Consider the following 55,324-nt stretch of genomic DNA (forward strand, 5'->3'; position numbering starts at 1 on the left):
CAGCCCCCAACAGCAACCACCGACCCCCAACAGCAACCAGCGAAGTCAGGAGCCCGGGGTGTCGCCCCGCTTGGCGGTGGCCGCGAGGTAGTCGCGGTTGAGCCGGCCGATGGTGTTCAGCGGGATGCCCTTCGGGCAGACCGCGGTGCACTCACCGGTGTTGGTGCAGCCGCCGAAGCCGGCCTCGTCGTGCGCGTCGACCATGCCGATCACCCGGGTGTACCGCTCCGGCTGGCCCTGCGGCAGCAGCGAGAGCTGGGTGATCTTGGCGGCGGTAAAGAGCATGCCGGAGCCGTTCGGGCAGGCCGCCACGCAGGCGCCGCAGCCGATGCAGGCGGCCGACTCGAAGGCGGCGTCCGCGTTGGCCTTGGCCACCGGCGTGGAGTGCGCCTCGGGGGCGCTGCCGGTCGGTGCGGTGATGTACCCGCCGGCCGCGATGATCTTGTCGAAGGCGCTCCGGTTGACCACCAGGTCCTTGATGACCGGGAAGGCGCGCGCCCGCCACGGCTCGATGTCGATCGTCTCGCCGTCGGAGAACTGCCGCATGTGCAGCTGGCACGCGGTGGTGCCGCGCTGCGGCCCGTGCGCGTCGCCGTTGATCATCAGGCCGCACATGCCGCAGATGCCCTCGCGGCAGTCGTGGTCGAAGGCCACCGGCTCCTCGCCGGCGAGGATCAGCCGCTCGTTGAGCACGTCGAGCATCTCCAGGAACGACATGTCCGGGGAGACGTCATCGACCTGGTAGGTCACCATCCGACCCTTGTCCTCAGGGCCGGACTGGCGCCAGATGCGCAGGGTCAGGTTCACTTGTAGCTCCGCTGCGTGGGGTGGACGTATTCGAACTTCAGGTCTTCCTTGTGCAGCACGGACGGCTCGCCGGTGCCGGTGTACTCCCAGGCCGCCACGTACGCGAAGTGCTCGTCGTCGCGCTGCGCCTCCCCGTCGGGGGTCTGGTGCTCGGCCCGGAAGTGGCCGCCGCAGGACTCCTCGCGGTGCAGGGCGTCGACGCACATCAGCTCGGCCAGCTCGAAGAAGTCGGCCACCCGGCCGGCCTTCTCCAGCGACTGGTTGAGCCCCTCGCCGTCGCCCGGGACGCGGACCCGCTGCCAGAACTGCTCGCGCAGCGCCCGGATCTCGTCGATCGCCTTGCGCAGGCCGGCGTCGCTGCGCTCCATGCCGCAGTGTTCCCACATGATCTGGCCCAGCTCGCGATGGAACGAGTCCACCGTCCGGTCGCCGTTGACGGCCAGCAGCCGCTGGATCCGGTCCTCGACGTCGGCGCGCGCCTCGACCACCGCCGGGTGGCTGGCCTCGACCTTGTCGAACGGGCCGGACGCCAGGTAGTTGGCGATGGTGCTGGGCAGCACGAAGTAGCCGTCGGCCAGACCCTGCATCAGCGCCGAGGCGCCGAGCCGGTTCGCGCCGTGGTCGGAGAAGTTCGCCTCGCCGATCACGAACAGGCCCGGGATGGTCGACTGGAGGTCGTAGTCGACCCAGAGGCCGCCCATCGTGTAGTGCACGGCGGGGTAGATCCGCATCGGGACCTCGTACGGGTCCTCGCCGGTGATCCGCTCGTACATCTCGAAGAGGTTGCCGTACTTGGCCTCGATGGCCTTGCGGCCGAGCCGGGAGATGGCGTCGGCGAAGTCGAGGTAGACGCCGAGCTTGGTCGGGCCGACGCCCCGGCCCTCGTCGCAGACGTTCTTCGCGGCGCGGGAGGCGATGTCCCGGGGGACCAGGTTGCCGAAGGAGGGGTAGATCCGCTCCAGGTAGTAGTCCCGCTCGTCCTCGGGGATGTCCCGCGGCGCGCGGTCGTCGCCCTTGGCCTTCGGCACCCAGACCCGGCCGTCGTTGCGCAGCGACTCGCTCATCAGGGTCAGCTTCGACTGGTGGTCGCCGGAGACCGGGATGCAGGTCGGGTGGATCTGCGTGTAGCAGGGGTTCGCGAAGTACGCGCCCTTGCGGTGCGCCCGCCAGGTGGCGGTGACGTTGCAGCCCTTGGCGTTGGTGGAGAGGTAGAAGACGTTGCCGTAGCCGCCGGAGGCGAGCACGACCGCGTCGGCCATCTCGGTGGTGATCTCGCCGGTGACGAGGTCCCGGACGACGATGCCCCGGGCCTTGCCGTCGACGATGATCAGCTCCAGCATCTCGTGCCGGGCGTTCATCTCCACGTTGCCCAGGCCGATCTGCCGCTCCAGCGCCTGGTACGCGCCGAGCAGCAGCTGCTGGCCCGTCTGGCCCCGGGCGTAGAAGGTGCGCTGCACCTGCGCCCCACCGAACGAGCGGGTGTCCAGCAGGCCGCCGTACTCGCGGGCGAACGGGACGCCTTGGGCGACGCACTGGTCGATGATGTTGACCGAGACCTCGGCCAGCCGGTGCACGTTCGACTCGCGGGAGCGGAAGTCGCCGCCCTTGACGGTGTCGTAGAAGAGCCGGTGCACCGAGTCGCCGTCATTGCGGTAGTTCTTGGCGGCGTTGATGCCGCCCTGCGCGGCGATCGAGTGGGCCCGGCGCGGGCTGTCCTGGTAGCAGTAGGACTTCACCTGGTAGCCCTGCTCGGCCAGGGTCGCCGCGGCGGAGCCGCCGGCCAGGCCGGTGCCCACCACGATCACCGTCATCTTGCGGCGGTTAGCCGGGTTGACCAGCTTCGCCTCGAAGCGGCGGCGGTCCCAGCGGGTCTCGATCGGGCCCTCGGGAGCCTTGGTGTCGGCGAGCGGGTCGCCCTCGATGAAGAGATCCATGGTCAGGACACCAATCCGGTGAGTACGGCGAACGGGACCACCAGGTAGCCGGCGCAGAGCGCGACGGCCAGGACCAGCGCGCCGGTACGGGCGCGGCGCTCGCCCTTCGGCGACTGCTGGCCGAGGCTGCGGAACGCGCTGAAGGCGCCGTGGCGCAGGTGGAAGCCCACCGTGACGACGGCGAGGGTGTAGAAGAGCGTGACGTACCAGCGCTCCGGCGCGAAGTCGGCGACCACGTTGCCATACGGGTTGCTGGCGTCGCCTTGGGGGTTCAGGTGACCGGTGGTCAGGTCCAGGATGTGGTAGATCACGAAGAGCAGGATGATCACCCCACCCCAGCGCATCGTGCGCGCCGCGTAGCTGCCCTGGACCTTCTTGCGGTGGGCGTACTTCACCGGGCGGGCGGCGCGGGCGCGCCGGGCCAGCACGGTGGCGGCGACGATGTGCGCGACCACGGCGACCGTGAGCACGGTCCGCTGGATCCACAGGTACCAGGTGTGGGGCAGCAGCGGCGCGCCGATGTCCCGCAGCCAGTGCGCGTAGTGGTCGAACGAGGTTTCCCCCGTGAAGATCTTCAGGTTCCCCAGCATGTGCACGATGAGGAAGAGCACCAGGAGGATGCCCGTCACCGCCATGACGGCCTTCAGGCCGACGTTCGAGCGAATGGGCGACCGAGTTTTCGTGATTACCACATGACCGACGCTAGGAGCAGTTTGATCAGTCGTCCAATGCATCGACCTCGCAGTCTTGATAGCCGTAGGCTATGTAGATGCAGCTCCATCAGCTCCGGTACTTCGTCGCGGTCGCAGAAGTACGACATTTCACCCAAGCTGCCGACCTGGTAGGCATAACCCAGCCCTCGTTGAGTAAGCAAATTCACGCCCTTGAGGCCGCCCTCGGGGCCCCGCTCTTCGAACGGGTAAGGGGCAACATCGCCCTCACCACGGCCGGCGAGGTGCTGCTCCCGTTGGCCAAGCGGATCCTCGCCGACGTCGACACCGCCAGCCGTGAGGTACAGGAACTGGTCGGGCTGCGCCGGGGCCGGGTCCGCCTCGGCGCCACCCCCAGCCTGGCCACCTCACTGGCTCCGCCGGTGCTGCGCCGGTTCCGCGACGCCCACCCCACCGTCGACCTCCGGGTGGAGGAGGGCGGCTCCCAGGACCTGGTCCGCGACCTGCTCCGGGGCGACCTCGACCTGGCGCTGATCATCATGCCGTCGGCGGGCGGCGACCCCGGTCTGCGCGCCGACCCGATCCTGCGGGAGAGCCTGGTGGTTGCCTCGGTGGACCCGGTGCCGGCCACCTCGGCCACCGGGGAGCTGCGCATCACCGACCTGCGCGACCAGCCCCTGGTGATGTTCCGTGAGGGCTACGACCTGCGCGACGCCACCCTGCAGGCGTGCCGGGACGCCGGCTTCGAGCCGACCCTGTCGGTGGACGGCGGCGAGATGGACGCCGTGCTCAGCTTCGTCGAGGCCGGGCTCGGCATCGCCCTGGTTCCCGGCATCGTGGTGGCCCGTCGCCCCGGCATCCGGGTCACCCGCCTCGCCCCGCCGGGCGTGCGCCGCACCATCGCGGTGGCCCGCCGCCGGGACGTGGTGCCCACCCACGCCGGCCGCGAACTGCGTCGCATCCTGTTGGACTACGTCCACTCCGCCACCGCCTCCGACGAGCTGCCGCCCGGCGTGGAGCCGCTCTCCTAGCGCCCCTCGGCGTCGTCCATCGCCCGGTAGATCCGCTGCTCCGACACCGGGTACGGGGTGCCGAGAGCCTGGGCGAAGACGTTCACCCGCAGCTCCTCGATCATCCAGCGGATCTGCCGGACCGCCGCCGACTGCCGGCGGCTGGGCGGCAGCGCGGCCAGCATGTCCTGGTACTCCTTCTGCACCACCGCGACCCGGTCCTGCTGAGACTTGTCCCGCTGCGGGTTGCCCGCCAGCCGGTCCAGCCGGCGCTCGATCGCGGTCAGATAGCGCAGCAGGTCGGGCAGGCGGGCGTAGCCGGTCTCGGTGATGAAGCCGGCGTGCACCAGCCCGGCGAGCTGCGCTCGGATGTCGGCGAGGGCGGCCACCACGGCCAGGTTCCGGGTCGCGCCGAGCCGCTGCTCCACCGCGTACGCGGCGGCGAGCACCCGGCGGACCCGATCCATCACGTCGACGACCGTGTCCACCAGGTCGGCGCGGACCTTGTCGCGCAGCGCCGCGAAGCCCTCGGCGTCCCAGGCCGGGCCGCCCGCGTCGGCGATCAGCTTGTCGATCGCCGCGCCGGCCGCGTCCTCGATGAGCTGCTGCACCCCGCCGTGCGGGTTGCGGCTCAGCGCCAACTTCGCCTCGTTGGAGAGCCGCCCCTGAAGGAACTTCGCCGGCGACGGCACGGTCAGCCGGAGCAGCCGGCGGGTCCCCGCCCAGTGGGCGGCGGCCTGCTCGGCCTCCGAGTCGAAGACCTTCACCCCGACCGTGGTGCCCTCGTCCACCAGCGCCGGGTACGCGGTCACCGCGTACCCGGCGCGGACCTGCTCGATGGTGCGCGGCAGGGTGCCGATGCTCCACTGGGTCAGTCCGGTACGGGCCACCTCCGGCGCGGCGGCGGCGACGACCTGGCGTACCTCCTGGCGGAGCTGGCGTTGCAGGGTCGGCAGGTCCTTGCCCTCGGCGACCGGCTGGTCGTCCTCGCCGAGCACCCGGAAGGTCACCCGCAGGTGCGGCGGCAGCTTCGCCACGTCCCAGGCGTCCCGGGGAACGGTGACCCCGGTCATCCGGCGCAGCTGCCGGGTGAGCGCGTCGAGCAGCGGCTCCTCGCCGGCCGGCATCGCGGCCAGCGCCGCCCGGGCGTAGTCGGGCACCGGGACGAAGTTGCGCCGGATCGCCTTCGGCAGCGACCGGATCAGCGCGACCACCAGCTCCTCGCGCAGCCCCGGCACCTGCCAGTCGAAACTCTCGGCCGGCACCTGGTTGAGCATCGGCAGGGGGATGTCGACGGTCACCCCGTCGGTGGGGGTGCCCGGCTCGAAGCGGTAGGTCAGCGGCAGCGCCACCCCGTCGGCCCGCCACTCGTCCGGGTAGTCGGCCTCGTCCACCCCGCCGCGGCCGGCGTTGACCAGCAGCTCGCGGGTGAAGGTGAGCAGGTCGGGCCGCTCCCGGCGGGTCTTCTTCCACCAGGAGTCGAAGTGCCGGCCGGAGACCACGTCGGCGGGGATCCGCTCGTCGTAGAAGCCGAAGATCGTCTCGTCGTCGACCAGGATGTCCCGCCGCCGGGCCCGGCTCTCCAGCTCCTCGATCTCGGTCAGCAGCTTCTGGTTGTCCCGCCAGAACTGGTGGTGGGTCTGCCAGTCGCCCTCCACCAGGGCGTGCCGGATGAACAGCTCCCGGGACAGCACCGGGTCGATCCGGCCGAAGTTGACCTTGCGGGAGGTGACCAGCGGGATGCCGTACAGAGTGACCTTCTCGTAGGCCATCACCGCGGCCTGCTTCTTCTCCCAGTGCGGCTCGCTGTAGCTGCGCTTCACCAGGTGCTGCGCCAGGGGCTCGACCCACTCCGGCTCCACCCGCCCGGCCACCCGGCCCCAGAGCCGGGAGGTCTCCACCAGCTCGGCGGCCATCACCCAGCGCGGCGGCTTCCGGAACAGCGCCGAGCCGGGGAAGAGCGCGAACTTCGCCCCCCGCGCGCCCAGGTACTCGTGCTTCTGGGCGTCCTTGAGCCCGACGTGGGAGAGCAGGCCGGGCAGCAGGGACTGGTGCACCTTCGGGGTGTCGATCTCCTCCGGCAGGTCCGCGGCGGGGCCGCGCCGGCCGTCGCCGTCGCGCGCCGGTCGCCCTCCTTCCGGGGTACGCAGCACCTGGCGCAACTGGCTGACGATGTCCTGCCATTCGCGGACCCGCAGGTAGTTCAGGTATTCCGCCTTGCACATCCGGCGGAACGCGCTGGACGACAGCGCCCGCTGCTGCTCGCGCAGGTACCGCCAGAGGTTGAGGAAGGCGATGAAGTCCGACTCGGAGTCGGCGAACCGGGCGTGCGCCTGGTCGGCCTGGGCCTGCTTCTCCGCCGGCCGCTCGCGCGGGTCCTGGATGGACAGCGCTGCGGCGATCACCACCACCTCGGTCGCGCAGCCGTTGCGTTCGCCCTCCAGGACCATCCGGGCCAGCCGCGGGTCGACCGGAAGCTGGGCCAACCGCCGGCCCAGCGGGGTGAGTCGCTTCGCCGGGTCCGCCTCGGTCGGGTCGAGCGCGCCCAGCTCGTGCAGCAGGTTCACGCCGTCGGCGACGTTGCGCCGGTCCGGCGGGTCGATGAACGGGAACGCCCCGATGTCGCCCAGCCCGATCGAGGTCATCTGGAGGATGACCGAGGCCAGGTTGGTCCGCAGGATCTCCGGGTCGGTGAACTCCGGCCGGGATTCGAAGTCCTGCTCGTCGTAGAGCCGGATGCAGATGCCGTCCGAGGTACGGCCACAGCGGCCCTTGCGCTGGTTGGCCGAGGCCTGCGAGACCGGCTCGATCGGCAGCCGCTGCACCTTGAGTCGGCTCGAGTAGCGGGAGATCCGCGCGGTGCCCGGGTCCACCACGTAACTGATGCCGGGGACGGTGAGCGAGGTCTCCGCCACGTTGGTGGCGAGCACCACCCGGCGCCCGGCGTGCGGGGCGAAGACCCGGTGCTGTTCGGCGGAGGAGAGGCGGGCGTACAGCGGCAGGATCTCGGTGCCCAGCAGCGACCGCTTCTTCTGCACCAGCTTGCCCAGCGCGTCGGCGGTGTCCCGGATCTCCCGTTCGCCGCTGAGGAAGACCAGGATGTCGCCGGGGCCCTCGGCGGCCAGCTCCTCGACCGCGTCGCCGATCGCCTGGATCTGGTCGCGGACGTTCTCCTCGTCGGCGTCCTCCTCCTCGGCCTCGGTCACCTCGACCAGCGGCCGGTACCGCACCTCCACCGGGTAGGTCCGCCCGGAGACCTCGACGATCGGCGCCGGCTGTCCCTCGGCGTCGGCGAAGTGCTGGGCGAAGCGGTCGGTCTCGATGGTCGCGGAGGTGATGATCACCTTGAGGTCGGGACGGCGGGGGAGGAGCTGGCGGAGGTAACCCAGGATGAAGTCGATGTTGAGGCTGCGCTCGTGCGCCTCGTCGATGATCAGCGTGTCGTACTGACGGAGCATCCGGTCGGTCTGCAGCTCGGCCAGGAGGATGCCGTCGGTCATCAGCTTGACCAGGCTGTTCTCGCCCACCTGATCGGTGAAGCGGACCTTGTAGCCCACCACGTCGCCCAGCTCGGTGCCGAGCTCCTCGGCGATCCGGTCCGCGACCGTCCGGGCGGCGAGCCGGCGGGGCTGGGTGTGCCCGATCAGCCCGCTGATCCCGCGCCCCAGCTCCAGGCAGATCTTGGGCAGCTGGGTGGTCTTGCCGGAGCCGGTCTCGCCGGCCACGATCACCACCTGGTGGTCCCGAATCGCGGCCGAGATGTCGTCCCGGCGCTCGCTGACCGGCAACTGCGCCGGGTAGGTGATCGTCGGCACGGCGGCCCGCCGGCTCGCCAGCCGCGCCTCGGCCCGCGCCACGTCCGCGACGATCTCGGCGAGCGCCGCCTCACGGCGCTGCGGGTCGCGCAGCCTGCGGATCCCGTCCAGCCGCCGCTGGAGCCGACGCTCGTCGCGGAACATCAGAGCGGGGAGGCGGCGGTGCAGCTCGCGGACGGTGTCGGGCGCGGCGGGTACGGCTGGATTCTGCATGTCGTCGCCAAGAATAGGCAGCCGCGCGCCGAACCGCCGCCGGGTTACCGCTCGCCGGCCCCGCGGGCCCGGCTCGGCGCGCGGCCCGCGGCGCCGGAGACCACGCCCGCGCGTGCCCTCCCAGGTCGGGGCCGTTCGGCGGGCTAGAGTGGCCGCCGACCGATGTGCTGGACGGGGACGGGATGATCATGCGGGACACCGACCGGGCGCTCGTGCAGGCGGCCACCGCCGTCGCCAAGCTGCGCTGCCGCAGCGAGAACCACACCGTCGCCGCCGCCGCGCGGAGCGCCGACGGGCGGGTCTTCACCGGCGTGAACGTCTACCACTTCACCGGTGGTCCGTGCGCCGAGCTGGTGGCGATCGGTGCCGCGGCCACCCAGGGGGTGACCGAGCTGGAGACCATCGTCGCGGTGGGGGACCGGGGCCGCGGCGTCATCCCGCCCTGCGGCCGCTGCCGCCAGGTGCTGCTCGACTACTTCCCGTCAATCAAGGTGATCGTCGGGCCGGCGGACGAGCTGCGCGCGGTTCCGGTGGCCGACCTGCTGCCCGAGACGTACGTCTGGGCCGACCAGCAGGTGGAGCTGGCCACGGTGCCGCGGACCGGGGTCTGGCCGATGCCCGTGGTGCCCGGCAGCCGCCCCGCCGCCGAGGACTGACCGCGTCAGTCCCCCGACGCCGCCTCCAGCATGGAGCGGGGAACCGGCACCTGCTCGAAGCGCACGTTGCCCTCCGGCACCATCCAGCTCATCACCTGCGCGACCAGCCGCCCGGCCCGGACGGCCGGGTCGTTGGCGTACAGCTCGCGGGCCATCTCCGGGTCCACCGAGAGCACGGCGAAGCCGCGCAGCCGCTCGTCCTCGCCGAGGAACGGGCCGGCGGCGAGGAGCGCGCCCTGTTCCGCGAGGCCAGCCTGGTGCGCCAGGTGGGCGTTCTGCAGGCGGTCGATCGCATCCAGCGGCAGCTCGGGCGGGTCCGTCGGGCGGACCAGGAGGACGACGGTGTGCTGGTCGAATCGCATACCGCCAGCCTAGGGGGCGAAAACGCCCGGATCGGCGGCTTGCGTCCGGTAATGGCCCCGTCCGGGGTGGATCCCGGGCCCGGGTCCCGGCCCGACCGGCCGCGACAACGCCCCATCGACGAATCCGAGTTAGGCCCGCCTAACCGCCTCGGCTAAGGTAAGGCGATCCTAAGCCGAAAGGGCGGAGAACTGCCGTGACCACCGTCGCCACCCCAGCCGAGCGGGCCGTCGTACCGGGCCGGCGGCGCGCCGGCCGCCGGACGGTGGTCACCGCGGCGGCGGCGCTGCTGCTGGTCGTGGCCCTGCTGGCCAGCCTCGCCCTGGGCAGCCGCCCGCTCGCCGTCGACCAGGTGTGGCAGGCGCTCACCGCCCCGGACGCCGGTGAGGCCACCACGATCGTCCGGGAGTTGCGGCTGCCGCGTACCGCCCTGGGGCTGGCCGTCGGGGTGGCGCTCGCCGTCGCCGGGGTGCTCTTCCAGGCCCTCACCCGCAACCCCCTCGCCGAACCGCGGATCCTCGGCATCAGCGCCGGCGCCTCGTTCGGCGTGGTCCTCGCCATCGCGGTCTTCGGCGTCGGCAGCCTCGCCGGATACGTCTGGTTCGGCATCGCCGGCGCACTCGCCGCCGGCGTGCTCGTCCTCGCCGTGGCCGGGGGGACCCGCGAGGGCGCCAGCCCGGTCACGCTCGCGCTGATCGGCGCGGCCCTCGACGCCAGCCTCGCCGCCGCGGTGTACGCCCTGCTCAGCATCGACGCGCGCACCTTCGAGGAGTACCGCTTCTGGGTGGTCGGGGGACTCACCGGCCGGGACGTCGGCGTCGCCGCGCAGGTGCTCCCGTTCGTCCTCGCCGGGCTGGCGCTGGCCGTGCTGGTCGCCCGGGGCCTGGACGCGCTCGCCCTCGGCGACGACGTCGCCCGCGGCCTCGGTCACCGGGTCGGTTTGGTCCGCCTCGGCGGCGGCGCGGCCGCCGTGCTGCTCACCGGCGCCGCCGTGGCCGCCGCCGGACCGATCGCCTTCGTCGGGCTCGCCGTGCCGCACCTGGCCCGGGCCCTGGTCGGTGCCGACCACCGGTGGACGCTGGCGGTCTCCGCCCTGCTCGGGCCCGCCCTGCTGCTCGCCGCCGACGTCGTCGGCCGCCTGGTCGCCCCGCCCGGCGAGGTGCCGGCCGGGATCATCACCGCGCTGATCGGCGCCCCCCTGCTGGCGTACCTGGTCCGCCGGGCGAAGGTGGTGACCGCGTGACCGCCGTTCAGTCGCCCCGCCCGACGTACGCCGGCCTGCCCGGTCGGACGCTGCTGCGGCTCGGGCCGGCCAGCGTGCAGGTGCGCCGCCGGGCGGTGCTCGTCGCCGCGGTGACGGCCGTGCTGCTCGCCGCCGCCGTGGTGCTCAGCCTCTCCCTCGGCACCCCGTACGTCGCCCCGGCCGACGTGCTCCGCTCGCTGTCCGGCGCCGGCACCCCGTACGACCTGGTGGTACGCGACCTGCGGCTGCCCCGGATCGTGCTGGCGGCGGTGGCCGGGGCGGCCTTCGGGATCGCCGGCACGCTCATCCAGAGCGTGGCCCGCAACCCGCTCGCGAGCCCGGACGTCATCGGCATCACCCAGGGCGCCGGCCTGGCCGCCACCATTGCGATCACCACCGGCGCCGCCGCCGTCGTGGTCGCCCCCGCGGCGCTGGTCGGCGGGCTGGGTGCCGCGCTGCTGCTGCTCGTCCTCGGCGCCCGGCACGGGCTGGCCGCCCAACGCTTCGTGCTGGCCGGGGTGGCCGTCGCGTTCGCCCTGCGGGCGCTGACCGAGGTGGTCATGCTCTCCGCCGACCCGATCGACGGGCTGCGCGCGCAGATCTGGCTGATCGGCACCCTGGCCGGCCGGGGCTGGTCCGAGACGCTCTGGATCGCGCTCACCCTCGCCGCCCTGCTGCCCGTGCTGGCCTGGGCCGGCTGGGCGCTCAACGGCACCGCACTGGACGACGACACCGCCCGGGGGATCGGACTGCGCCCGGTCGCCCGGCGGGTCGGCCTGGCCGCCACCGGCGTGGTGGTCGCCGCCACCGTCACCGCCCAGGTCGGCGCGGTCGACTTCGTCGCGCTGGTCGCCCCGCAGGTGGCCCGCCGGCTGGTCCGCGCCGAGCGACCCCCGCTGGTCTGCGCCGCTCTGGTCGGTGCGCTTCTGCTGGTCCTGGCCGACCTGGCCGGCCGGCGGCTGTTCGCCCCCACCCAGCTGCCGGCGGGCGTGCTCACCGCGGCCATCGGTGGGCCGTACCTGATGTTCCTGCTGGTCCGACGTCGGCGGAGGTCCGCGTGAACCGCACCCCTGACACCCGAGGCGCGATGCTCTCGACCCGCGACCTGACGGTCGGCTACGACGAGCGGACGGTGCTGGACTCCCTCGACGTGGACCTGCCCGCCGACGCGTTCACCGTCATCGTCGGGCCGAACGCCTGCGGCAAGTCCACCCTGCTGCGCACCATGGCCCGGCTGCTCGCCCCGCGCCACGGCACCGTGCTGCTCGACGGGACCGCCATCCGCGACCTGCCCACCCGGGAGGTGGCCCGCCGCCTCGGCGTGCTGCCGCAGAGCCCGCTGGTGCCGGAGGGGGTCACCGTGGCCGACCTGGTCGGCCGGGGACGGCAGCCGTACCAGCGGTGGTGGCGGCAGTGGTCGGAGCAGGACTCCGCCGCCGTCGACCGGGCGATGGCCCAGGCCGACGTCGCCGGCCTGGCCGACCGTCCGGTGGACACCCTCTCCGGCGGGCAGCGGCAGCGGGTCTGGATCGCGATGACCCTGGCCCAGGACACCGAGGCGCTGTTGCTCGACGAGCCGACCACCTTCCTCGACCTGGCCCACCAGGTGGAGGTGCTGGACCTGCTGCACCGGCTGCGCGCCGAACGCGGCCGGACCGTGGTCGCCGTGCTGCACGACCTCAACCAGGCCGCCCGGTACGCCGACCACCTCATCGCCATGCGCGAGGGCCGGGTGGTGGCCGCCGGCCCGCCGCGCGAGATCCTCACCGCCGACCTGGTGCGCGACGTCTTCGGGCTCGACTGCGTGGTCGTGCCCTGCCCGGTGACCGGAGCGCCGCTCGTGGTGCCCGGCCTCACCGCCCCCTCGCTGGCCCGCCGTGCGGGCACCGTCGACGCGGCGCCGCCCGTCGACGCGGCGCCCGGCGTGGACTCCGCGCCGGGCGCCGGCTCGGCTCCCGGGGTGGCCGACCCGGCCCGCCCCGCCCCGGCGGACCCGACCGTTCCGGCGGTCCGCCCCCACGCCGACGACGCGGGCGACCCGCGCGTCGGCTCGTACCCCTCGAAAGGACACTGATGCGTCGTCTCGCTGCCGCCCTCACCGCGGCCCTGGCTCTCGGCGTCGGCCTTACCGCCTGTGGCGAGAGCGACCCGGCTCCCGGCGCCGCCACCGGGGAGACCCGGGAGATCACCCACGCCATGGGCACCACGAAGGTGCCGGCCGACCCGAAGCGGGTGGTCGTCCTCGACACCGACAAGATCGACACGGCGCTCTCGCTGGGCGTGACGCCGGTCGGCGCGGCGACCGCCGGTGAGGCGAAGAGCTGGCCGACCTACTTCGGTGCGGAGAAGCTGGCCGGCATCAAGGAGGTCGGGGTGCTCACCGAGCCCGACCTGGAGGCGATCACGGCGCTCAAGCCGGACCTCATCCTCGGCAGCAAGTTCCGCCAGGAGAAGTTCTACGACGAACTCACCGCCATCGCCCCGACCGTCTTCACCGAGAAGGTCGGCATCACCTGGAAGGAGAACCTCCTCCTCGACGGCAAGGCCCTGGGCAAGGAGCAGCAGGCAAAGGACCTGCTCGCCACCTACGAGAAGCGGGCGAAGGACTTCGGCGCGAAGCTCGGCGACGCCGCCTCGCGGGAAATCTCCATCGTGCGCTTCATCCCGGGCAACATCCGGGTGTACGGCCCGGACTCGTTCTCCGGCATCGTCGTCGGCGACACCGGCCTGGGCCGGCCCGCGCGGCAGCGCCTCGACGGCAAGGAGGACAAGCGCTTCGACCTGGTCAGCCCGGAGCGGATCAACGAGGTCGACGGTGACGTCATCTTCGTGACCGCGTACGGCGAGAAGGCCGCCGCCGAGCAGGCCAAGGTCACCGGTGGCACCCTCTGGCAGGGCCTGTCCGCGGTCAAGGCCGGCAAGGCCCACGTCGTCTCCGACGAGGTCTGGATGACCGGCATCGGCGTCGGTGCCGCCAACAAGATCCTCGACGACCTGGCGAAGTACCTCACCGCCGCCTGACCCCCCACCGCCGCGCGCCCGCCGCGCACCGCGCGCACTTTCAGAGAAAGAGTGGCTATCCGACGAGTCGGATAGCCACTCTTTCTCTGCATTTGCGGCCGCCAGGGTGGGGCGGGGCTGAGTCACGACGCGCCGGGCGGGCGCAGCATCTATTTGAGTGAAGTTAGGTTAGGGTAACCTAACTTCACTCGATCAACTCGGGACCGCTGGGGACGCCGTACGTCGCCCCGTCCGCCCCGCAGTGTCCACTCTCGACCACTGAGGACTGCCATGAGTCTGCCCGGAGCAACCGTTCAGGCCCTCCCGACCGGAGCCGTCCCCGGCCCGGCGGCCACCGAGCGGGCCCACCTGTTCACCGCCGGTTCCGTCGCGCACTACCGCCGGGTGCTGGCCGACGGGATCGACCGGGTGGCCGACCGGGTGGCCGCCACGGACCGCCCCTTCACCGGCGCCACACCGCAGGACCTCGCACCCCGGATCGCCGGCATCGACCTGGACCGGCCGCTCGGCGACGCCGGGGCGGCGCTCGACGAACTCCACGACGTCTACCTGCGCGACGCGGTCTACTTCCACCACCCGCGCTACCTGGCGCACCTGAACTGCCCGGTGGTGATCCCGGCGCTGCTCGGGGAGGCGGTGCTCAGCGCGGTCAACTCCTCGATGGACACCTGGGACCAGAGTGCCGGCGGCACCCTGATCGAGCGTCGACTCATCGACTGGACGGTCGACCGGATCGGCCTGGGGCCCGCCGCGGACGGCGTCTTCAGCAGCGGCGGTACCCAGTCGAACCTGCAGGCGATGCTGTTGGCGCGGGAGGAGGCGCTCGCCCGGGCCGGCATCGGTCAGTCCCGTCCGGAGACGTTGTCCGGGCTGCGGATCCTGACCTCGGCGGCCGGCCACTTCAGCGTGCAGAAGGCGGCGAAGCTGCTCGGCCTCGGCCCGGAGGCGGTGATCACCGTGGGCACCGACGCCGACCGCCGGATGCGCACCGACGAACTGGCCCGGGAGATCGACCGCTGCCGGCGCGCCGGGCTGCGGGTGATGGCCGTGGTGGCCACTGCCGGCACCACCGACTTCGGCAGCATCGACCCGCTGCCGGCGATCGCCGACAGCTGCGCGGTGGCCGGTGTCTGGCTGCACGTCGACGCGGCGTACGGCTGCGGGCTGCTGGTCTCGCCGACCCGCCGGCACCTGCTCGACGGCATCGAGCGGGCCGACTCGGTGACCGTGGACTACCACAAGTCGTTCTTCCAGCCGGTCAGCTCCAGCGCGCTGGTGGTACGCGACCGCCGGGTGCTGCGGCACGCCACCTGGCACGCCGACTACCTCAACCCGGCCCGCGCGGTCGAGCAGCGGATCCCCAACCAGGTCGACAAGAGCCTCCAGACCACCCGCCGCTTCGACGCGCTGAAGCTCTGGCTGACCCTGCGCATCATGGGGCCGAACGCGGTCGGGGCGCTCTTCGACGAGGTCGTCGACCGGGCCGACGCCGCCTGGCAGCTGCTCACCGAGGACCCCCGCTTCGAGGTGGTGACCCGGTCCCCGCTCAGCACGGTGGTCTTCCGCTACCTGCCGACCGGGCCCGGGCGGCAACTGGTGGACGAGGCCAACCTGTACGCCCGCGAGGCGCTGGCGACCTCCGGCGCGGCCCTCGTCGCGGGGACCACCGTGGACGGCGCCCACCACCTGAAGCTCACCCTGCTCAACCCGGAGACGACCGAGGACGACATCGCCCACGTCCTCGATCTCCTCGCCGAACACGCCGGTTGGTACGTGCGTACCCGCACGGCCGGCGAGCTGTCCTGCCCGGTCGGCTGACCAGCGAACTGGAGGATCCCATGTCGACCCACGACTTCATCGCCGTCGGACTGGGCCCGTACAACCTCGGCCTGGCCTGCCTGGCCGAGCCGATCGGCGACCTCGACGGCCTCTTCCTAGAGGCGCGCGACGAGTTCGCCTGGCATCCCGGCATGCTGCTGGAGTCGGCCCGCCTGCAGACCCCGTTCCTCGCCGACCTGGTCACCCTGGCCGACCCCACCTCGCCGTACTCCTTCCTCAACTACCTCAAGGAGTCCGGGCGGCTGTACCCGTTCTACATCCGGGAGAGCTTCTTCCCGCTGCGCAACGAGTATCACGCCTACTGCCGGTGGGCGGCGGCGAAGCTTTCCAGCGTCCGCTTCGGCCACGAGGTCACCTCGATCGAGTACGACCCGGCCGACGAGCGGTACGTGGTGCACGCCACCGTCGCGGGCGAGCGGGTGAGCCACCGGGCCCGGCAGTTGGTGCTCGGCACCGGCACCCCGCCCGACCTGCCCGACGCGTGCCGGGAGCTCGGTGGCGACGCCATCCACAACTCCCGGTACCTGGACCACCGGGCGGCGCTGCGGGCCAAGCGGAGCGTCACCGTCGTCGGCAGCGGGCAGAGCGCGGGGGAGATCTACCACGACCTGCTCGCGGACATCGACACCCACGGCTACCAGCTCAACTGGGTGACCCGCTCACCGCGGTTCTTCCCGCTGGAGTACACCAAGCTCACCCTGGAGATGACCTCGCCGGACTACGTGGACCACTTCCACGCCCTGCCGGAGGCGACCCGCTACCGGCTGGAGGCGGAACAAAAGGGCCTGTTCAAGGGCATCAACGCCGACCTGATCAACGACATCTTCGACCTGCTCTACGCGCACAGCCTGGCCGGCCCGGTGCCCTCCCGGCTGATGACCAACACGGTGCTGACCGCGGCCAGCCACGACGCGGCGAGCGGGACCTACACGCTCGGCCTGCGCAACGTGGAGCAGGGCCGCGACTTCACGCTGACCACCGAGGGGCTGGTGCTGGCCACCGGCTACCGCTACCGGGTGCCCGAGTTCCTGGCGCCGATCCGCGACCGGCTCCGCTGGGACGCCCACGGCCGCTACGACGTCGCCCGCAACTACAGCATCGACCACACCGGTCGCGGTGTCTTCCTCCAGAACGCCGGCACCCACACGCACAGCATCACCTCGCCGGACCTGGGCATGGGCGCGTACCGCAACTCCTGGATCATCCGGGAGCTGACCGGGCGTGAGCACTACCCGATCGAGCGGCGGATCGCCTTCCAGGAGTTCGGTGCGCCGGTGGCGGTGCCGGCGTGAGCGCGCGGTGTGAGCCGGTTCGGCGAGCCGCGCGGCCGCGTACCGGAGACGGCGCGGCGACGGTGTACCGCCGGGTGGACGACCGGCTCGGCGAGTTCGCCCTGCGTACCCTCGACCCGGACGGCGACGCGGCGCTGCTGCGCGGCTGGGTCACCGATCCCAAGGCCGCGTTCTGGCTGATGCAGGACGCCGACGAGGCCGCGGTGGCGCGGGAGTACCGGCGGATCGCCGCGCACCCGCACCACGACGCGTACCTCGGTTCGTGGCGGGGGTGGCCGGCCTTCCTCGCCGAGCGGTACGACCCGGCCCACGTCGAGCTCGTCGGCCGGTACGCCGCTGTCGACGGCGACGTGGGCATGCATTTCCTCTGCGCGCCCACCGACACCCCCGTGTCCGGCTTCACCCGGGCGGTGCTCACCACGGTCATGGCGTGGCTCTTCGCCGACCCCGCCACCCGCCGGGTGGTCGTCGAACCCGACGTGCGCAACACCGCGGTGCACGCGCTCAACGCGGCCGTCGGCTTCACCGTCGTCGGCCCGATCACCCTGCCCGAGAAGACGGCCCTGCTCAGCGTCTGCACCCGCGAGAAGTTCCAGACCGCCACCGAAGGAGCCGTACCCGCGTGAACCCCGCCGCCCCCGTGGACCCCGCCGCGTCCGTGGACCACCTGACCCCGCGGCACTGGGCCGAGGCCAACCGACTGCTGGTCCGCAAGGCGCTCGCGGAGTTCGCCCACGAACGACTGATCACCCCCGAGCCGGTGGGCGCGGACCGCTACCTGGTGCGCGGCGACGACGGCACGGTGGAGTACCGCTTCGCCGCCCGGGTGCTGGCCCTGGCCCACTGGCAGATCGACCCGGCCAGCATCACCCGGCACGCGGGTAGGCGGGAGCTGCCGCTGGACGCCGTGGACCTCTGCCTCGAGCTGCGTGGCGCGCTCGGGCTCACCGACGCGGTCCTGCCGGTCTACCTGGAGGAGATCACCGCCACGCTGGCCGGCGCCGCGTACAAGCTCGGCCGGCCGGAGCTGCCCGCGGCCGACCTGGTCCGGGCGGACTTCCAGGTCATCGAGACCCAGATGACCGAGGGCCACCCGTGCTTCGTGGCGAACAACGGCCGGCTCGGTTTCGGGGTGCACGAGTACCACCGCTACGCCCGGCCGGTCCGGCTGGTCTGGCTGGCCGCCCACCGCGACCACACCACCTTCACCTGCGCCGCGGACCTGGACTACGACACCCTCGTCCGGGCCGAGCTGGGCGACGAGGTGCTCGCCGGCTTCGCCGGGACGCTCACCGGGCTCGGTCTGGACCCGGCGGACTACCTGCTCCTGCCGGTGCACCCGTGGCAGTGGTGGAACAAGCTGGCGGTCACCTTCGCCGGCGAGGTCGCCCGGCGCCGCCTGGTGCCGCTGGGCGAGGGACCGGACGAGTACCTGGCCCAGCAGTCGATCCGGACCTTCTTCAACGTCACCGCCCCGACCAGGCACTACGTGAAGACGGCCCTGTCGGTGCTCAACATGGGCTTCATGCGCGGGCTCTCCGCCGCGTACATGGAGCACACCCCGGCCATCAACGACTGGCTCGCCGGCCTGGTGGCCGGCGATCCGGTGTTCCGGCGGGCCGGGCTGTCGATCATCCGGGAGCGGGCCGCGATCGGCTACCGCCACCGACAGTACGAGGCCGCGACCGACCGGTACTCCCCGTACCGCAGGATGCTCGCCGCGCTCTGGCGGGAGAGCCCGGTCGCCGGGCTGGAGCCGGGCCGGCGACCGGCCACCATGGCCTCGCTGCTGCACGTCGACCGCGCGGGCCGCTCGGTCGCCGGCGTGCTGATCGCCGAGTCCGGGCTCGCGCCGGCGGTCTGGCTGCGCCGCTACCTCGACGCCTACCTCGTCCCGCTGCTGCACAGCCTCTACGCGTACGACCTGGTCTTCATGCCGCACGGGGAGAACGTCATCCTCGTCCTGCACGCCGGAGTGGTGGAACGGGTGATCTTCAAGGACATCGCGGAGGAGATCGCGGTGCTCGACCCGGACGCCGACCTGCCCCCGCCGGTGCGCCGGATCCGGGTCGCCGTCCCGGACGAGGAGAAGATCCTGTCGATCTTCACCGATGTCCTGGACTGCTTCCTCCGCCATCTCAACGCCATCCTGGTCACCGAGGGCGTCCTCGCCGAGGAGACGTTCTGGCGCACCGTGGCCGAGTGCGCGTCGGACTACCACGACAGCGTCCCGCAACTGGCCGACCGGGTGCGCCGGCACGACCTGTTCGCCGCGGAGTTCCCGCTCTCCTGCCTGAACCGGCTGCAACTGCGCAACAACCAGCAGATGGTCGACCTGGCCGATCCGTCGGCCGCGTTGCAGTTCGCCGGCACCCTGGCCAATCCGCTCGCCCGCTTCGCCCCGCGGCCGTGAACGCGGCCGCTCCGCCCGCCGGCGCGGTACGGGCCGGACGCGCCGGTGGACCCGGCGGCCCGTCCGAACCCGTGCACCCACCCTTGGTCGTCGCGGCGGCGGTGGAGCGGCCCCGGACGGGACCGGCGGGTCAGGCGGCGGTGGACCAGATGGCGCGGAAGGCGGCGGCCTCGCCGGCCAGCCACTGCTCGACCTGGTCGGGCTTGACCGTGTCGGGCATGCGGTGGGTTGTGCCGCGGCGGACGTCGACCAGGACCGGTTCGGCGTGCGGGAGGACGGCGTCCATGTGCCGGGCCATCAGGTGCAGGGTGGCCAGGGCCGCCTCCTCGCTGGGCGGGGCCTCGTCGAAGTGCAGGCGGACCGCCTCGGCGCGACCGTCGGGGTACCGGACGCCGAAGTGGGGGTTGATCTTGACGGGCAGGTCACCGAGCATGGCGAGGGCGTCGCGGGTCTGGGCGAGGTCGACGCCAGCCGGCTCGCCCAGCGACTCCAGCCAGGTCGTCGCGCCGGGGACGAGGGCCTGGTAGAGCGGGCGCCAGCGGGGCTTGACCAGATCGGCCACCTGGGCGAGGTGCGTGCCGCCGGTGTGGAACGCGATGTCGGCCTTGAGCGCCTTGACGAACTGCCCGTGCGGGTTGAAGCCGGAGCGGCTGGCCCGCTGCTTGCGCAGGCCCCCGACGAAGGTGGCCTTGGTCGGCCCGGTGCGGTCGACGTACCGGGTGAAGCCGAGGAGGGTGGCGTACGGCGTGAGGGGGGTGGAGATGGGCGCGGTCACGAGCATCCTCCCAGGTCAGGAACTCGATTAGTACATACATTCTAATCGACAGGTCTGACATCGCCCAGGGAACAAAAGGGGCCGTCCGGACGCACCGGACGGCCCCTCGAAGCGAAAATCTACAGCTGGCCCACGTCGGTGATCCGGATGACCGCGGCGCCCACCTCGTCGGAGGCAGCCAGGTCGACCTCGGCGCTGATGCCCCAGTCGTGATCGCCCTCCGGGTCGTCCAGGACCTGCCGCACGGTCCACCGCTCCCGGCCCTGCTCGATCATGAGCAGCGCCGGCCCGCGCGCGTCCGGGCCGACCCCGATTCCGTCGTACGACTCGAAGTACGGCTCCAGCGCGTCCGCCCACGCGTCGGCGTCCCAGCCGTCCGCCGCGTCGAGCTCCCCGAGCAGGTCCCAGCGGCGCAGCGCGGCCAGCTCGACCCGGCGGAAGAGGGCGTTGCGCACCAGCACCCGGAAGGCCCGGGCGTTGCGGGTGACCGCCGGCGGCCGATCGTCCAGGGCGGCGTGGGCCTGGGCCACCTCCGCGACGTCGGACGGGTTGCGCAGCCGCTCCCACTCGTCGATCAGGCTGGAGTCGACCTGGCGGACCAGCTCGCCCAGCCACTCGATGAGGTCGACCAGCTCCTCGGTCTTGGCGTCCTCCGGGACGGTCTGCCGCAGCGTCTTGTACGCGTCCGCGAGGTAGCGCAGGACCAGGCCCTCGGAGCGGGACAGCCCGTAGAAGCTGACGTACTCGGTGAAGGTCATCGCCCGCTCGTACATGTCCCGGACGACGGACTTGGGGGAAAGCTGGTGGTCGGCGACCCAGGGATGCCCCCGCCGGTACATCTCGTACGCGCCGTCCAGCAGCTCCGCCAGGGGCTTGGGCCAGGTCACCTCGTCGAGCAGCTCCAGGCGGGCCTCGTACTCGATGCCCTCGGCCTTCATCGCGGCGACCGCCTCGCCGCGCGCCTTGAACTGCTGCGCGGAGAGCACCTGGCGCGGGTCGTCGAGGATCGACTCGATCACCGAGAGCACGTCCAGGGCGTAGGACGGGGACTCCTGGTCCAGCAGCTCGATCGTCGCCAGGGCGAGGGGGGAGAGCGGCTGGTTGAGGGCGAAGTCGAGCTGGAGGTCGACGGTGAGCCGGACCCGCCGGCCGGTCTCGTCGGGCTCGGCGAGCTGTTCGACCACCCCGCCGGCCTTGAGCGCACGGTAGATGGCGATGGCCCGGCGGATGTGCCGGCGCTGGGCGGCGGCGTCCTCGTGGTTGTCGGTGAGCAGGTGCCGCATCGAGGCGAACGCGTCGCCGGGACGGCCGATCACGTTGAGCAGCATCGAGTGGCTGACCTGGAAGCTGGAGGTCAGCGGCTCCGGCTCGGCCTCGACCAGGCGCTGGAAGGTCGGCTCGCCCCAGCCGATCGAGCCCTCCGGCGGCTTCTTCTTGACCACCTTGCGGCGCTTCTTCGGGTCGTCGCCGGCCTTCGCGAGGGCCTTGAAGTTCTCGATGACGTGCTCGGGGGCCTGCACCACGACCCGGCCGAGGGTGTCGAAGCCGGCCCGGCCGGCCCGGCCGGCGATCTGGTGGAACTCGCGGGCCTTGAGCAGCCGGGTGCGGACCCCGTCGTACTTGGACAGGCCGGTGAAGAGCACGGTGCGGATCGGCACGTTGATGCCGACGCCCAGGGTGTCGGTGCCGCAGATGACCTTGAGCAATCCGGCCTGGGCGAGGGTCTCCACCAGGCGGCGGTACTTGGGCAGCATGCCGGCGTGGTGCACGCCGATGCCGTGCCGGACCAGCCGGGACAGGGTCTTGCCGAAGCCGGAGGTGAACCGGAAGTTCCCGATCGCCTGGGCGATCATGTCTTTCTCGGCGCGGGTGCAGACGTTGACGCTCATCAGCGCCTGCGCGCGTTCCAGCGCGGCGGCCTGGGTGAAGTGCACGACGTACACCGGGGCCTGCTTGGTCTGGAGCAGCTCCTCCAGGGTCTCGTGCAGCGGGGTCATCGCGTACGAGAACAGCAGCGGGACCGGCCGCTCGGCCGAGCGGACGACGGCGGTCGGCCGGCCGGTACGCCGGGTCAGGTCGTCGACGAACCGGGTGGTGTCGCCGAGCGTGGCGGACATCAGCACGAACTGCGCCTGCGGCAGCTCGATGATCGGCACCTGCCAGGCCCAGCCCCGGTCCGGTTCGGCGTAGAAGTGGAACTCGTCCATGATCACCTGGCCGACGTCGGCCAGGGCGCCCTCGCGCAGCGCCAGGTTGGCCAGGATCTCCGCGGTGCAGCAGATGATCGGGGCGTCGGCGTTGACGCTGGCGTCACCGGTGAGCATGCCGACGTTCTCGGCGCCGAAGACCTCGCAGAGGGCGAAGAACTTCTCCGAGACCAGCGCCTTGATCGGCGCGGTGTAGAAGGTGGTCCGGCTGTCGGCCAGGGCGGCGAAGTGGGCGGCGATCGCGACCAGGCTCTTGCCCGAGCCGGTCGGCGTGTTCATGATCACGTTCGCGCCGGAGACGATCTCGATGACCGCCTCCTCCTGGTGGGGGTAGAGGTCGAGGCCGCGCTCCTTCGCCCAGCCGGCGAACGCGTCGAAGAGGGTGTCGGGGTCGGCGCGTCGAGGCAGCGCGGCAGTGAGCGTCATAGCGCCCCCCATGGTGCCCGGATCATGGGCCCCCGCGCCAACCGGCCTCCGCACCCGTCCACCCCCTCTCGCCCACTTTCAGAGAAAGAGTGGCTATTCCCCGCCGGACAGCCCTGCCTTCTCGGAAAGGGCGGGTGGGTGGGGGAGGGGTCAGGGGCGGCGGTGGTGGATCAGGTCGAAGATGGGGCGGTCGGCGGTGAGGGCGCGGCGCTCGAACTTCGTGACCGGGCGGTGCGCGGGGCGGGGGGCGAAGCCGTCGTGCGGGTCGACCAGTTCCGGGTCGGCGATCAGCGTCTCCCGCATCGACTCGGCGTACTCGGCCCAGTCGGTGGCGCAGTGCAGCGTTCCGCCGGGGGCCAGCCGGGAGCGCAGCAGCGCCACGTGGGCCGGCTGGATCAGCCGCCGCTTGTGGTGCCGGGCCTTCGGCCACGGGTCGGGGAAGAAGGCGTGCACCGCGTCCAGTGAGCCCTGCGGCAGTGCCCGGACCAGATCCAGCGCGTCGCCCCGGGCCACCCGGACGTTGTCCAGCCTGTGCCGTTGCACCAGGTCGAGGAGGTTCGCGATGCCCGGCGTGTGCACCTCAACCGCCAGATAGTGTCGGTCCGGGTCGGCCGCTGCCATCGCGGCGGTCGCGTCGCCCATGCCGGAACCGATCTCCAGCACCAGGGGCGCCGGCCGGCCGAACAGCGCCACCGGATCGCACGGCCCGTCGAGGTCGGCGATCTCCAGGCCGTACGCCGGCCAGAGCCGGGTCAGCGCGTCGCGCTGCCGGTCGCTCATCCGGCCCCGGCGGGGGTGGAAGGTGCGGATCCGGGCGACGTGCGCCGGTGCGGCGGCGGGATTCTGGTGGGTGGAGGTCACAGCGATCCGAGCGTACGCGACGGTTGCCGCGTATCGGATGTGATGTACGCCCGAGGGTGAGACGATTCATCCCGTACGGCAGGACGGGCGGACCGCTGCCCGGTACCGCCCTACGGCGCCGGGAGGGCTCATGGTGTCAGTCACGCACCACGCGGCGCTGGTGGTCGCAGCCACCGCGCTCGCCGCCCCGCTGGTCGGGGCGGTTCCCGCACTGGCCGGTCCGGTGCCGGTCGCCGGGCCGGCGTCCGGCCAACCGGGGTCGGGACAGCCGCGGCCGGAAGACATGATCTTCGTGGAGGTCACCCCGAGCACCGTGGAACCCGGCTTCCTGGTCGGCATCCGGGCGAGCTGCCGGGACAACTCGGTGCCGGCCACCGTGGTCTCGGACGCCTTCGGCCGGGTGCAGGTGCAGCCGCAGCGCGGGCTGCTGACCGCCTCGCCGATGGTCAAGGAGCGCACCCGGCCCGGCAACTACCGGGTCAAGCTGGACTGCCCGAGCGGGCAGACCGCCTCGACGATGCTCCAGGTGGTCAAGCGGGTCGAGCCGAGCCGGGGCCCGGCGACCGGCTTCGGCGGCACGGCCGGCGGGATCGGCCTCGGCGGCCTGTTGGTGCCGGTGGGGCTGGCCCTGACCCTGGCCGGGGCGACCGTCGGCGTGGTGGCCGCGCGCCGGCCCCGCACGATCCGTGGCGCCGCCCGCCGCTGAGCACCATGACGACCTCGCATCCCGCCCCGCAGCCGGCCAGCCGGCCGGCGCCGCGCGACCGCCGTACGGGGCGCAGCCCCTGGTCCGCGCCGCTGGCCGTGGTGCTGGTCCTGGTCGGGGTATTCGCCACCGGGGCGGGGCTCGGGCGCACGGCCGGGCCGTTCGACTGGGCCGCCGACGGCGCGCGCCCGGCGGCGAGCGACGGGCAGCCGGCGGGCCGGCTGCCGGCGAGCCGCCCGGTGCGCCTGTCGGTGCCGGCGATCAAGGTCAGCGCGCCGGTGACCCCGGTCGGGCAGGCGAAGGACGGCTCGATCGACGTGCCGCCGCTGACCAAACACCACCAGACCGGCTGGTACGACCGGGGCCCGACCCCGGGGGAGCCGGGCCGGGCGATCATCGTCGGGCACGTGGACACCAAGCGCGGCCCGGCGGTCTTCTACGACCTCGGCAAGCTCAAGCCCGGCGACCGGATCGAGGTGACCCGGTCGGACCGGAGCGTGGTGACCTTCAAGGTCGACACGGTCGAGCACTTCGACAAGGCCGACCTGCCGGCCGACCGGGTGTACGGCGACGACGGTCCGCCCGGCCTGCGCCTGATCACCTGCGGTGGGGAGTGGCTGGGTGGCGGGACCGGCTACGCGGACAACGTGATCGCGTTCGCCTCGTTGGTCGACTCCCGGGGGCCCTGAGCGGGCTCAGCCCTTGCCGGTCACCTGCTGGACCACCTCGAACTCCAGCAGCGTCGCGCCGCTGGCGACCGGCCGGCGCGGCTCGCCGCCCTCGCCGCCCGCGTGCGCGGCCCGGGACGGCCCCGCCGCCCACGCCTGGTACGCCTCCTCGGTCTCCCACCGGGTGTAGACGAAGTAGCGGTTCTCCCCGGCGACCGGGCGGAGCAGCTCGAAGCCGAGGAAGCCGGGAGAGTTCTCCACCGCGCCGGCCCGGGCCGCGAACCGCTTCTCCAGCTCCGCGCCGGCGCCGGGCGGAACGTCGATCGCGTTGATCTTCACGACTGCCATGGCTTTACCCTAACCACGCGCCCGCGGGCCGGGCCGCCCGACTCAGAACGGCTCGACGGTCGGCACCAGATCGGCGTCGACCACGATCGGGGCGTGGTCGGAGGGGCCCTTGCCCTTGCGGGCCTCCCGGTCGACGTACGCGGCGCGGACGGTGCGGGCGAACGGCGCGGAGGCGTACACCAGGTCGATCCGCATGCCCTTGTTCTGGTGGAACATCCCGGCCCGGTAGTCCCAGTAGGTGAAGGGGTGCGGACCCTTCATCGGGGTGGGCACCACGTCGCTGAGCCCGAGGTCGCGCAGCGCGGCCAGGGCCGCCCGCTCGGCCGGGGTGACGTGGGTGGAGGCGACGAACAGCGCCGGGTCCCAGACGTCGGCGTCGGTCGGCGCGACGTTGAAGTCACCGCAGACCGCGAGGGGCAGCCCGGTGGTCAGCTCCGGTTCGAGGGCGTCGCGCAGCGCGGCGAACCAGGCCAGCTTGTAGGCGTAGTGCGGGTCGTCCGGCGCGCGGCCGTTGGGCACGTACACCGACCAGACCCGCAACCCGTCACAGGTGGCCGAGATGGCCCGGGCCTCCGGCTCGGGGAAGCCCGGCTCGCCGGGAAACCCGACGGCCACGTCGGCCAGCCCGACCCGGGACAGCACGGCCACCCCGTTCCATCGGCCGTCGCTGTGGCTGGCCACCTCGTAGCCCAGCGCGCCCACCTCGGTGACCGGGAAGGCCCCGTCGGGGCACTTGGTCTCCTGGAGGCAGACGACGTCGGGCTTCGTGGTGGCCAGCCAGTCGAGCAGCCGGGGCAGGCGGGCCTTCACCGAGTTGACGTTCCACGTCGCCAGGCGCATGCCCTTAGCCTGCCGCATCCCACGCCGGCCCGCCGCTCAGCGCGTCGGGGTGTCGCATCCGCGGGGCTGGTCCGGGCGGCACCCGCGGCGGTCAGGCGCCCGGGGTGTCACCCGGGCGGGTCTGCTCGGCCAGGAACCGTTCCAGCTCGGCGCCGAGCTCGTCGGCGGTCGGCAGCGGCCCGGTCTCGGGGGCGAGCAGGTTCTTCTCGCCGCGACCCCGGGCGAAGGCGTCGTACTGCTCCTCCAGGGCCTGGACCAGGGTGGCCGCCTCCTCGGTCTGGGCGACCTGGCGGTCGATCTCCACCCGGACCACCTCGGCGGCCGCGCGCAGCCCGTCGCGGGGCAGCAGCAGGCCGGTGCTGCGGGACACCGATGCGAGCAGCGCCTCGGCCGCGGCCGGGTACTCGGTCTGGGCGACGTAGTGCGGTACGTGCGCGGCGAAGCCGAGCGCGTCGCGGCCCTGCTCACCGAGGCGGTATTCGAGCAGGTGGCCCACGCTGCCCGGCACCTGCACCCGCTGCAACCAGGGCTCGTAGCCGGCGATCAGTGCCGGCCGGGTGGCGTGCGCGGTGACCCCGGTGGGACGGGTGTGCGGCACCGCCATCGGGATGGAGTTGAGTCCCACGGTGAGCCGGACGTCCAGCCGGCTGGCCAGCCCGGCGACCGCGGCCACGAACCGCTCCCACTGCACATCCGGTTCGGGGCCGGTGAGCAGCAGGAAGGGGGTCTCGTCGTCGTCGTGCAGCAGGTGCAGCTCCAGCGCCGGGGCGTCGTAGTCGGCCCAGTGGTCCTCCACGAAGGTCATCACCGGGCGGCGGGAGCGGTAGTCGAAGAGCTGGTCGACGTCGAACCGGGCGATCGGGCGCGCCTCCAGCGAGGTGAGCAGCTGCTCGCGGGCCAGCCGGGCGGCGCTGCCGGCGTCGACGAAGCCGGTGAGCGCCTGGATCAGCACCGGTTGACCGAGTTCGGGCAGCTCGTCGGTGAGTTCGTAGAGCTCGTGTGGGTCGAGCACCGGTCGGGACCTCCCTGGATACGCGCGTACGGGTGGCCGTGCGCGCACGGCACCCGGTTCGGGAAACGTACCCGCCGTCGCAATCCATTCCGGCAGGACCCGGCTCGGCGGCCGCTGGATGATCACAATGCGGCACGCCGGATGATCAAATCGGGGCGAATACGCTGATCTTGCTCCGGTCACCACCGAACGGGTGGCAAGCGTATGGGCCGAAAGGATGAGTTAGTTGTTCATGGGGCAGGGGTCCGCCGGACGCGTGTTACGTCCCCGGGTCGGCGCGACTCGTGGCCCGGCGGAGGTTTGACCGATCCGCGAAGATCCTCCCCGGCCGGGTGGCGGCCATCCCGCCGGTCCGGTTCCGCCGGCCACAAGTGTGGCAAGCGCCACTCGGTGACGCTGGGTGACCGGGCCTCGCTCCGCCTAGCCTCGTCGGATGCGTGACGACGGCACCCTCGACGACCAGTACGGCCTCGGCGGTTCGGCTGACCGTTCGGACGATACCCCCTCCACCGAACGGTCTACCAGCCTTCCCGAGCCCCCCGCTTCCCGGCTCTCCATCCTCGGCTCCCTCCGTACCCGCCTCGGCGGTCTCGCTAACCCCCTCGCCCCCCGGCCCGGCCGGACCCGGCTGGCGGTCGCCACCGGCGCGGTCTGCTGCCTGGGCCTGGTGGGCTTCTCCCAGGTCGGAGCCGGCGCCGTTGGCGGCGACCGGACGCCCGCCCAGCCGGCGGAGGTCGCCCAGCGGTCGACCCCGGACGCGGCCTCCCGTGGCGCCGCCCGCCCGACTCCCGCGCCGGGCGCGTCGACCGCCGACCCGGACGTCGCCCCCTCGGCGACGAAGAAGGCCGCCGCCAAGCCCAAGCCGAAGCCCAAGCCGAAGCGGATCGCGCCGGTGGCCGGCCTGGACGAGGACCAGATGGACAACGCCAAGGCGATCGTGCGGGCCGGCCGGGACATGGGCGTGCCGCGCCGCGGCCTGGTCATCGCGGTGGCCACCGCGATGCAGGAGAGCAACCTCTACAACTACGCCAGCGGGGTGCTGCCCGAGTCGCAGAACTACCCGCACCAGGCCATCGGCTGGGACCACGACTCGGTCGGGCTGTTCCAGCAGCGCCCCAGCAGCGGCTGGGGGTCGGTGGAGGACCTGATGGACCCGAAGTTCGCCACCCGCCAGTTCCTTTCCGCGCTGGAGACGATCCCCGGCTGGCAGGACATGGCGCTGACCGATGCCGCTCAGGCCGTACAGGTCTCCGCCTTCCCCTGGGCGTACGCCCAGCACGAGTGGCGGGCCGAGCGGGTCGTCGACGCGATCCTCGGCTGACCGGGCCGCTGGCGCGGCCCATAGTGGAAGGCGTGCCGGTTGGCGGTGTGGGTACCGGGGATTGCCGGTCCCGGGTACACATGATGGGGGACCGCCGACAGGAGGACGACATGTCACTGGTGCAACGGATCCGCACGTTCCTGCGCTCGCCGCACGGCCAGCAGCTCGTCGAGCGGGGTCGGCGGGAGCTGGGCAAGCCGGAGAACCAGCGCAAGCTCAAGCAGCTCGCCGCCCGGCTGTCCAGCCGCCGGCGCTGATCCCGTCCGCGACCCGACCACCGGGAGCCCAGGTGACCGACTCCGTGCCCGTCGACGGCGAGCCGCCCGTCCCCGTCCCGCCGACCGCGCCGGCCGACGCCCCCGAGGCGCCGCCGGCCACGCTGTGGGACCGGATGCGCGACGACCCGCAGTACGCCCCGGAGCACCTCGCCCTGGAGGCCGTCCGGCGGCTCGGGCCGGAGGCGGCGCGGTGGGTCGCCCGGGAGCGGGTGGCCCGCCCCGACGTGCCGGCTGACGAGCTGGCCGACCAGGCGGTCCGCCGGTTCCTCGGCCTGGCCCGGCTCTCCGGCGCGGTCTCCGGCGTGGCCGGGCTGCCCGGCGCGGTGATCGACGTGGGCGTGCTGGCCTGGACGCAGGCCCGGCTGGTGCTGCACGTCGCGGCGGCGTACGGGGTCGATCCGACGCATCCCGACCGGGCCACCGACCTGCTGGTGCTCCAGCGGGTGCACAAGGTCGCCGAGAGCGCCCGGCTCGCCCTCGGGGTGGCCGCCGGGCGGGAGCGCGCCGGGGCGCTGTTCGGCATGGCCGGGGAGCGCCCGCTGGGCCGGGTGATGCTCCAGCTCGGCGTGCGGCTGGCCCAGATGGCCGGGATGCGGGCGGCGAAGCGGGTCGTCGCCAAGGTCGTCCCGGGCGCGGCGATCGTGCTCGGCACCTGGGCCAACTCCTCGGCCACGACGGACCTCGCCGGGCGGGCCCGCGCCCTGTACCGGCACGGCCCGGACGCCCTGCCCCGGCAGCGCCGCCCCTGACCCGTCCGCCCCGGACCCGCCCGGACGAGGGCGGCCCGGCACGACCGGTCGCCGGGGCGGCCGGCCCGGCCGCGACCGGCCGGCCGGCCCCGGTCAGTCCGACCAGCCGGCGGCCGGCCAGCTCACGTCGGCCAGCCGGTCCTGGCCGGAGGCGTTCGGGTGGAACCAGTCCAGGGTGTTCACCAGGTCCAGACCGAAGCGCAGCCGGTGCGCGGCCCCGCCGTCCCAGCGGCACCGGGAGCCGTACGCCCGGCAGGCCGCGCGCAGCTGCGCGTTGTAGTCGTCGATCCGCTGCCGGAACCGGGTTCGCCGGGCCACCGCGGCGGGCGCCGTCGAGGTCGGGTCGGCCAGCAGCGCCGGACAGATGCCGTACGACCAGGCCCGGACCGCCCGGGGTTCGGTGTGCCCGACCTGCCAGAGCCGGTACAGGTCGGGGATGCTGACCACCAGCACCCGGGCCTTGGGACGGCCCTTGCGCAGCACCCGCAGGCCCCGGTCGACCTGGTTGCGGAAGGTGGCCACCGGGGTCATCGCGTCGATGCCACCGTGGCAGGCGTCATTGGCGCCGATCAGCACCGTGACGTAGTCCGCCCTGTCGCGGACCGCCGCGCCGGCCTGCCCGGCCAGCGCGGTCGCCCGGGCCCCCGGCGCCGCCCGGTCGTACGCCCGCAGTGCCGGGTTGCGCTCTCGCAGCCGCCGGTAGTGGCTCCGCACCCGCACGCCGTTCCCGGTGGACCAGGAGTTGCGTTCGCAGGTGACCAGCACCAGGCAGGAGGCGAACCCGGTGGTGATGGAGTCGCCCAGCGCGGACATCACCGCCGGCGCGCCGGGGCGCGCGGAGTCCGAGGGTCGCGGGGAGGCGTCGGCCCCGTCACAGGCGATCGCGACCAGCGCCGCCAGGCAGGCGAGCGCGGCGACCCAGCGTCGAGGCATGACGTCCCCCGTCCGGTGGCACAGAGCAACGGCACGGTGACCCTATGCGCGCGGTGTGGCGGGGGACGTCTCCTGTCAACTATCAGGCATTGACAACGGTCGTTAAATTCAGCGTGGTACGCGAACCCGCCACGGGGCCCGCTGGCCGTGCAGCCACCAGTGCAGGGCCCGGGTGATCCGGGGCAGCACCAGATAGGTCATCAGCGGGGTCAGGCACAGTGTGATCAGCAGGGTCCGCACCCCCAACGGCACGTTGGCGATGAACCGGGCGGTGAGCAGGGTCGCGGTGAGGCTCAACGGGAAGAACGCCAGCCAGATCGTCACCGCCTGCTTCCACCGGGGCGGCGCGGGTGCCGCGGCGGCCTCGCCGCCGGTCGGCGCGAGCGTCTCCACCACATGGTCGACCGGCCGGTCGAACCAGCCCTCGATGCCGGTCCGCCGCTCGATCCCGGTGTGCTCGACGATGCCCTGGGCCGAGCTGAGCCACCAGTGCCGCTGCGGGGACTCCTCCCACCGGCGCAGCGTCGCGTCGTCGGCGAAGCGGTACATCACGTGCCAGTCGGGTGATCCCGGCGCCTGCTGAACGAAGCCGGCGCCCAGAAAGCCGGGAAAGCTCTCGGCCAACGCCGTGCCGGCCCGGATCCACGCCACCATCTCGTCGGTGCGCGCCGGATCCGCCCGCCGGGCGACGGCGACGGTCACCGGCACCGCGTGGGTCATCGTCATGTCCTCATCCTTCCCGCCCCCGCCGGGATCGGCCCGCTCGCGACCAACCGGTGTAACGCAACCCACCGGACGGTCGGATCCACCGGATACCCGCCCACTGGCCGGGATCACCGGCGGGCGCTGCCGGTGCGTCGGCTGGTTAGCGGAGCCCCTGCCGGGGTAGCCCGCAGGGATGACGAGATCGCAGCCCCGGCGTGCCCGCGGCACGGTCGGCCACGCGTACAGCGCGCTGAACCTCCGGCTCGCGCTTGCCCTGTTCGGCCTGATCAGCATGACCGTCTTCGCGGTCCTGGCGTTCTGGGCCGGCGTGACCTGGCTGGGCGTGGTCTGCGCGGTCCTCGCCGTCGTGGCCGTGGTCGACCTGGTCGTCATCCAGCGCCGACGCGCGGCCCGCCGCCGCGAGGAGCCGGGCGCGCGGCACTCGCTGTTCGAGTGACAGGAGTACGAGATGCCCATCGCCACCACCAACCCCGCCACCGGACAGGTGCTCAAGACGTACGAGCCGATGTCGGACGAGCAGGTCGGCGCCGCCATCGAGCGCGCCGACCTCGCCTTCCGGGACCTGCACCGCACCACCGTCGCCCAGCGGGCGCAGTGGATGAACGCCGCCGCCGACCTGCTCGACGCCGAACGCGACGACACCGCCCGGCTGATGACCACCGAGATGGGCAAGACGTACGCCGCGGCGCAGGCGGAGGTGACCAAGTGCGCCACCGCCTGCCGGTTCTACGCCGCCAACGCCGAGCGGATGCTCGCCGACGAGCCCGCCGACGCGCAGGCGGTGAAGGCGAAGCGGGCCGTCGTCCGCCACCAGCCGATCGGCCCGGTGCTCGCCGTGATGCCCTGGAACTTCCCGCTGTGGCAGGTGATGCGGTTCGCCGCGCCGGCCCTCATGGCCGGCAACACCGGTCTGCTCAAGCACGCCTCCAACGTGCCGCAGACCGCGCTCTACCTGGAGGACGTGTTCCGCCGGGCCGGCTTCCCGGAGGGCGCCTTCACCACCCTGCTGGTCGGCTCGGAGGCCGTCGACCGGATCCTCAGCGACCCCCGGGTCCGCGCCGCCACGCTGACCGGCAGCGAGAGCGCCGGCCGCTCGATCGGGCAGATCGCCGGCCGGGAGCTGAAGAAGACGGTGCTGGAGCTCGGCGGCAGCGACCCGTTCGTGGTGATGCCCTCGGCCGACCTGGACCGGGCCGCCGAGGTGGCCACCACCGCCCGCTGCCAGAACAACGGCCAGTCCTGCATCGCGGCGAAGCGGTTCATCGTGCACACCGACGTGTTCGACGCCTTCGCGGAGAAGTTCGCCGCCAACATGGCGGCCCTGAAGGTCGGCGACCCGATGGACGAGAGCACCGACGTCGGCCCACTCGCCAGCGAGCGTGGCCGCGACGAGATACACGCCCAGGTGCGGGACGCCGTGGACCACGGCGCCACCCTGCTCTGCGGCGGCGAGAAGCCCGCCGGTGACGGCTGGTACTACCCGCCGACCGTGGTCACCGACCTGACCCCGCAGATGCGGATGTGGTCGGAGGAGGTCTTCGGCCCGGTCGCCGGGCTGTACCGGGTCTCGTCGTACGAGGAGGCGATCGAGGTGGCCAACGGCACCACGTTCGGCCTGGGCTCCAACGCCTGGACGATGGACCCGGCCGAGCAGGAGCGCTTCGCCACCGACCTGGACGCCGGCAACGTCTTCATCAACGGGATGACCACGTCCTTTCCGGAGCTGCCGTTCGGCGGCGTGAAGAACTCCGGCTACGGCCGGGAGCTGTCCGCCATCGGCATGCGGGAGTTCTGCAACACCAAGACCGTCTGGGTGGGGGAGGGCGCCGCCTCGGCCGGGGCGGGCGCGCACGCCGAGTAGTCGCGATTGGTCGGACACCGTCATGGGTAGGAGGTGCGCCCATGACGGTGTTCGGCTTCCACGCGTCCCACGAGCAGATCCATCCCGCCCGGCTGCTGGAGGCGGTGGTACACGCCGAACGGGCGGGCTTCGGCGCCGCCATGTCGTCGGACCACTTCTCCCCGTGGAGCGCCCGGCAGGGCCACTCCGGCTTCGCCTGGTCCTGGCTCGGGGCGGCGCTCCAGGCCACCAACCTGTCCTTCGGCGTGGTCAACGCGCCCGGGCAGCGCTACCACCCGGCGATCATCGCGCAGGCCATCGGCACCCTCGGCGCGATGTACCCGGGCCGGTTCTGGGCGGCGCTGGGCACCGGCGAGGCGAGCAACGAGCACATCACCGGCGACGGCTGGCCCCGCAAGGAGCTGCGCAACGCCCGGCTGCGCGAGTGCGTCGACGTCATCCGGGCGCTGCTCGCCGGCGAGGAGGTCAGCCACGACGGCCTGGTCACCGTGGACCGGGCGAAGCTGTGGACCCGCCCCGAGCAGCCACCCGCCCTGATCGGCGCCGCGGTCAGCGTGGCCACCGCCCGCTGGTGCGCCGAGTGGGCCGACGGCCTGATCACCGTCAACGCGCCCGTCGACCACCTGCGCCAGCTGATCGACGCGTACCGGGAGGCCGGCGGGCGGGGGCCGCTGCACCTCCAGGCGCACGTCAGCTGGGCGCCCGACCAGGCGGAGGCGGAGGCGATCGCGTACGACCAGTGGCGCAGCAACGTCTTCGCCCCGCCGGTCTGCTGGGACCTGGAGATGACCGAGCACTTCGACACGGTCAGCGCGGACGTCCCGCTGGAGAAGGTCACCTCCACCGTCAACGTCTCCGCCGACCTGGGCCGGCACGTCGGCTGGCTGGAGGAGTACGTGGCGCTCGGCTTCGACCAGATCGCCCTGCACCACGTCGGGCAGGAGCAGCGGCCGTTCATCGACACCTTCGGCGCCGAGGTGCTGCCCAAGCTGCATACGCCCGCCTGAGCGACGCCCGCGACCGCGACCCCTAGGCTCGTACCCCATGGAAGCTCTGTTCGAGGTCGTGGTCTTCCTCGCGATCGCCACCTTCGGTGCGGCGCTGGCCCGCCGCCTGGGCCTGCTCGCGCCGATCCTGCTGGTCGTGCTCGGCCTCGCGCTCTCCTTCCTGCCGTTCTTCCCGCAGGTCCGGCTGAACCCGGAACTGGTGCTGGTGGGCATCCTGCCGCCGCTGCTCTACGTGGCGGCCCTGGAGACCTCGGTGCCGGCGTTCCGGCTGAACCTGCGGTCGATCCTGCTGCTCGCGGTGGGACTGGTGCTGTTCACCGCGTTCGTGGTCGGCACCGTCGTGCATTTGCTGCTGCCCGAGGTGCCGTACTCGATCTGCCTGGCCCTCGGCGCGGTGGTGGCGCCGCCGGACGCGGTCGCCGCCACCGCGGTGGCCCGGCGGGTCGGGCTGCCCCGCCGGATCGTCACGATCCTGGAGGGGGAGAGCCTGGTCAACGACGCCACCGCGCTGGTGCTGCTGCGGGTGGCGGTCGCCGCGGCCATCGCGGCCACCGGTGGCGTCGGGGTCGACTACGTGGCCCGCGAGGTGCTGGTCGCCACCGGCGGCGGCATCCTGGTCGGGCTGCTCGGCGTGGTCGTCTTCGGCTACCTGCACAAGCACACCACCGACGCGGTGCTGGACAACGCGCTGTCGCTGATCGTGCCGTTCGCGGTGGTCTTCGCCGCCGAGGAGATCCACGCCTCCGGGGTGGTCGCCGTGGTGGTGACCGGGCTGGGCATCGGCCACAAGCTGCCGCTGCTGATGTCGGCCGCCTCCCGGCTCCAGGTCGCCGCCTTCTGGCGGCTGATCCGGTTCCTGCTGGAAGGGCTGGTCTTCCTGCTGGTCGGCCTGCAACTGCGGGAGGTGGTCCGGGACCTGGACGAGCCCTTCGGCTTCCTCGCCGGGATCACCGCGGCGGTGCTGGCCGCCGTCTTCCTGACCCGGTTCGTCTGGCTCTTCCCGGCCACCTACCTGGCCCGGCTGGTGCCCCGGGTCCGCCGCCGGGACCCGGCACCCCCGTTGCAGGTGCCGATCATCCTCGGCTGGGCCGGGATGCGCGGGGTGGTCACCCTGGCCGCCGCGCTCGCCCTGCCGCTGACCCTGGCCGGCGGGCGGCCGTACCCGCGGCAGCTGTTCATCTGGCTGGCGTTCGCGGTGATCGTGGTGACCCTGGTCGCGCAGGGCGCGACCCTGCCGGCCGTCGCCCGGCGGCTCAGGCTGCCGGCGGACGACCCGGTGCAGGACGCGCTCTCCGCGGCGGCCGTGCAGCAGGAGGCCAGCCGGGCCGCCCGGGAGCGCCTGGACGCGCTCGCCGACGGGGCGCCCCCGGCCGTGGTGGAGCGGCTGCGCGGGCTGGTGCAGAGCCGCACCAACCTGGCCTGGGAACGGCTGGGGGGCGCTGAGCGGGAGACCCCGTCGCAGGCGTACGGTCGGCTTCGGCAGGAGATGATCGACGCCGAGCGGGAGGTGTACCGGGCCGCCCGCGACTCCGGGAGGATCCCGGAGGAGGTGCTGGTGCGCGCCTACCGCGACCTGGACCTGGAGGAGTCGTTGCTGCGTCAGGAGGCCGACGAGTGAACCGCCGGACCGAGCGGGAGGATGACCGATGAGCTGCCAGCATCTGGCCGAGCCGGCCACGGCCGAACCGAAGACCACCGACGAGTGCCCCGATTGCGTGGCGGTCGGCAACCCCGACTGGGTGCACCTGCGGGGCTGCCTGACCTGCGGGCACGTCGGCTGCTGCGACTCGTCACCGTTGCAGCACGCGACGAAGCACTTCGAGTCCACCGGTCACCCGGTGATGCGCTCGGTCCAGCCAGGGGAGACCTGGCGCTGGTGCTTCGTCGACGAGGAGATCGGCTGACCGGCCGCCGCACCGGCGTGAGACTGACGGAGGGCACCGTCCGGGCGTCCGCCGCCGGTCTCCGTGTGCGCGCTCAGTCGAGCCGGCGGGCGAGGACCTGGCCGGGCCACGGCTCCCGGCCCGGGCGCGCGACCGTGAACGGGTCGGTGGCGGTGAAACCGCAGCCCTCGTAGAAGCGGACCAGCGCCCGGTCGTCACCGCCGTAGCAGTCCACCCGCAGCAGCCCCACGCCCCGCGCGCGGGCCAGCTCGGCCGCGTGCTCCAGCAGCCGCGCGCCGATGCCCAGGCCGGCGTACGCCCGGGCGGTCACCAGCAGGTTGACGTACAGCTCCGGCTCGGTGGCCGCGGGCACGTAGTCGGTGGACGCGCCAACCACCAGTGCGCCGACCGGGACGTCGCCCAGCAGCGCCAGGTGCAGGCCGCCGCCGGCCGCCCACGCCTCGGCCTGGGCGATCCGCCGCGGATCGGTCGACGCCGGCTCGGTGCCCCACTGGCCGGTCCGGCCACGCGCCACCAGCCAGGCGGTGGCGCTGTCCAGCAGGCGCAGCACGGCGGGCGCGTCGTCCGGGCCGCCCGGCCGGATGGTGCAGATCTCCTGGTCCGTCATACCGGCCATGCTGCTACACCGGCGCGGATGGTCGATCATCGGACGGCTGCTCCCCGGCCACCGCCGCTGGCGCCGCCCGAGCGGACACCGCCCACCTGGTCAGCCTCGGCGTGGCCAGGCCGACCCCGGCGAAGAGCGCGGCCAGCCCCAGCCAGCCCGGCACCCCGCCGCCGAGGACCACCAGGGTCAGCAATCCCGGCCCGACCGCCCGCGCCAGCCCGGCGAGCAGCCCATCCGCCCCCTGGTACGCGCCGATGGCGTCCGGTGGGGCCAGGTCGTACGCCAGGCCCGCCCCGGCGGTGCCGTGCCACAGGTCCCCGACGCTGTAGACGGCGGTGGCCACCAGCAGCAGCACCACCGCCGTGACGGCGGACCGTCCGGCGCTGGCGGCGTAGAGCGGCATCGCCGCGGCCAGCACCAGGCCGGCTCGGCGCATCTTGCGGGCGGCCCGGCCGGCGTCGTCCGCGCCCCGACCGAGCCGCACCGCCAGCAGCACGGTGAGCACCGTGTTGGTCAGCAGCACCGCCGATACCACCGACGGTGGCGCATCCGCGCGGCGCACCGCCCACAGTGGCACGACCAGGGTCAGCACCGTCCAGTGCAGGGCGAGCAGCGCCGACGCCCCGCTGACCGCGAGGAACCGCCCGTCGCGCAGCGCCCGCCCCCGGCGCGGGACGGCCGCCGGGTCGCGCGGGGTCGGCGGGTAGGCCGGCAGCCGCAGCAGCAGCGCCGCCGACAGCAGATAGGTGACCGAGTTGCCGACCACCAGGATCTGGTACGCCACATGCGTCTCCGCGGCCAGCGCGATCCCGGCCAGTCCCGCACCCACCGCGATGCCCAGGTTCGCCACCGCCCGCAGCGTGGCGAAGGCGTGTACCCGTCCCTCGGGACCGCCGACGGCGGCGACCAGGGCGGCGCGCACCGCCAGGTTGCCGGAGGTGAGCAGCGCGTCGAGCACCGCCGCCGCGAGGAACACCGGGAACGACCCCACCAGCAGGTACGACGCCGCTACCACCGCCTGGCCCAGTTGCAGGACCGCCCGCAGCGTCCGCGGGTCCCGCCGGTCGGCGAGGCCGCCGAGTGGCACGCTGGCGGTCAGCCCCACCAGCCCGGCGACGGTGAGCCCGGCGCCGACCTGGGCGGGAGAGAGCCCCACGTCCCGGGTGAGGTAGAGGGCCGCGCCGGTCAGCCAGAGGCCCGAGCCGACGGTGTTCGCCAGGGTGGCCAGGGACAGGGTGCGCAGCCGCCCGGGCGGCGGGATCGGCGACACGGCCGACCAGGCGCGGCCGCGCCCAACCGGGGGTCGAGCTGGGGCGACGGCCATGCCACCGACCCTAGGACGGCCACCCCGCGCCGGTGCGCCACGACGACGCGACGCCGGTCACAGCGGAGCGGGCGAAATCCGCTCGCCGCACCAGGGCCGACCTGGTTGGGTCGGGGACCATCGAGCGGATCCCGGTACGGCCGGCACGGGCGGACGAAATGACCAGGCTGCAGCAGATCGAGGTGGCCTCCGGCAACCCGTTCCGGGAGATCGGCATGGCCGAAATCGCGGACATGCCATCGCTGCCGCTGGACGTCCTCGCCGGATGCCAGGAGGCGGGCCGGGCCTGGGTGGCGGTCGACGTCGCGGACCGGCCGGTCGCGTTCGCGGTGGCCGACCTGGTCGACGGCTGCGCCCACGTCCAGCAGCTCAGCGTCAATCCGTCGTACGCCCGCCGGGGCATCGGGCGAGGGCTGCTCGATCACGTGGCGGCCTGGGCTGCCGGTCGGGGGCTGCCGGCGTTGACGCTGACCACGTTCCGGAGCGTGCCGTGGAACGGACCGTACTACGCCCGTTGCGGCTTTCGAGAGCTGCCGTCGACCGAGATCACCCCCGGCCTGATCGACGTGCTGGCCGCCGAGGTGGCGATCGGCCTGGACCCCGCCGACCGGGTGGCCATGCGCCGTCCCGCCAGTTGACCCGCACGCCGGCACGTACGCGAGCGGCCGCGTCCACCGCATTCGGTGGGCCGGCCCGTCGGGTCAGTGCGCGCCGCCGAGGTTGAGGACGACGACTCCGGCGATCACCAGGCCGGCGCCGATCACCTTGGTGACGCTGAGCGGTTCGCCGAGGAAAACCGCACCGATGGCCACGATCGCCGCCGTGCCCAGCCCCGACCACACCGCGTACGCGACGCCGACGGGGATGTCGCGTACCACCAGGGCGAGCAGGCCGAAGGCCGACAGGTACGCCACCACCAGGCCGACCGTGGGCCAGAGCCGGGTGAAGCCGTCCGTCGCCTTCAGCAGGCTGGTGCCGATCACCTCGGCGCTGATGGCGGCCAGCAGGAACAGGTAGGCCACGGTTTCCTCCCGGCGGGTACGTCCGGCCCCGAACCTACCGGGCGTGCAGTGGAAGCGGACCTGCCGTGTCAGCGGCATCGGCGACCGGCCTCCCGACGGGCACTGCCGCCGTTAGGTTCAGGGCATGGTCCCGGTCCGTTGGCGCAGGGCGGACACCAGCCCCGCGGGCCGGGTGGCGCCGGTCGAGATCTTCTTCGACGTCGTCTTCGTCCTCACCCTGCTCCAGCTCACGCAGATACTGGAGGCGGACCTCTCCCTGGCGGCCTTCGGCCGGGTGGCCTTGATCTTCGCAGTGCTGTGGTTCATGTACACCGGTTACGCCTGGCTCACCAACCAGGTGCCACCGCGGCTGCCGTACCAGAAGGTGCTGCTTCTCGCGGGGATGGCCGGGTTCCTGCTGACCGCGGTGGGGCTACCGGACGCCGTCACCGGGACCGCAGTCTTCTTCGGCCTCGGTTACCTCCTGGTGGCCTGCGTCCACTTCGCCCTGTTCGCGCAGTTCGACATCCGCTTTGCCGTGCTTCTGGCGCCGTACAACCTCGGGTCGGCGCTGCTCATCCTCGTGGCCGGCTTCGTCGGGAGTTCCTGGGCCTACCTGCTGTGGGGGTTGGCCTTCCTGCTCCAGACCGTCATGCCGTACCTGCTGCCGAGATGGTCCTGGGTGGGCCGGGCCGGGTTGTTCCACCTCAATGCGGAGCACTTCGTCGAGCGGCACAACCTGCTGGTGATCGTGGCGCTCGGCGAGTCCGTCGTGGCGATCGGGCTGGGTCTGCGGGGGGCGCACCTCACGGCGGGGACCGCGGTCGCGGTCCTGCTGGCCCTGGCCGTGCCCGCCGCCATGTGGTGGACCTACTTCTCGAACACCTCGGCGGCGAGCCGGGTGCTGGCGGCCGCCGAGCCGGGGCTGCGGACGAGACTCGCCGCCCCGGTCTACCTCTTCGCGCACGTCCTCCTGCTGCTCGGCATCGTCGTCACCGCCGCCGGTATCCATGACACCGTCGCGCACCCCGGGGCGGCGGTGGAGCCGGCGACTGCAGTGGCGCTCTCCGGCGGCGTCGCCCTGTTCCTCGGCGGCATCGCCGTCGGCCTGCGAGTCCTTTCGGTCGGCTCCTGGCGGAACCGGCTGACCGCCGCCGTCGCCACCCTGGCCACCATCCCGGTCGGCACGGCGGGGAGCGCGGCCCTGCACCTCTGCGCGGTGATCGGCGTACTGCTGGCGATGCTGGCGGCCGATCACTGGCGGGCGGCGCGGCGGCCCGCGTAGCGGTCCTGTTCGAGTTGCGGCGCCCGGCGGCACCCCGCCGGGCGGGCCAGCGGCAGGCCCCCGGCGCTCCGCTGACAACCGCAGCGCGCGATGACCTGATCGGGCGGTGGCTGGCGCGGGGGACAGTGAGATTCACCGCGCCACGCAGCCCGCTTCCTGATCTCCTAGAGACAACTGCGCCCTCCGCCTGGCAGGCTGCCTCCCATGACCCTGAAGCTTCGTTCCGTGGGGGCGAGCGACCGTGGGCTGATCCGCAGCGGGAACCAGGACGCGCTCCACGCCGGCAGCTGGCTCGTCGCGGTCGCCGACGGCATGGGAGGCATGGCGGCCGGTGACCTGGCCAGCCGGATCGCGATCGACGCGGTCGGGCCACTGGACGTCGAGACCCCGGAGGACGCGCTGGTCGCCGCCCTGCAGAGCGGGATCGAGCTGGCCACCGCGCGGATCCGCCAGGCGGTGGAGGAGGATCCGGAACGCCAGGGCATGGGCACCACGCTGACCGCGCTGCTCTTCGCCCGCACCGGCAGCTGCCTGGCCCTGGCCCACATCGGCGACTCCCGGGCCTACCTGTTCCGCGACGGCGTGCTCAAGCAGGTCACCCGAGACGACACCTTCGTGCAGATGCTCGTCGACCAGGGCGTGATCACCGCCGACCAGGCCAGCAGCCATCCGCGCCGGGCGGTGGTCACCCAGGCCCTCCAGGGCGACGACGTCTCCCCGTCGTACGCGACGATGGTGCCCTGGGCGGGCGACCGCTGGCTGCTGTGCAGCGACGGCCTGTCCAATGTCGTGCGTCCGGACACCCTCGCCGAGGTGCTGGCCGGCCAGCCCGACCGGGAGGCGTGCGCCCGCCAGCTGATCGACCTGGCCCTGCGGGCCGGCGGCCCGGACAACGTCACCGCGCTGATCGCCGACATCGTCGACGAGTAGCCGGCTCAGCGCCGCCGGGGCGCGGCGCGGCGGGTGGGCTCGGCGCTGGTCGGGTCCTCCGGCCACGGGTGCCGTGGGTAGCGCCCCCGCAGCTCCGCGCGGACCTGTGGGTAGCCGGACCGCCAGAACGACGCCAGGTCGGCGGTGACCGCGACCGGCCGACCGGCGGGGGAGAGCAGGTGCAGCAGCACCGGCACCCGGCCGTCGGCGATCCGGGGCGCGTCCTGCCAGCCGAAGGTCTCCTGAAGCTTGACCGCCAGCACCGGTGCGGCGGGGTCGGCGTAGTCCACCCGGATCCGCGAGCCGCTCGGCACGGCCAGCCGCTCCGGGGCCACCTCGTCCAGCCGGGCGGCCTGCCGCCAGTCCAGCAGCCGGCGCAGCGCCGACGCAACGTCGACCCGGGCCAGGTCGGCCCGGCGGCGGGCCCGGGCCAGCTCCGGACCGAGCCAGCGCGGCGCCTCGGCCAGCAGCGCCGCGTCCGTCACGTCCGGCCACCCGTCGCCGAGCGCCTGCCGGCAGAAGGCCAGGCGTTCGCGCAGCGCGGTCGCCGTCGGCGTCCAGCTCAGCAGCCCCAGCCCGCCCTGGCGCAGCCCGGTCAGCACCGCCGCGGCGACCAGCTCCGGCGCCGGCGCCGCGAGGGGCCGGTCGACCAGCTCGACCGCGCCGAGCCGGACCACCTCCCGGGCCACCACGTCGCCGCCGGACCAGCCCACCTCCCGCTCGGTGCGCAGCAGCGAGCCGCCCGCCTCGCGCGCGGTCGCTTCGTCCACCGGTGCGGCGAGCCGCACCCGGGCGGCCGGCGCGCCGGGGGAGCGGTCGGCCACCGCCACCGCCAGCCACGCCGTCCCGGCCAGCCCCGACCCGGGCGCCAGCTCCGCCGCCGTGCCGCCCGCCATCAGGTACGCCGACCCGCCGGGTCGCCGCGCCCGGGCCAGCCGTTCCGGGTACGCCAGCCCCACCAGCAGCCCGGCCGCCAGGTCGTCGGGCAGCCGGTCGAGCGTCCTCGTGGCCCCCCGCGAACCGCCGGTCGGTGTTGCCTCGGGCAGGGCGCCGCGGAGCCGGCGTACCTCGGCGCGCCAGCGGGCGGTGGCGGCCGGATCGGCGTTCGTGCGCAGCCGGCGCCAGGCGGCCGTCAGGTCGTCGCCCGGGCCTGCCACGGTCTCCTCGGCGAGGAGCGCGACCACCTCGGCGGCCCGGTCCGCGCCCACCTTCGCCGCCCCGTCGAGCAACGCCCGGGCCAGCCGGGGATGCGCGCCGACCGACGCGATGACCCGGCCCCGGGCGGTGATCCGGCCGTCCGCGTCGACCGCACCGAGGGCGGTGAGGGTCTCCCGGGCGACCGCCATCGCGGCCGGCGGCGGGGGGTCGGGCAGGGCGAGCCCGGTGCCGTCCGGGTCGCCCCAGGCGGCCAGCTCCAGCGCGAAGCCGGTCAGATCGGCGGTGGCGATCTCCGGCTCCGGTTGCGCGGCCAGCCTGGCGTGCGTCGCCTCCGACCAGCACCGGTAGACCGCCCCCGGTGCCTCCCGGCCGGCCCGGCCGGCCCGCTGGGTCGCCGCCGCCCGGGACACCGGAACGGTCACCAGTGCGCCCAGCCCACGGGCCAGGTCGGTGCGGGCCACCCGGCTCAACCCCGCGTCCACCACTACCCGGACCCCGGGCACGGTCAGGCTGCTCTCCGCCACCGCGGTCGACAGCACCACCCGTCGCCGGTCGGCAGGACGCAGCGCCGCGTCCTGCGCCGCCCCGGGCAGCCGGCCGTGCAGCGGCAGCAGCGCGATCGAATCCCGCAGGTCGGCCAGCCGTCCGGTGACCGCGGCGATCTCCCCGGCCCCGGGCAGGAACACCAGCACGTCCCCGTCCCGCTCGCGCAGCGCCCGCCGGACGGTCGCCGCCACGTGGTCGAGCAGGGCCGGGTCGACCCGGCCCGCGCCGGGCGCGGCGACCGGCCGGGGCGGCGGCGCCCAGACCCGGGTTACCGGGTGCAGCGCGGCCTCCGCCCGGAGCACGGGCGCGGGCCGTCCGGCGCCGCCCAGCAGCGCGGCGAAGCGGTCCGCCTGCGGGGTGGCCGACATGGCCAGCAGCCACAGGTCGGGGCGGAGCGTGCCGCGGGCCTCCACCGCGAAGGCCAGCGCCAGGTCGGCGTCGAGCTGCCGCTCGTGGCACTCGTCGAGGAGTACCGCGCCGACCCCGGGCAGCTCCGGGTCGCGGTGCAGCCGGCGCAGCAGCAGGCCGGTGGTGACCACCTCGATCCGGGTCGCCGGGCCGACCCGGCGCTCGCCGCGCACCGCGTACCCGATCCGCTCGCCCACCCGCTCGCCGAGCAGGCCGGCCATCCGACGGGCGGCGGCCCGCGCGGCGACCCGGCGGGGCTGCGCGATCAACACCCGGCCGCCGACCTCGTCGGCCACCGCGAGCGGCGCCAGGGTGGTCTTGCCGGTGCCGGGCGGCGCGACGAGAACCGCGTCGCCGGCCGACCGCAGCGCCCGGACCAGCGCCGGGAGCACCGGCCGGACGGGCAGGTCGAGGGGTACGTCGGAGAGCACGGTCCCACTCTCGCACCCGGGGCTCAGTCCGGGCGCACCCCGTCCACGCCGGTGACGAAGGCCGCCCAGGCGGTGGGCGGGAACACCAGCGCCGGACCGCCGCGGTCCTTGCTGTCCCGTACGGCGATCCGACCGCTCACCGCGGCGACCTCCACGCAGTTGCCGTTGCCACTGCTGCGCGTGCTGGTGCGCCAGTCCGCCCGGGACAGGTCGAGCGCGGTCATCCGGTACCTCTCGTCTTCCGTCGGCGCGCCGCCGAGCGGTCACGCAAAGTTACGAGAAGCGTCCTCCAGGCGGGTCAACGACGCCGCCGGATCGAGTGCCATCCGGCACAGCTCCTCATGCAGCAGGCTATACCCGTGCACGTGAGCAACGTCCTCCAGAGCCAGTCCCATCGTGAGGTTTTCCAGGTAAACCACGGAGGCGTCGGCGGCGTCGGCGAAACCGAGGATGACGTACGGGGTGCTCATCGCCGGATGTCCGCCGGCATTGAATGGAAGCACGTGAATGGTTACGTTTGGTAGTTGAGCGAGTCGTGCCATGTGGCTGATCTGAGCGGCCATCACGGCCGGACCGCCGACCGCGCGCAGCAGCACCGCCTCGTTGAGCACCACCGACAGCCGCACCGGGGCCTCCCGGTGCAGCACGTCCTGGCGGCGCAGCCGGGCGGCGACCTTGCGCTCGATGGCGTCCTCGCCGGCGGTGATCCGGTAGATCTCCCGGGCGTACGCCTCGGTCTGCAGCAGCCCCGGCACCGACTCGGCCTCGTACGTGCGCAGGGTGGCCGCCTCGGCCTCCAGCCCGACGTAGAACTCGAACCATTCCGGCAGGACGTCGCTGTAGCTCTGCCACCAGCCGCGCTGCTGCGCGCCCCGGGCTATTTCGATCAGCGCCTCGGCATCGGCGCCGGTCACCTGGTAGAGCGCGAGCGCGGCGCGCACGTCGCGGGGCTTGATGCCGATCTGCGCGTTCTCGATGCGAGAGAGGTTGCTCTTGGACATGTCCAACTGGCGCGCGGCCACATCGAGGGTCATCCCTGCGCGTTCGCGCAGCTGGCGGAGTTCCCGGGCGATGCGGCGGCGGCGGACGGTGGGACTGGCGGTCACCCTCCGAGTCTGTCACGACAAGATCCGCAGGTCGCGTCAGTACGGAGTGCAACCGCCAATTCCGGGAGTTGCATCCCGCGAGTGGAGGGTGCATCCTCGTCCGGTGCGGATCACTTGTGGACAGTCTGGAGGCTCGTTTGCTCATCGCTGACGAGTTCTTCCTGATCGCCCACAACGACAGTCGGGGCAAGGCCAGACTCCACCCGGCGGCGGCCGGGCTGGGACTCGCGGCCGGGCTGCTCGGCGAGCTGATCCTCTCCGGACGGATCACCGTCTCGGATGGACTGGTCATCGTGCTGGACCGCCGGCCGCCCGCCGACGCGCTCGCGCACACCGTGCTCGACCAGCTCATCGGAGAGCCCCAGCACCAGGCGATCCGAACCTGGCTCAGCTTCCTGGCCCGCACCGGCGTCACCTCCGTCGGCGAGCGGCTGGCCCGGGCCGGGGTGTTGCGCCGGCAGGAGACCCGCCGCCTGCTGCGCACCAGCCTGAGCTACCTGCCGGTCGACCTCAACGCGACGGCCTGGCCGGCGACCCGGCTGCGGACCCTGCTGGAGCGCCCGGATCCCCCCACCGTGCCGGACGCCCTGCTGCTCGGCCTGGTCTCCGCCACCGGTCTCACCCGCGAGGTGCTCTGGAGCGCCGGGCCCCTGGCCCACCACCGGCTGAGCGTGCTCCTCCCGGCGCTCCCGGCCCCGCTGAAGGAACTGGTCGGGCACACCGAGGCCGCCGTCGGCGCCGCGGTGCTGCGCGGCAACCCCTGACCTCCCGGTCACCCCCCATCCCTGCCCCGAACCGGAGCGTCCCCCATGCCCCCTTCTGCCCCCGTCGAACGCCCCAGCAACGTCTCCGAGGCCCTGGCCCGCGGTCGGCTCGGCGTGCCGGCGGTCGTCTTCTTCGTGCTCTCCGCCGCCGCCCCGCTGACCGTGGTGGCCGGCGTGGTCACCACCGGGTACGCGGTCACCGGCGTCACCGGCATCCCGCTGGCGTTCCTCGTGGTCGCCGCGGTGCTCGCCCTCTTCTCGGTCGGCTACGTGGCGATGGCCCGCCGGTTGGCCAACGCCGGCGCGTTCTACGCGTACATCGCCCGCGGGCTCGGCCGGCCGGCCGGGGTGGGCGCGGCCTGGGTCGCGCTGATCGCGTACAACGCGCTCCAGGTGGGGCTCTACGGCGCGATCGGCGCCGCCGCCGAGCCGGTGCTCCAGCAGCTCTTCGGCGGCTCGCCCGCCTGGTGGGTGGTGGCGCTGGTGGCCTGGGCTCTGGTCGCCGTGCTGGGCCTGCTCCGGGTCGACGTGAACGGGCTGGTGCTGGCCGTGCTGCTGGTCGCCGAGATCCTGGTCATCGTCGTCTTCGACCTGGCGCAGCTCACCCACCCCGCCGGCGGGTCGGTCAGCTTCGCCACCCTCTCGCCGGACAACCTGCTGGTGCCGGGGGTCGGCGCGATCCTGGTGCTGGCCACCACCGGCTTCACCGGCTTCGAGTCGGCGGTGGTGTTCAGCGAGGAGAGCAGGGACCCGCAGCGGACCGTCCCGCGGGCCACCTACCTGTCGGTGGCCATCATCGCCGGGCTGTACGCCTTCTCGGCCTGGACGATGACCGTCGCCACCGGGCCGGACCGGATCGTCGACGAGTCCCGGGAGCAGAGCACGGGGCTGATCTTCAGCCTCGCCGGCGCGCACCTCGGCGACACCGCGGTGACCGTCGGCCAGGCGCTCTTCCTCACCTCACTGCTGGCGGCGATGATCGCGTTCCACAACACCACCGCGCGGTACGCCTTCGCGCTCGGCCGTGAGCGGGTGCTGCCGGCGCTGTTCGGGCAGACCTCCCCGCTCACCGGCGCGCCCCGGGTCGCCTCGCTGGCGCAGAGCGTCCTCGGGCTGGTGGTGATCGTGCTCTACGCCGTCGCCGGCTGGGACCCACTGGTGCAGCTGTTCTTCTGGGGCGGTACCGGCGGCGGGTTCGGCGTGCTGCTGCTGATCGCCACCACCTCGGTCGCGGTGATCGCCTTCTTCGCCCGGACCCGGACGCCGGAGACGCTGTGGCGGCGGGCGATCGCCCCCGGCCTCGCGGCGGTCGCGCTGACCGCGATCATCGTGATCGCGGTGGACAACTTCGCCATCCTGCTCGGCGTCGCCCCGGACTCTCCGCTGCGCTGGGTGATCCCGGCGGTCTACCCGGTCGCGGCGCTGCTCGGGCTGCTCTGGGGGCTGGCGCTGCGCGGCAACCGACCCGACGTGTACGCCCGGATCGGGCTCGGCGCGGACAGCGCGGTCGCCGACGCGCCCCGCCCGGCCGGCGAACCGACGCCGGTCGGCGTGGAGGTGCCGTGATGACCGAGGTGCCGATCGAGCGGCTGGGCCCGGGCGAGACCCGAGCGGTCGCCGAGCGGATCGCCGGCGCGTTCCACGTCCTCGCCGTCACCCGCTGGCTGGTGCCGGACGAGGCGAAGCGGGAGGCGTTGCTCGCCGACAACTTCGAGATCCTGGTCGAGCACGCGATGCGGCACGGGATCGTGCACGGCACCCCGGACCTTGCGGCGGTCGCCGTGTGGCTCCCGCAGACCGGCGAGCCGGCCCCGCCGCCGGCCGACTACGACGCCCGGCTCGCCGCCGCCTGCGGTGAGTGGACGCCCCGGTTCCAGCACCTCGACGAGCTGTTCGAGGCGCACCATCCGCACGGCGACCACCACCACCTGGTGTTCCTGGCGGTCGCGCCGCAGTGGCAGGGGCGGGGGCTGGGCAGCGCGCTGCTGCGGCACCACCACGCGGTGCTCGACGCCGAGGGCCTGCCCGGCTACCTGGAGGCGAGCAGCGAGCGCAGCCGGGAACTGTACGGCCGGCACGGCTACCGGGCCGCCGAGCCGTTCCGGCTGCCGGACGGCGCGGCGTTCCACCCGATGTGGCGGGAGCCGCGGGGCTGACGGCGGGCGGCGGCCCCCGGTGTCCCTACCGGGGGTCGCTGTCGGCCTTCTCACCTTGACCGGCGTGCGCGGCGCCGCGTTGGCTGGCGGCATGGCCCGCATCGCGTACGACGACCGCAGCGCCGCCGCCTTCGCGGCCACCCGGCACCTGGCCACCGACGGGCTGACGAGCTGGCGGGCGGCGGTCGCGCGGCATCTGCCCACCACCGCCGGCGCCCGGGTGCTCGACCTCGGGGCCGGCACCGCCACCTGGGCGGCCGCCTTCCGGGCCTGGTACGGCCTCGACGTGGTGGCGGTCGAGCCGTCGGCGGCCATGCGGGCCCGCGCCGGGTACGAGGCGATGGTCGGCGGCGACGCGGCGGCCCTGCCTCTCGCGGCGGCCAGCCTGGACGGCGCCTGGCTCTCCACGGTGATCCACCACCTGCCGGACCTGCCGGCGGTCGCCGCCGAGCTGCGCCGGACGCTGCGCGCCGGCGCGCCGGTACTGATCCGCTCGGTGTTCCCCGGGCGGGCCGGCGGGATCAGCCTGTTCCGGTGGTTCCCGGAGGCGCTGCGGGTGGTGGCGAGCTATCCCTCGGTGGCGGAGGTCTGCGCGGCGTTCGAGCCGGCCGGCTTCGCGCCGGTGGCGCTGGAGCCGGTGCCACAGGTGAGTGCCCCGTCGCTGCGGACGGCCGCGGACGGGCTGCGTCGGTCGGCGCACACCCCGCTGCTGCTGCTCGACGACGCCGACTACGCGCGGGGGGTGCGGCGGATGCGCGCGGCGGCCGCAGGGACGCCGGACGTGCCGGTGGTCGACACGATGGACCTGCTGGTGCTGCGCTGAGCGCACGGAAAGGCCCGGCCGGCGCACCGCCGACCGGGCCCGTGGACGCGACGTTGGCCGGGCCCGCCGACCCGGCCAACGTCTCCCACCCCCCTTAGTACGTTCCGTCGAGCTGCCCGCGCAGCTTCGTCAGCGCCCGGGCCAGCAGCCGGGACACGTGCATCTGCGAGACGCCGATCTGCTCGGCGATCTGGGACTGGGTCAGGTTGCCGTAGAAGCGCAGCGTGAGGATCTTCTGCTCGCGCTCGTCGAGGGTGGCCAGCGCCGGGCCGAGGGCGACCCGGAGCTCGGCCAGCTCGAACTCGCCGTCCTCGCCGCCGAGCATGTCGCCCAGCTCGGTGGCCCGGTCGCCGTCGCCGGTCGGGGTGGACAGCGACACCGCGTTGTAGGCGCGGGCGCCCTCCAGGCCCTCCAGGACCTCTTCCTCGGTCAGCGTGAGGTGGGCGGCGATGTCCGCGACGGTCGGGGAGCGGCCGAGGGTCTGCAGCAGGGTGCTGTTGGCGTCGGAGATGGCCAGCCGCAGCTCCTGGAGGCGACGCGGCACCCGGATGTCCCAGGTGCGGTCGCGGAAGTGCCGCTTGAGCTCGCCGATGATGGTCGGGATGGCGTAACCGGCGAAGTCGACGCCCCGGGAGGGGTCGAACTTGTCGATCGCCTTGATCAGGCCGACGGCGGCGGTCTGCGCCAGGTCGTCGGTGGGCTCGCCGCGGCCGCTGTAGCGGTGGGCCAGGTGGTTGGCGAGCGGCAGCCAGGCCTCGATCGCCTTGTCGCGCATCGCGGCGCGGGACGGGTGATTCGCGGGCAGCGCGGCCATCGCGTTGAGCAGGTCCGCGGCGCTGTCGGTGAGTGCGCGCGGGTCCAGCTTCTCGGTGGTGGACGGCGGTGTGGTCGCCTGCTCGCTGATCGTTGGCGCGGTCATGGGTGGTCCTCCCTGCACCTCGTCCGCGGACAAAAGACGTGACGCTTTGGTTTAGCTTCAAGTGGTCCGTTCGGGACTCACCTTAGCCTGATCGGTCCGGGGAAATCTAGCCGAAAGTACGATGTGCTTAAGTAATTTTCCGACAGGAAACGCCAGGAACCGACATAACGCCGGGGCTTTGTGATCACGATTACCGGGCCACCCGCCCGATCCGCCGCCGCCGGACGCGCCGCGGTGGTGACCACTCGGCCCACCGCTCCCATCGACCGGTCAACCAAGAAACCGACAAACGGTTCGCATTGTCGGCTTTCCGTCGTTGTCCCGTCGGCGGGACCGCCCGTAGCGTCCCTGAGTACACGTCTACGGAGGCACTGTGCTCGATCCCGCCGCTCCGCAACTCGTCGTCAACGCCCGGGTGCTCCAGTTCAGCTGGCTGCCGGCGGACCCCGACGCGGTCGCGGCGATCCTGCCGGCCGGCTTGCAGGCCCGTTCGGACCGCCAGGTCTTCCTGTGCCAGTACGTGGTCGACGACGAGTGCCAGACCTCGGGCTTCGGGGCGTACTCGCTGACCTACCTGGGCCTCTCGCTGGTGGGCATGAACCCGCCGGACGGCGACACCCCGGGCGGGTGGTGGAGCCACTACCTCGCCTCCAGCCCCGTGGTCCGGCAGTACGCCGCTGCCCGGGGCGTGCCGGCGGCGGCCGGGCAGACCGTCCTCACCGTGCGCGGCGGGCAGCTCACGGCCGAGACCCGCGTCGACGGCCGGCCGATCATCCGGACCGTGGCCCGGGTCGGTCACACCGGACACGAGGTGCGCAGCGGCCACCACCGCTACCTCACCGGGTGCGGCGGGGAACTGACCAGCGCCGACTACCCGTACGTGGCCGAGCCGGTGAGCCCGTTCGAGATCGAGTCGGTGGAGTTCCTCGACCCCGACCACCCGGTCTACCCGCTACGCCCGGCGAATCCGCTCACCATCGGCTGGGGCTTCTACTCCCCGCGGGTGTCGTTCGCGTACCCGGCCGGGCCGCACGCCCTCGACGAGCCGCCGACCGCCGAGGCCGCGCCGGTTCACCAGGTGCCGGCCCGCCGGGCCCGCAGCGGCCTGCCGTCCGGGTCGTAGACCAGCCGGTACGCGGGCAGCGCCCAGATCCGGGTACGCCAGGGCAACCGCTCCGGCTGGTGCGGGCGCAGCCGGCCCGGCGGGCGAGGGCCGACCCGGCCCGCATCGTGCCAGCGTTGCAACGCGTCGGCCGCGGTGCTGATCGCCGCGACGGCCGCGGCCGGGTCCAGCAGGTCGCCGTCCTCGCCGCCGTCGGGGTCCCGGTCCAGGTGCTCGCGCCACAGTCGCAGCCGCAGGTCCCGGGCGAAGACCCGGGCGCCGTCGCCGAGCCCGGCCGGGTCGACCGGCGCCCGCTCGTCCCGGGTCTCGTCCAGCACCGCGCAGGACAGCTCGCTGTCGTGCGTCCAGGAGCGGCGGTTGAAGTTGTCGCTGCCCACGCTGGCCCAGACGTCGTCGACCACGCAGACCTTGGCGTGCACGTAGACCGGGGTGCCCTCGTGGTTCTCCACGTCGAAGACGTGCACCCGGTCCCGGGCCGCCTGCTGGCAGAGCGAGAGCGCCTGCTCCCGGCCCACCATGTTCGGCGGCAGCGCGAGCCGGCCGTCCACGTCCGGGTGGCGCGGCACCACGGCGACCAGGTGCAGGTCCGGCTGCTCCCGCAGCGCCGTCGCGAACAGCTCGGCCACCTCGGTCGACCAGAGGTACTGGTCCTCCAGGTAGATCAGCCGGCGGGCCCGGCGGACCGCCTTGGTGTAGCCGCGGGCCACCGTCCGCTCGCCGTCGGGGGCGAACGAGTAGCGCGGGCGTACCGCCGGGTAGGTGCGCAGCACCTGGATCTGGTGCGGGCCGCAGGGCGGGGGATCGGCCGGCTGGTCGGGCAGCGGGTCGGGGCTCAGGTCCGCGCCGCGCAGCCGGTCCCGCAGGTAGGCCAGCGGATTCTCCGAGTCCAGCGGCATCGGGTCGGTCCACCGCTCGCGGAACGTCGTGTCGAGTGCGCCGACCACCGGGCCGCGGACCGCGAGCTGGACGTCGTGCCAGGGCGGGTGCGCGCCGTACCGCGCGGACATGGCCACGGCCTGCGGATCCCCCCGGTGCTCGGCGTCGTCGCGCCGGCTGTGGCACAGGTCGATCCCGCCGACGAAGGCGATGTCCCGCTCCGGGGCGCCCGGGTGGCGCAGCACCACGAGTTTCTGGTGATGCGAGCCGCCGCGCCGGACGCGCTGGTCCAGCAGCACCTCGCCGCCGGCCGCGCAGATCGCCTCGCTGAGGTCGCGGTTCTCCGCCTCGCTGTAGGAGAGCGCGTCGAGGTGGGACCGCCAGATCAACCCCTTGACCACCACGCCGCGCTGGGCGGCCTGCGCGAAGAGCTGCACCACCGTCGGGCCGTCCGGGCGCATCCGCTGGTCCGGGTCGCCCCGCCAGTCGGTGAAGAACAGGTGGTCGCCGGCCCTCAGCGCCTCGACCTCGCTGACCAGCCGGTCGAAGTACGCCGCGCCGTGAATCACCGGTTCGGCGAGGTTTCCCGTCGTCCAGACGGGTAACTCAGACACCGGGTTGGCACGTTCCTGCGCGGTGAGGAACCAGTCGCTCATCGCCATGTTCCAGCCCCCCGAGGTCGACAACGTCCTCACGGTAGGACCCCTGCGACGGGTACGCACGCCGGCCGCCCCTTCGGAGCCCGGCGTGGTGGCCGCCGCACCACGGACCGAGACAACCCAGGAGGCCGCAGCATGCCCGCCGAGACGACGAACGCCGTGACCGAGTACCGCGAGCCCGCGGTCGAGAGCGAACGGGGCGCGGTGGTGGCGGTCTTGCTGATGGTGATCCTCGGGGTGGCCGGCATCTTTGCCGTGTCCTGAGCGCCCGACGGTCACCAACTCCCGATCGGCAGATGGGCGCCCCGGCGGAACCGGGACGCCCATCTCGTTCGGGTCGATCAGGGACGCGGGCCCTGGCCGCCGGTGTGCGGCAGGCGCTCGGCGGGGATCACGCCGAGCTTGCCGGCCTGGAAGTCCTCGAACGCCTGGACCAGCTCGTCGCGGGTGTTCATCACGAACGGGCCGTAGTGCGCCACCGGCTCCCGGATGGGCTGACCGCCCATGAGGTAGAGCTCCAGGGCCGGGGTGTTGGCGTCCTGCTTCGCGTCGGCGGTCATCCGCAGCGCGTCGCCCGCGCCGTGCACGGCGAGCTGGCCGATGTGGATGGGGCGCTTGTCGGTGCCGACGGTGCCCCGGCCGGCCAGCACGTAGACCAGCGCGTTGAAGTCCGGCCGCCAGGGCAGGCTCAGCTCCGCGCCGGGCTGCAGCGTCACGTGCGCGATGGTGATCGGGGTGTGGGTCGAGCCCGGGCCGCGGTGCCCGGCGACCTCACCGGCGATCACCCGGATCAGCGCGCCGCCGTCCGGGGTGGTGATCAGCGCCGACTCCCGGCCGCGGATGTCCTGGTAACGCGGCGGGTTCATCTTGGCCACCTTGGGCAGGTTGACCCAGAGCTGGAGGCCGTGGAAGAGGCCGCCGCTGGTGACCAGGTGCTCCGGCGGCGCCTCGATGTGCAGCAGGCCGCTGCCGGCGGTCATCCACTGGGTGTCGCCGTCGGTGATGGTGCCGCCGCCGCCCTGCGAGTCCTGGTGGTCCATGATCCCGTCGATCATGTAGGTCACCGTCTCGAAGCCGCGGTGCGGGTGCCACGGGGTGCCCTTCGGCTCGCCCGGGGCGTAGTCCACCTCGCCCATCTGGTCGAGGTGGATGAACGGGTCCAGCTCGGTTAGCGGGACGCCGGCGAAGGCCCGGCGGACCGGGAAGCCCTCGCCCTCGAAGCCGCTGGGCGCGGTGGTCAGTCGGCGGACCGGCCGGAAGCTGGTCGACTCGTCGAGCCGGGGCAGCCGGGGCAGGACGAGGACGTCGTCGACGGTGATGGCGGGCATCTCGGGCTCCTTAGTTGTCGGCCGGGGTGGACGACGCGTCGCGGGCGGCGTGCAGGCGCCGGCCGAGCCGCTCGAAGACCCGGGTGAGGCAGGCGACCTCGGCGTCGTCGAGATCGTCCATGAGGTGGGTGCGCACCGACGCCAGGTGGTGCGGCGCGGCGTCGCGGAGGGCGAGCAGGCCGGCGGCGGTGAGCACCGCCTCGCTGCCCCGGCGGTCGTCCGGGCAGGACTGCCGGGTGACCAGGCCGCGCCGCTGCATGGCCGAGATCTGGTACGTCAGCCGGCTGGGCGAGAAGACCAGCCGGCTGGCCAGCTCACCCATCCGCAGTCGCTGCCGTGGCGCCTCGGAGAGCAGCACCAGCACGTGGTAGTCGGCGAAGCTCAGCCCGTCCGCGCGGAGGTCTTCCTCGATCTGGGTGAACAACCGCTGGCTCGCCTCGATGTAGGCGCGCCAGCAAGCCATCCGCTCGGGGTCCAGGCTCTCGGTCACGGGTCCGAGAGTAGCACTACTTAAAATTTCAAAGAAGGACCGCTGAGCGTGACTTGGCGCTCATCAAGGCGCCGGTCGGACCGGATCTAAGAATTTGAAAGAACGAGTCTCCGGGAGCCGGGTGGCGGCGGCCCGCCGCTGGCTAGGCTCGGGGGATGGACGATCTCGAACTGCTCGACTGGCGGGAGCGGATCGCCCGGCTCCACCTCTCCGGCCTCGACCTGGCCGGATTCCGGGCGGAACGGGACGAACTGTTCCGCCGGCACCCGCAGAGCCCGCTGCCGGTCGAGGACCGGCCCGGCTTCGCCGGGCTGCGCTACCACCCGGCGAACCCCGACGCCGTGGTCGAGGCGCCGCTGCGTCCCGCCTCCGGCACCGAGAGCATCGACACCGGTGGCCCGGACGGGGTGGTGCGCTACCGGCGGGTGGCGATCGCCGACACCCCGTGGGGTCCGCTGACCCTCTGGTGGATCGAGGCGTACGGCGGCGGGCTGTTCGTGCCGCTGCGCGACGGGAGCTGCGGCAGTGAGAGCTACGGCGGCGGCCGCTACCTGACCGACACGGTCAAGGGCACCTTCGGCCGGGGACTGACGGTGCTGCCCGACCGGCGGGTCCGGCTCGACGCCAACTACCTCTACAACCCCAGCTGCGCCTACGACGATCGGTGGGCCTGCCCGCTCGCCCCGCCGGAGAACCGGGTGGACGTGCCGATCCGGGCCGGCGAGCTGGCGTACCACGGCTGACGCCCCGGCGCGGCGGGGCGCCGGGGCGTCAGGCGGTGCGGTCAGCGGGCGGTCGCGCCCGTCGGCGTCAGGTGCATCCGGCCGAGCAGCTGCCGTGCCTGATCGGCCAGGTCGACGTCCACGATCACCGCGTACTGGCTGGCCCGCAGCGAACTGGCCGAGGTGAAGTCCCGCTGGCCGCCCGTCATGGCGTGCGCCACCGCGCCGAACACGGCCCCCCAGATCGCGCCGATCACCAGCCCGACCAGGATCACCGCCACCCAGTTGCCGGCGGTGAAGATGCCGAAGAGCAACCCGATGAAGAGCCCGAACCAGGCGCCGGTGCCCGCGCCGATCAGGGCGGCCCGGCCCGTGGTCATCCGGCCCATCACCGTCTCCACCAGGGTCAGGTTCGTGCCGACGATCGCGCTGCGTTCCACCGGGAACCGGTTGTCGGCCAGATAGTCCACCACCCGCTGTGCGGACGGATAGTCCGGGTACGTGCCGATCGTCACGGTCGGCGGGCCCGTCTGTGGACCGTGCCCGTCCCCGCTGGGCGCCGCCGGTCGGCCGGCCGGACCGGACGGGAGGTTGTCGCCACCCGGCATCCCGGGTCGCCAGGCCGCGGTCGGCGTCGAGGGTCTGGTCATGAGCATCCTCCTTCGTCGACCCGTCGCGTTCCCGCCGCCGTCGGCGGGTAACACCGCCGGGCCGGCCGATGCCGACGCCGATGACGGGCCCGGTGGTGGTGTGCCGCCCGCCGCGCCGGGTA

The 55,324-nt window shown here is 73.4% G+C and carries 53 protein-coding genes and 1 pseudogene; 30 read left to right on the forward strand and 24 right to left on the reverse strand.

Features of this window, described 5'->3' with window-relative positions; genetic code table 11:
* Positions 1-45: 45 nt before the first annotated feature.
* From I8N68_RS11315 to I8N68_RS11325, 3 genes are read right to left on the reverse strand one after another with little or no spacing between them, the layout of a single operon-like run.
* Entirely contained in the window at positions 46-807 is a 762-nt protein-coding gene (locus I8N68_RS11315) for a succinate dehydrogenase/fumarate reductase iron-sulfur subunit (protein ID WP_200209873.1), read from the reverse strand.
* The gene (locus I8N68_RS11320) at positions 804-2,741 is read right to left on the reverse strand and encodes a fumarate reductase/succinate dehydrogenase flavoprotein subunit (RefSeq protein ID WP_200209874.1); all 1,938 of its coding nucleotides are present in this window, start codon (positions 2,739-2,741) and stop codon (positions 804-806) included. The genes I8N68_RS11315 and I8N68_RS11320 overlap by 4 nt, the downstream gene beginning before the upstream one ends.
* Positions 2,742-2,743: 2 nt before the next feature.
* On the reverse strand, positions 2,744-3,475 hold the full coding sequence (locus tag I8N68_RS11325) for a succinate dehydrogenase cytochrome b subunit (protein WP_200209875.1): 732 nt from the start codon (positions 3,473-3,475) through the stop codon (positions 2,744-2,746).
* 35 nt (positions 3,476-3,510) lie between these two features.
* Between I8N68_RS11325 and I8N68_RS11330 the strand changes: the two genes are divergently transcribed.
* Positions 3,511-4,443 (forward strand): LysR family transcriptional regulator, encoded by a 933-nt coding sequence (locus I8N68_RS11330; RefSeq protein WP_200209876.1) that lies wholly within the window; start codon positions 3,511-3,513, stop codon positions 4,441-4,443.
* Here the strand turns inward: I8N68_RS11330 and hrpA are convergent.
* Positions 4,440-8,450: an ATP-dependent RNA helicase HrpA gene (hrpA, locus tag I8N68_RS11335; protein WP_200209877.1), complete on the reverse strand. Its 4,011-nt coding sequence runs from the start codon at positions 8,448-8,450 to the stop codon at positions 4,440-4,442. The two genes, I8N68_RS11330 and hrpA, sit on opposite strands and share 4 nt — an antisense overlap.
* Before the next feature lie 188 nt (positions 8,451-8,638).
* Between hrpA and I8N68_RS11340 the strand changes: the two genes are divergently transcribed.
* Entirely contained in the window at positions 8,639-9,106 is a 468-nt protein-coding gene (locus I8N68_RS11340) for a cytidine deaminase family protein (RefSeq protein WP_234039444.1), read from the forward strand.
* Positions 9,107-9,111: 5 nt separating this feature from the next.
* On the opposite strand, the gene I8N68_RS11345 is transcribed toward I8N68_RS11340, so the two are convergent.
* Positions 9,112-9,468: a YciI family protein gene (locus tag I8N68_RS11345; RefSeq protein ID WP_200209878.1), complete on the reverse strand. Its 357-nt coding sequence runs from the start codon at positions 9,466-9,468 to the stop codon at positions 9,112-9,114.
* 194 nt (positions 9,469-9,662) lie between these two features.
* On the opposite strand from I8N68_RS11345, the gene I8N68_RS11350 reads away from it, so the two are divergent.
* The 8 genes and pseudogenes from I8N68_RS11350 to I8N68_RS11385 all read left to right on the forward strand — a co-directional run bounded on the left by I8N68_RS11350 (position 9,663) and on the right by I8N68_RS11385 (position 19,274).
* Positions 9,663-10,709 carry a FecCD family ABC transporter permease gene (locus tag I8N68_RS11350; RefSeq protein WP_200209879.1) on the forward strand — a complete coding sequence of 349 codons (1,047 nt, stop codon included), beginning with the start codon at positions 9,663-9,665 and terminating at the stop codon, positions 10,707-10,709.
* Positions 10,706-11,770 carry a FecCD family ABC transporter permease gene (locus I8N68_RS11355; RefSeq protein WP_307812780.1) on the forward strand — a complete coding sequence of 355 codons (1,065 nt, stop codon included), beginning with the start codon at positions 10,706-10,708 and terminating at the stop codon, positions 11,768-11,770. Before I8N68_RS11350 ends, I8N68_RS11355 begins: the two co-directional genes overlap by 4 nt.
* A 26-nt stretch (positions 11,771-11,796) precedes the next feature.
* A pseudogene (locus I8N68_RS11360) lies at positions 11,797-12,558 on the forward strand (ABC transporter ATP-binding protein); the annotation flags it as partial.
* Positions 12,559-12,782: 224 nt separating this feature from the next.
* A complete protein-coding gene (locus I8N68_RS11365) occupies positions 12,783-13,730 on the forward strand; it encodes an ABC transporter substrate-binding protein (protein WP_200209880.1) in 948 nt (315 codons plus the stop codon).
* A 270-nt stretch (positions 13,731-14,000) separates the two neighbouring features.
* Positions 14,001-15,548 carry a pyridoxal phosphate-dependent decarboxylase family protein gene (locus I8N68_RS11370; protein WP_200209881.1) on the forward strand — a complete coding sequence of 516 codons (1,548 nt, stop codon included), beginning with the start codon at positions 14,001-14,003 and terminating at the stop codon, positions 15,546-15,548.
* 20 nt (positions 15,549-15,568) lie between these two features.
* Positions 15,569-16,861 (forward strand): lysine N(6)-hydroxylase/L-ornithine N(5)-oxygenase family protein, encoded by a 1,293-nt coding sequence (locus I8N68_RS11375; RefSeq protein ID WP_200209882.1) that lies wholly within the window; start codon positions 15,569-15,571, stop codon positions 16,859-16,861.
* A 74-nt stretch (positions 16,862-16,935) separates the two neighbouring features.
* Positions 16,936-17,487 (forward strand): GNAT family N-acetyltransferase, encoded by a 552-nt coding sequence (locus I8N68_RS11380; RefSeq protein WP_307812783.1) that lies wholly within the window; start codon positions 16,936-16,938, stop codon positions 17,485-17,487.
* Between the two features lie 14 nt (positions 17,488-17,501).
* Entirely contained in the window at positions 17,502-19,274 is a 1,773-nt protein-coding gene (locus tag I8N68_RS11385; RefSeq protein ID WP_200210100.1) for an IucA/IucC family protein, read from the forward strand.
* Between the two features lie 130 nt (positions 19,275-19,404).
* Here the strand turns inward: I8N68_RS11385 and I8N68_RS11390 are convergent, their stop codons facing one another.
* From I8N68_RS11390 to trmB, 3 genes are all read right to left on the reverse strand, one after another.
* Entirely contained in the window at positions 19,405-20,049 is a 645-nt protein-coding gene (locus tag I8N68_RS11390) for a hypothetical protein (RefSeq protein ID WP_200209883.1), read from the reverse strand.
* 119 nt (positions 20,050-20,168) lie between these two features.
* A complete protein-coding gene (locus I8N68_RS11395; protein WP_200209884.1) occupies positions 20,169-22,682 on the reverse strand; it encodes a DEAD/DEAH box helicase in 2,514 nt (837 codons plus the stop codon).
* Positions 22,683-22,832: 150 nt separating this feature from the next.
* Positions 22,833-23,462: a tRNA (guanosine(46)-N7)-methyltransferase TrmB gene (gene trmB, locus I8N68_RS11400; RefSeq protein WP_234039477.1), complete on the reverse strand. Its 630-nt coding sequence runs from the start codon at positions 23,460-23,462 to the stop codon at positions 22,833-22,835.
* 211 nt (positions 23,463-23,673) lie between these two features.
* Here trmB and I8N68_RS11405 point away from each other — a divergent pair, with 211 nt between their 5' ends.
* Both I8N68_RS11405 and I8N68_RS11410 read left to right on the forward strand, forming a co-directional pair.
* Positions 23,674-24,249: a hypothetical protein gene (locus I8N68_RS11405; RefSeq protein WP_200209886.1), complete on the forward strand. Its 576-nt coding sequence runs from the start codon at positions 23,674-23,676 to the stop codon at positions 24,247-24,249.
* A gap of 5 nt (positions 24,250-24,254) precedes the next feature.
* Positions 24,255-24,938 carry a class F sortase gene (locus tag I8N68_RS11410; RefSeq protein WP_200209887.1) on the forward strand — a complete coding sequence of 228 codons (684 nt, stop codon included), beginning with the start codon at positions 24,255-24,257 and terminating at the stop codon, positions 24,936-24,938.
* 6 nt (positions 24,939-24,944) lie between these two features.
* On the opposite strand, the gene I8N68_RS11415 is transcribed toward I8N68_RS11410, so the two are convergent.
* The 3 genes from I8N68_RS11415 to I8N68_RS11425 form a co-directional block, all read right to left on the reverse strand.
* Positions 24,945-25,265 carry an antibiotic biosynthesis monooxygenase family protein gene (locus I8N68_RS11415; RefSeq protein ID WP_200209888.1) on the reverse strand — a complete coding sequence of 107 codons (321 nt, stop codon included), beginning with the start codon at positions 25,263-25,265 and terminating at the stop codon, positions 24,945-24,947.
* A 42-nt stretch (positions 25,266-25,307) separates the two neighbouring features.
* Positions 25,308-26,105, reverse strand: a complete 798-nt coding sequence (locus I8N68_RS11420) for an exodeoxyribonuclease III (RefSeq protein ID WP_200209889.1) — start codon at positions 26,103-26,105, stop codon at positions 25,308-25,310.
* Between the two features lie 91 nt (positions 26,106-26,196).
* The gene (locus tag I8N68_RS11425; RefSeq protein ID WP_200209890.1) at positions 26,197-27,117 is read right to left on the reverse strand and encodes a proteasome assembly chaperone family protein; all 921 of its coding nucleotides are present in this window, start codon (positions 27,115-27,117) and stop codon (positions 26,197-26,199) included.
* Positions 27,118-27,550: 433 nt separating this feature from the next.
* On the opposite strand from I8N68_RS11425, the gene I8N68_RS11430 reads away from it, so the two are divergent.
* From I8N68_RS11430 to I8N68_RS11440, 3 genes are all read left to right on the forward strand, one after another.
* Positions 27,551-28,438 carry a peptidase M23 gene (locus tag I8N68_RS11430; RefSeq protein ID WP_200209891.1) on the forward strand — a complete coding sequence of 296 codons (888 nt, stop codon included), beginning with the start codon at positions 27,551-27,553 and terminating at the stop codon, positions 28,436-28,438.
* Positions 28,439-28,548: 110 nt separating this feature from the next.
* The gene (locus tag I8N68_RS11435; protein ID WP_200209892.1) at positions 28,549-28,695 is read left to right on the forward strand and encodes a hypothetical protein; all 147 of its coding nucleotides are present in this window, start codon (positions 28,549-28,551) and stop codon (positions 28,693-28,695) included.
* A gap of 32 nt (positions 28,696-28,727) precedes the next feature.
* Complete coding sequence (locus tag I8N68_RS11440; protein ID WP_200209893.1) at positions 28,728-29,465, forward strand: EcsC family protein; 738 nt, start codon at positions 28,728-28,730, stop codon at positions 29,463-29,465.
* 93 nt (positions 29,466-29,558) lie between these two features.
* Here I8N68_RS11440 and I8N68_RS11445 read toward each other — a convergent pair whose 3' ends face one another.
* A complete protein-coding gene (locus tag I8N68_RS11445) occupies positions 29,559-30,398 on the reverse strand; it encodes a GDSL-type esterase/lipase family protein (RefSeq protein WP_200209894.1) in 840 nt (279 codons plus the stop codon).
* A 108-nt stretch (positions 30,399-30,506) separates the two neighbouring features.
* On the reverse strand, positions 30,507-31,124 hold the full coding sequence (locus I8N68_RS11450) for a putative antibiotic biosynthesis monooxygenase (RefSeq protein ID WP_200209895.1): 618 nt from the start codon (positions 31,122-31,124) through the stop codon (positions 30,507-30,509).
* A gap of 172 nt (positions 31,125-31,296) precedes the next feature.
* Here I8N68_RS11450 and I8N68_RS11455 point away from each other — a divergent pair, with 172 nt between their 5' ends.
* Genes I8N68_RS11455 through I8N68_RS11475 form a run of 5 tightly spaced genes read left to right on the forward strand, consistent with a single transcriptional unit; the run spans position 31,297 to position 35,896 of the window.
* Entirely contained in the window at positions 31,297-31,560 is a 264-nt protein-coding gene (locus I8N68_RS11455; RefSeq protein ID WP_200209896.1) for a DUF6343 family protein, read from the forward strand.
* Positions 31,561-31,572: 12 nt separating this feature from the next.
* The gene (locus I8N68_RS11460; RefSeq protein WP_200209897.1) at positions 31,573-32,985 is read left to right on the forward strand and encodes an NADP-dependent succinic semialdehyde dehydrogenase; all 1,413 of its coding nucleotides are present in this window, start codon (positions 31,573-31,575) and stop codon (positions 32,983-32,985) included.
* Between the two features lie 41 nt (positions 32,986-33,026).
* The gene (locus I8N68_RS11465) at positions 33,027-33,992 is read left to right on the forward strand and encodes a TIGR03885 family FMN-dependent LLM class oxidoreductase (protein ID WP_200209898.1); all 966 of its coding nucleotides are present in this window, start codon (positions 33,027-33,029) and stop codon (positions 33,990-33,992) included.
* A 37-nt stretch (positions 33,993-34,029) separates the two neighbouring features.
* A complete protein-coding gene (locus I8N68_RS11470) occupies positions 34,030-35,610 on the forward strand; it encodes a Na+/H+ antiporter (protein WP_200209899.1) in 1,581 nt (526 codons plus the stop codon).
* A gap of 28 nt (positions 35,611-35,638) precedes the next feature.
* Positions 35,639-35,896, forward strand: a complete 258-nt coding sequence (locus I8N68_RS11475) for a UBP-type zinc finger domain-containing protein (RefSeq protein ID WP_200209900.1) — start codon at positions 35,639-35,641, stop codon at positions 35,894-35,896.
* 73 nt (positions 35,897-35,969) lie between these two features.
* Here I8N68_RS11475 and I8N68_RS11480 read toward each other — a convergent pair whose 3' ends face one another.
* On the reverse strand, positions 35,970-36,503 hold the full coding sequence (locus I8N68_RS11480; RefSeq protein ID WP_200209901.1) for a GNAT family N-acetyltransferase: 534 nt from the start codon (positions 36,501-36,503) through the stop codon (positions 35,970-35,972).
* Between the two features lie 13 nt (positions 36,504-36,516).
* Complete coding sequence (locus I8N68_RS11485) at positions 36,517-37,827, reverse strand: MFS transporter (protein ID WP_200209902.1); 1,311 nt, start codon at positions 37,825-37,827, stop codon at positions 36,517-36,519.
* A 158-nt stretch (positions 37,828-37,985) separates the two neighbouring features.
* Between I8N68_RS11485 and I8N68_RS11490 the strand changes: the two genes are divergently transcribed.
* Complete coding sequence (locus tag I8N68_RS11490) at positions 37,986-38,465, forward strand: GNAT family N-acetyltransferase (RefSeq protein ID WP_200209903.1); 480 nt, start codon at positions 37,986-37,988, stop codon at positions 38,463-38,465.
* 63 nt (positions 38,466-38,528) lie between these two features.
* On the opposite strand, the gene I8N68_RS11495 is transcribed toward I8N68_RS11490, so the two are convergent.
* On the reverse strand, positions 38,529-38,849 hold the full coding sequence (locus I8N68_RS11495) for a DMT family transporter (protein WP_200210102.1): 321 nt from the start codon (positions 38,847-38,849) through the stop codon (positions 38,529-38,531).
* Positions 38,850-38,973: 124 nt separating this feature from the next.
* Between I8N68_RS11495 and I8N68_RS11500 the strand changes: the two genes are divergently transcribed.
* Together I8N68_RS11500 and I8N68_RS11505 are read left to right on the forward strand one after the other, a co-directional pair.
* Positions 38,974-40,113, forward strand: coding sequence for a low temperature requirement protein A (locus I8N68_RS11500; RefSeq protein WP_200209904.1), 1,140 nt, complete (start codon positions 38,974-38,976; stop codon positions 40,111-40,113).
* 204 nt (positions 40,114-40,317) lie between these two features.
* On the forward strand, positions 40,318-41,043 hold the full coding sequence (locus I8N68_RS11505) for a PP2C family protein-serine/threonine phosphatase (RefSeq protein ID WP_200209905.1): 726 nt from the start codon (positions 40,318-40,320) through the stop codon (positions 41,041-41,043).
* A gap of 5 nt (positions 41,044-41,048) precedes the next feature.
* Here I8N68_RS11505 and hrpB read toward each other — a convergent pair whose 3' ends face one another.
* The 3 genes from hrpB to I8N68_RS11520 are packed head-to-tail and all read right to left on the reverse strand — an operon-like array spanning position 41,049 to position 44,692.
* The gene (hrpB, locus tag I8N68_RS11510; protein ID WP_200209906.1) at positions 41,049-43,586 is read right to left on the reverse strand and encodes an ATP-dependent helicase HrpB; all 2,538 of its coding nucleotides are present in this window, start codon (positions 43,584-43,586) and stop codon (positions 41,049-41,051) included.
* 23 nt (positions 43,587-43,609) lie between these two features.
* Complete coding sequence (locus I8N68_RS11515) at positions 43,610-43,810, reverse strand: DUF397 domain-containing protein (protein ID WP_200209907.1); 201 nt, start codon at positions 43,808-43,810, stop codon at positions 43,610-43,612.
* A 39-nt stretch (positions 43,811-43,849) separates the two neighbouring features.
* Positions 43,850-44,692 (reverse strand): helix-turn-helix domain-containing protein, encoded by an 843-nt coding sequence (locus I8N68_RS11520; protein ID WP_200209908.1) that lies wholly within the window; start codon positions 44,690-44,692, stop codon positions 43,850-43,852.
* A gap of 137 nt (positions 44,693-44,829) precedes the next feature.
* Between I8N68_RS11520 and I8N68_RS11525 the strand changes: the two genes are divergently transcribed.
* The 4 genes from I8N68_RS11525 (at position 44,830) to I8N68_RS11540 (ending at position 48,435) form a co-directional block, all read left to right on the forward strand.
* Positions 44,830-45,456: a GOLPH3/VPS74 family protein gene (locus I8N68_RS11525; protein ID WP_200209909.1), complete on the forward strand. Its 627-nt coding sequence runs from the start codon at positions 44,830-44,832 to the stop codon at positions 45,454-45,456.
* A 45-nt stretch (positions 45,457-45,501) separates the two neighbouring features.
* Positions 45,502-47,022, forward strand: a complete 1,521-nt coding sequence (locus I8N68_RS11530; protein WP_200209910.1) for an APC family permease — start codon at positions 45,502-45,504, stop codon at positions 47,020-47,022.
* Positions 47,022-47,612, forward strand: coding sequence for a GNAT family N-acetyltransferase (locus tag I8N68_RS11535; protein ID WP_200209911.1), 591 nt, complete (start codon positions 47,022-47,024; stop codon positions 47,610-47,612). Before I8N68_RS11530 ends, I8N68_RS11535 begins: the two co-directional genes overlap by 1 nt.
* A gap of 91 nt (positions 47,613-47,703) precedes the next feature.
* A complete protein-coding gene (locus I8N68_RS11540) occupies positions 47,704-48,435 on the forward strand; it encodes a class I SAM-dependent methyltransferase (protein ID WP_200210103.1) in 732 nt (243 codons plus the stop codon).
* A gap of 94 nt (positions 48,436-48,529) precedes the next feature.
* Here the strand turns inward: I8N68_RS11540 and I8N68_RS11545 are convergent, their stop codons facing one another.
* Positions 48,530-49,354 carry a SigB/SigF/SigG family RNA polymerase sigma factor gene (locus I8N68_RS11545; protein ID WP_200209912.1) on the reverse strand — a complete coding sequence of 275 codons (825 nt, stop codon included), beginning with the start codon at positions 49,352-49,354 and terminating at the stop codon, positions 48,530-48,532.
* A gap of 373 nt (positions 49,355-49,727) precedes the next feature.
* Here I8N68_RS11545 and I8N68_RS11550 point away from each other — a divergent pair, with 373 nt between their 5' ends.
* Positions 49,728-50,477, forward strand: coding sequence for a hypothetical protein (locus I8N68_RS11550; protein ID WP_200209913.1), 750 nt, complete (start codon positions 49,728-49,730; stop codon positions 50,475-50,477).
* Here the strand turns inward: I8N68_RS11550 and I8N68_RS11555 are convergent.
* Positions 50,426-52,015 (reverse strand): phospholipase D family protein, encoded by a 1,590-nt coding sequence (locus tag I8N68_RS11555; RefSeq protein ID WP_200210104.1) that lies wholly within the window; start codon positions 52,013-52,015, stop codon positions 50,426-50,428. The two genes, I8N68_RS11550 and I8N68_RS11555, sit on opposite strands and share 52 nt — an antisense overlap.
* 132 nt (positions 52,016-52,147) lie before the next feature.
* Here I8N68_RS11555 and I8N68_RS33595 point away from each other — a divergent pair, with 132 nt between their 5' ends.
* Positions 52,148-52,276 (forward strand): hypothetical protein, encoded by a 129-nt coding sequence (locus I8N68_RS33595; protein ID WP_255543862.1) that lies wholly within the window; start codon positions 52,148-52,150, stop codon positions 52,274-52,276.
* Between the two features lie 77 nt (positions 52,277-52,353).
* Here I8N68_RS33595 and I8N68_RS11560 read toward each other — a convergent pair whose 3' ends face one another.
* Together I8N68_RS11560 and I8N68_RS11565 are read right to left on the reverse strand one after the other, a co-directional pair.
* A complete protein-coding gene (locus tag I8N68_RS11560; RefSeq protein WP_200209914.1) occupies positions 52,354-53,340 on the reverse strand; it encodes a pirin family protein in 987 nt (328 codons plus the stop codon).
* Between the two features lie 10 nt (positions 53,341-53,350).
* Positions 53,351-53,830, reverse strand: a complete 480-nt coding sequence (locus tag I8N68_RS11565; protein WP_200209915.1) for a MarR family winged helix-turn-helix transcriptional regulator — start codon at positions 53,828-53,830, stop codon at positions 53,351-53,353.
* Positions 53,831-53,985: 155 nt separating this feature from the next.
* Between I8N68_RS11565 and I8N68_RS11570 the strand changes: the two genes are divergently transcribed.
* On the forward strand, positions 53,986-54,573 hold the full coding sequence (locus I8N68_RS11570) for a DUF1684 domain-containing protein (RefSeq protein ID WP_200209916.1): 588 nt from the start codon (positions 53,986-53,988) through the stop codon (positions 54,571-54,573).
* 41 nt (positions 54,574-54,614) lie between these two features.
* Here the strand turns inward: I8N68_RS11570 and I8N68_RS11575 are convergent, their stop codons facing one another.
* Positions 54,615-55,202 (reverse strand): general stress protein, encoded by a 588-nt coding sequence (locus I8N68_RS11575; protein WP_200209917.1) that lies wholly within the window; start codon positions 55,200-55,202, stop codon positions 54,615-54,617.
* Positions 55,203-55,324 lie beyond the last annotated feature (122 nt).

This window comes from Micromonospora coerulea (assembly GCF_016598485.1).
GTDB classification, from domain to species: Bacteria; Actinomycetota; Actinomycetes; order Mycobacteriales; family Micromonosporaceae; genus Micromonospora; species Micromonospora coerulea.

Coding starts and splice junctions, on each gene's coding strand:
- I8N68_RS11320 (WP_200209874.1), bottom strand. CDS start 2,741: ATGGATCTCTTCATCGAGGGCGACCCGCTCGCCGACACCAAGGCTCCC.
- I8N68_RS11325 (WP_200209875.1), bottom strand. CDS start 3,475: ATGCATTGGACGACTGATCAAACTGCTCCTAGCGTCGGTCATGTGGTA.
- I8N68_RS11330 (WP_200209876.1), top strand. CDS start 3,511: ATGCAGCTCCATCAGCTCCGGTACTTCGTCGCGGTCGCAGAAGTACGA.
- hrpA (WP_200209877.1), bottom strand. CDS start 8,450: ATGCAGAATCCAGCCGTACCCGCCGCGCCCGACACCGTCCGCGAGCTG.
- I8N68_RS11340 (WP_234039444.1), top strand. CDS start 8,639: ATGCGGGACACCGACCGGGCGCTCGTGCAGGCGGCCACCGCCGTCGCC.
- I8N68_RS11345 (WP_200209878.1), bottom strand. CDS start 9,468: ATGCGATTCGACCAGCACACCGTCGTCCTCCTGGTCCGCCCGACGGAC.
- I8N68_RS11365 (WP_200209880.1), top strand. CDS start 12,783: ATGCGTCGTCTCGCTGCCGCCCTCACCGCGGCCCTGGCTCTCGGCGTC.
- I8N68_RS11370 (WP_200209881.1), top strand. CDS start 14,001: ATGAGTCTGCCCGGAGCAACCGTTCAGGCCCTCCCGACCGGAGCCGTC.
- I8N68_RS11375 (WP_200209882.1), top strand. CDS start 15,569: ATGTCGACCCACGACTTCATCGCCGTCGGACTGGGCCCGTACAACCTC.
- I8N68_RS11395 (WP_200209884.1), bottom strand. CDS start 22,682: ATGACGCTCACTGCCGCGCTGCCTCGACGCGCCGACCCCGACACCCTC.
- trmB (WP_234039477.1), bottom strand. CDS start 23,462: ATGAGCGACCGGCAGCGCGACGCGCTGACCCGGCTCTGGCCGGCGTAC.
- I8N68_RS11405 (WP_200209886.1), top strand. CDS start 23,674: ATGGTGTCAGTCACGCACCACGCGGCGCTGGTGGTCGCAGCCACCGCG.
- I8N68_RS11410 (WP_200209887.1), top strand. CDS start 24,255: ATGACGACCTCGCATCCCGCCCCGCAGCCGGCCAGCCGGCCGGCGCCG.
- I8N68_RS11415 (WP_200209888.1), bottom strand. CDS start 25,265: ATGGCAGTCGTGAAGATCAACGCGATCGACGTTCCGCCCGGCGCCGGC.
- I8N68_RS11420 (WP_200209889.1), bottom strand. CDS start 26,105: ATGCGCCTGGCGACGTGGAACGTCAACTCGGTGAAGGCCCGCCTGCCC.
- I8N68_RS11430 (WP_200209891.1), top strand. CDS start 27,551: ATGCGTGACGACGGCACCCTCGACGACCAGTACGGCCTCGGCGGTTCG.
- I8N68_RS11435 (WP_200209892.1), top strand. CDS start 28,549: ATGTCACTGGTGCAACGGATCCGCACGTTCCTGCGCTCGCCGCACGGC.
- I8N68_RS11445 (WP_200209894.1), bottom strand. CDS start 30,398: ATGCCTCGACGCTGGGTCGCCGCGCTCGCCTGCCTGGCGGCGCTGGTC.
- I8N68_RS11450 (WP_200209895.1), bottom strand. CDS start 31,124: ATGACGATGACCCACGCGGTGCCGGTGACCGTCGCCGTCGCCCGGCGG.
- I8N68_RS11455 (WP_200209896.1), top strand. CDS start 31,297: ATGACGAGATCGCAGCCCCGGCGTGCCCGCGGCACGGTCGGCCACGCG.
- I8N68_RS11460 (WP_200209897.1), top strand. CDS start 31,573: ATGCCCATCGCCACCACCAACCCCGCCACCGGACAGGTGCTCAAGACG.
- I8N68_RS11465 (WP_200209898.1), top strand. CDS start 33,027: ATGACGGTGTTCGGCTTCCACGCGTCCCACGAGCAGATCCATCCCGCC.
- I8N68_RS11470 (WP_200209899.1), top strand. CDS start 34,030: ATGGAAGCTCTGTTCGAGGTCGTGGTCTTCCTCGCGATCGCCACCTTC.
- I8N68_RS11475 (WP_200209900.1), top strand. CDS start 35,639: ATGAGCTGCCAGCATCTGGCCGAGCCGGCCACGGCCGAACCGAAGACC.
- I8N68_RS11480 (WP_200209901.1), bottom strand. CDS start 36,503: ATGACGGACCAGGAGATCTGCACCATCCGGCCGGGCGGCCCGGACGAC.
- I8N68_RS11485 (WP_200209902.1), bottom strand. CDS start 37,827: ATGGCCGTCGCCCCAGCTCGACCCCCGGTTGGGCGCGGCCGCGCCTGG.
- I8N68_RS11490 (WP_200209903.1), top strand. CDS start 37,986: ATGACCAGGCTGCAGCAGATCGAGGTGGCCTCCGGCAACCCGTTCCGG.
- I8N68_RS11500 (WP_200209904.1), top strand. CDS start 38,974: ATGGTCCCGGTCCGTTGGCGCAGGGCGGACACCAGCCCCGCGGGCCGG.
- I8N68_RS11505 (WP_200209905.1), top strand. CDS start 40,318: ATGACCCTGAAGCTTCGTTCCGTGGGGGCGAGCGACCGTGGGCTGATC.
- I8N68_RS11515 (WP_200209907.1), bottom strand. CDS start 43,810: ATGACCGCGCTCGACCTGTCCCGGGCGGACTGGCGCACCAGCACGCGC.
- I8N68_RS11530 (WP_200209910.1), top strand. CDS start 45,502: ATGCCCCCTTCTGCCCCCGTCGAACGCCCCAGCAACGTCTCCGAGGCC.
- I8N68_RS11535 (WP_200209911.1), top strand. CDS start 47,022: ATGACCGAGGTGCCGATCGAGCGGCTGGGCCCGGGCGAGACCCGAGCG.
- I8N68_RS11540 (WP_200210103.1), top strand. CDS start 47,704: ATGGCCCGCATCGCGTACGACGACCGCAGCGCCGCCGCCTTCGCGGCC.
- I8N68_RS11545 (WP_200209912.1), bottom strand. CDS start 49,354: ATGACCGCGCCAACGATCAGCGAGCAGGCGACCACACCGCCGTCCACC.
- I8N68_RS11555 (WP_200210104.1), bottom strand. CDS start 52,015: ATGGCGATGAGCGACTGGTTCCTCACCGCGCAGGAACGTGCCAACCCG.
- I8N68_RS33595 (WP_255543862.1), top strand. CDS start 52,148: ATGCCCGCCGAGACGACGAACGCCGTGACCGAGTACCGCGAGCCCGCG.
- I8N68_RS11560 (WP_200209914.1), bottom strand. CDS start 53,340: ATGCCCGCCATCACCGTCGACGACGTCCTCGTCCTGCCCCGGCTGCCC.
- I8N68_RS11570 (WP_200209916.1), top strand. CDS start 53,986: ATGGACGATCTCGAACTGCTCGACTGGCGGGAGCGGATCGCCCGGCTC.
- I8N68_RS11575 (WP_200209917.1), bottom strand. CDS start 55,202: ATGACCAGACCCTCGACGCCGACCGCGGCCTGGCGACCCGGGATGCCG.